The 57,671-nt window shown below is 49.3% G+C and carries 38 protein-coding genes and 1 riboswitch; of the genes, 4 read left to right on the top strand and 34 right to left on the bottom strand.

Features of this window, described 5'->3' with window-relative positions; translation table 11 throughout:
- Positions 1–138: 138 nt before the first annotated feature.
- On the bottom strand, positions 139–990 hold the full coding sequence (locus tag OM416_RS21235; protein ID WP_145149467.1) for a formate/nitrite transporter family protein: 852 nt from the start codon (positions 988–990) through the stop codon (positions 139–141).
- 375 nt (positions 991–1,365) lie between these two features.
- Between OM416_RS21235 and OM416_RS21230 the strand changes: the two genes are divergently transcribed.
- On the top strand, positions 1,366–6,936 hold the full coding sequence (locus OM416_RS21230; protein ID WP_264932759.1) for an S-layer homology domain-containing protein: 5,571 nt from the start codon (positions 1,366–1,368) through the stop codon (positions 6,934–6,936).
- 220 nt (positions 6,937–7,156) lie between these two features.
- Here the strand turns inward: OM416_RS21230 and OM416_RS21225 are convergent, their stop codons facing one another.
- Positions 7,157–8,518 carry an FAD-dependent oxidoreductase gene (locus OM416_RS21225; RefSeq protein WP_264932757.1) on the bottom strand — a complete coding sequence of 454 codons (1,362 nt, stop codon included), beginning with the start codon at positions 8,516–8,518 and terminating at the stop codon, positions 7,157–7,159.
- A gap of 460 nt (positions 8,519–8,978) precedes the next feature.
- Between OM416_RS21225 and pelA the strand changes: the two genes are divergently transcribed.
- Positions 8,979–10,154, top strand: coding sequence for a pectate lyase (pelA, locus tag OM416_RS21220; protein ID WP_264932755.1), 1,176 nt, complete (start codon positions 8,979–8,981; stop codon positions 10,152–10,154).
- A 110-nt stretch (positions 10,155–10,264) separates the two neighbouring features.
- Here the strand turns inward: pelA and OM416_RS21215 are convergent, their stop codons facing one another.
- The 9 genes from OM416_RS21215 to OM416_RS21175 all read right to left on the bottom strand — a co-directional run bounded on the left by OM416_RS21215 (position 10,265) and on the right by OM416_RS21175 (position 26,967).
- A complete protein-coding gene (locus OM416_RS21215; RefSeq protein ID WP_264932754.1) occupies positions 10,265–10,744 on the bottom strand; it encodes a glutathione peroxidase in 480 nt (159 codons plus the stop codon).
- A 221-nt stretch (positions 10,745–10,965) separates the two neighbouring features.
- Complete coding sequence (locus OM416_RS21210; protein WP_264932753.1) at positions 10,966–11,853, bottom strand: ABC transporter ATP-binding protein; 888 nt, start codon at positions 11,851–11,853, stop codon at positions 10,966–10,968.
- A gap of 495 nt (positions 11,854–12,348) precedes the next feature.
- The gene (locus OM416_RS21205) at positions 12,349–15,567 is read right to left on the bottom strand and encodes a hypothetical protein (protein WP_264932751.1); all 3,219 of its coding nucleotides are present in this window, start codon (positions 15,565–15,567) and stop codon (positions 12,349–12,351) included.
- A complete protein-coding gene (locus OM416_RS21200) occupies positions 15,564–16,823 on the bottom strand; it encodes a TRAFAC clade GTPase domain-containing protein (protein WP_024632789.1) in 1,260 nt (419 codons plus the stop codon). Before OM416_RS21200 ends, OM416_RS21205 begins: the two co-directional genes overlap by 4 nt.
- A 90-nt stretch (positions 16,824–16,913) precedes the next feature.
- Positions 16,914–17,561, bottom strand: coding sequence for a beta-mannanase (locus tag OM416_RS21195; RefSeq protein WP_264932739.1), 648 nt, complete (start codon positions 17,559–17,561; stop codon positions 16,914–16,916).
- Positions 17,562–17,581: 20 nt separating this feature from the next.
- Positions 17,582–18,865: a vWA domain-containing protein gene (locus OM416_RS21190; protein ID WP_264932736.1), complete on the bottom strand. Its 1,284-nt coding sequence runs from the start codon at positions 18,863–18,865 to the stop codon at positions 17,582–17,584.
- A 190-nt stretch (positions 18,866–19,055) separates the two neighbouring features.
- Positions 19,056–21,503, bottom strand: a complete 2,448-nt coding sequence (locus tag OM416_RS21185; protein WP_264932733.1) for a transcription initiation factor TFIID — start codon at positions 21,501–21,503, stop codon at positions 19,056–19,058.
- Between the two features lies 1 nt (position 21,504).
- The gene (locus tag OM416_RS21180; RefSeq protein WP_091036105.1) at positions 21,505–24,894 is read right to left on the bottom strand and encodes a tubulin-like doman-containing protein; all 3,390 of its coding nucleotides are present in this window, start codon (positions 24,892–24,894) and stop codon (positions 21,505–21,507) included.
- A gap of 279 nt (positions 24,895–25,173) precedes the next feature.
- A complete protein-coding gene (locus OM416_RS21175) occupies positions 25,174–26,967 on the bottom strand; it encodes a vWA domain-containing protein (RefSeq protein ID WP_264932726.1) in 1,794 nt (597 codons plus the stop codon).
- A gap of 262 nt (positions 26,968–27,229) precedes the next feature.
- Here OM416_RS21175 and OM416_RS21170 point away from each other — a divergent pair, with 262 nt between their 5' ends.
- Both OM416_RS21170 and OM416_RS21165 read left to right on the top strand, forming a co-directional pair.
- Positions 27,230–27,373 (top strand): hypothetical protein, encoded by a 144-nt coding sequence (locus OM416_RS21170; RefSeq protein ID WP_167350926.1) that lies wholly within the window; start codon positions 27,230–27,232, stop codon positions 27,371–27,373.
- Between the two features lie 2 nt (positions 27,374–27,375).
- Positions 27,376–28,308 (top strand): hypothetical protein, encoded by a 933-nt coding sequence (locus tag OM416_RS21165; RefSeq protein WP_264932722.1) that lies wholly within the window; start codon positions 27,376–27,378, stop codon positions 28,306–28,308.
- A gap of 493 nt (positions 28,309–28,801) precedes the next feature.
- Here OM416_RS21165 and OM416_RS21160 read toward each other — a convergent pair whose 3' ends face one another.
- From OM416_RS21160 to OM416_RS21050, 23 genes are all read right to left on the bottom strand, one after another.
- Positions 28,802–30,409: a DEAD/DEAH box helicase gene (locus OM416_RS21160; protein ID WP_264932721.1), complete on the bottom strand. Its 1,608-nt coding sequence runs from the start codon at positions 30,407–30,409 to the stop codon at positions 28,802–28,804.
- 1,331 nt (positions 30,410–31,740) lie between these two features.
- Positions 31,741–33,192, bottom strand: a complete 1,452-nt coding sequence (locus tag OM416_RS21155; protein WP_264932719.1) for a SulP family inorganic anion transporter — start codon at positions 33,190–33,192, stop codon at positions 31,741–31,743.
- Positions 33,193–34,017: 825 nt separating this feature from the next.
- Positions 34,018–35,688: an ABC1 kinase family protein gene (locus tag OM416_RS21150; RefSeq protein ID WP_074092594.1), complete on the bottom strand. Its 1,671-nt coding sequence runs from the start codon at positions 35,686–35,688 to the stop codon at positions 34,018–34,020.
- Positions 35,689–36,069: a phasin family protein gene (locus tag OM416_RS21145; protein WP_062836874.1), complete on the bottom strand. Its 381-nt coding sequence runs from the start codon at positions 36,067–36,069 to the stop codon at positions 35,689–35,691.
- 72 nt (positions 36,070–36,141) lie between these two features.
- Positions 36,142–36,780, bottom strand: a complete 639-nt coding sequence (locus OM416_RS21140; protein WP_062836873.1) for a ThuA domain-containing protein — start codon at positions 36,778–36,780, stop codon at positions 36,142–36,144.
- A gap of 42 nt (positions 36,781–36,822) precedes the next feature.
- The gene (locus OM416_RS21135; protein ID WP_264932717.1) at positions 36,823–37,542 is read right to left on the bottom strand and encodes an SDR family oxidoreductase; all 720 of its coding nucleotides are present in this window, start codon (positions 37,540–37,542) and stop codon (positions 36,823–36,825) included.
- A gap of 179 nt (positions 37,543–37,721) precedes the next feature.
- The gene (locus OM416_RS21130) at positions 37,722–39,227 is read right to left on the bottom strand and encodes a cobyrinate a,c-diamide synthase (protein ID WP_264932716.1); all 1,506 of its coding nucleotides are present in this window, start codon (positions 39,225–39,227) and stop codon (positions 37,722–37,724) included.
- Between the two features lie 298 nt (positions 39,228–39,525).
- Entirely contained in the window at positions 39,526–40,614 is a 1,089-nt protein-coding gene (locus OM416_RS21125; RefSeq protein WP_264932715.1) for a cobalt-precorrin 5A hydrolase, read from the bottom strand.
- A complete protein-coding gene (cobM, locus tag OM416_RS21120; RefSeq protein WP_264932714.1) occupies positions 40,607–41,404 on the bottom strand; it encodes a precorrin-4 C(11)-methyltransferase in 798 nt (265 codons plus the stop codon). The genes OM416_RS21125 and cobM overlap by 8 nt, the downstream gene beginning before the upstream one ends.
- Positions 41,401–42,117: a precorrin-2 C(20)-methyltransferase gene (gene cobI / locus OM416_RS21115; protein ID WP_145324591.1), complete on the bottom strand. Its 717-nt coding sequence runs from the start codon at positions 42,115–42,117 to the stop codon at positions 41,401–41,403. Before cobI ends, cobM begins: the two co-directional genes overlap by 4 nt.
- A gap of 32 nt (positions 42,118–42,149) precedes the next feature.
- Positions 42,150–43,430: a precorrin-6y C5,15-methyltransferase (decarboxylating) subunit CbiE gene (cbiE, locus tag OM416_RS21110; protein ID WP_264932713.1), complete on the bottom strand. Its 1,281-nt coding sequence runs from the start codon at positions 43,428–43,430 to the stop codon at positions 42,150–42,152.
- Positions 43,393–44,529: a cobalt-precorrin-5B (C(1))-methyltransferase gene (locus OM416_RS21105; RefSeq protein WP_264932712.1), complete on the bottom strand. Its 1,137-nt coding sequence runs from the start codon at positions 44,527–44,529 to the stop codon at positions 43,393–43,395. The genes cbiE and OM416_RS21105 overlap by 38 nt, the downstream gene beginning before the upstream one ends.
- An 883-nt stretch (positions 44,530–45,412) precedes the next feature.
- A complete protein-coding gene (locus tag OM416_RS21100) occupies positions 45,413–46,060 on the bottom strand; it encodes a precorrin-8X methylmutase (RefSeq protein ID WP_264932711.1) in 648 nt (215 codons plus the stop codon).
- A 71-nt stretch (positions 46,061–46,131) separates the two neighbouring features.
- The gene (gene cobK, locus OM416_RS21095; protein ID WP_076332457.1) at positions 46,132–46,902 is read right to left on the bottom strand and encodes a precorrin-6A reductase; all 771 of its coding nucleotides are present in this window, start codon (positions 46,900–46,902) and stop codon (positions 46,132–46,134) included.
- Complete coding sequence (locus tag OM416_RS21090) at positions 46,899–48,149, bottom strand: sirohydrochlorin chelatase (RefSeq protein ID WP_264932708.1); 1,251 nt, start codon at positions 48,147–48,149, stop codon at positions 46,899–46,901. Before OM416_RS21090 ends, cobK begins: the two co-directional genes overlap by 4 nt.
- A 271-nt stretch (positions 48,150–48,420) precedes the next feature.
- Positions 48,421–50,355: a precorrin-3B C(17)-methyltransferase gene (cobJ, locus tag OM416_RS21085; protein ID WP_264932706.1), complete on the bottom strand. Its 1,935-nt coding sequence runs from the start codon at positions 50,353–50,355 to the stop codon at positions 48,421–48,423.
- 402 nt (positions 50,356–50,757) lie between these two features.
- Positions 50,758–50,950, bottom strand: a riboswitch (cobalamin riboswitch).
- Positions 50,951–51,152: 202 nt separating this feature from the next.
- Entirely contained in the window at positions 51,153–51,989 is an 837-nt protein-coding gene (locus OM416_RS21080) for a uroporphyrinogen-III synthase (RefSeq protein ID WP_264932704.1), read from the bottom strand.
- 131 nt (positions 51,990–52,120) lie between these two features.
- Positions 52,121–53,323, bottom strand: coding sequence for a GerAB/ArcD/ProY family transporter (locus tag OM416_RS21075; protein WP_264932703.1), 1,203 nt, complete (start codon positions 53,321–53,323; stop codon positions 52,121–52,123).
- A 62-nt stretch (positions 53,324–53,385) separates the two neighbouring features.
- Positions 53,386–53,607 (bottom strand): hypothetical protein, encoded by a 222-nt coding sequence (locus tag OM416_RS21070; protein ID WP_062836859.1) that lies wholly within the window; start codon positions 53,605–53,607, stop codon positions 53,386–53,388.
- Positions 53,600–54,799, bottom strand: a complete 1,200-nt coding sequence (locus OM416_RS21065) for a Ger(x)C family spore germination protein (protein ID WP_264932702.1) — start codon at positions 54,797–54,799, stop codon at positions 53,600–53,602. Before OM416_RS21065 ends, OM416_RS21070 begins: the two co-directional genes overlap by 8 nt.
- Before the next feature lie 4 nt (positions 54,800–54,803).
- Complete coding sequence (locus tag OM416_RS21060) at positions 54,804–56,399, bottom strand: spore germination protein (protein ID WP_264932701.1); 1,596 nt, start codon at positions 56,397–56,399, stop codon at positions 54,804–54,806.
- A gap of 188 nt (positions 56,400–56,587) precedes the next feature.
- Positions 56,588–56,923 (bottom strand): hypothetical protein, encoded by a 336-nt coding sequence (locus OM416_RS21055; RefSeq protein ID WP_264932699.1) that lies wholly within the window; start codon positions 56,921–56,923, stop codon positions 56,588–56,590.
- A 44-nt stretch (positions 56,924–56,967) separates the two neighbouring features.
- Positions 56,968–57,669, bottom strand: coding sequence for a pirin family protein (locus tag OM416_RS21050; RefSeq protein WP_264932697.1), 702 nt, complete (start codon positions 57,667–57,669; stop codon positions 56,968–56,970).
- Between the last annotated feature and the right edge of the window lie 2 nt (positions 57,670–57,671).

Raw genomic sequence — 57,671 nt, 5'->3', positions numbered from 1 at the left:
TTGCGTTAAACTCCAATAATGTCCTCCATACAAAAAACGATCCCGCCCTGCTCCATCACAGCATATTCGCCATGAACGAGCAAGATCAGAATCGTCTTCACTTCTACTATAAGGTGTATATATACCGCGCTGCGCCCTCTATGCCTGTTTGCTCCACATTGCTCTGGCCTCAGTCTCCACAGGTTCGATCGATGTTGCTACCTCTGGTTTCACTTTCGGCTCAGCTTGGCGCAGGTACACCACCCAATAGGCTGCAGCTACAAACAGAGCTCCCCCAGTCAGATTCCCGAGCCATACTGGAATGAAATTCATGACATATTGTCCCCACGAATAATACCCTTCGAAGATTGCTGCCGGGATGAGAAACATATTGGCTACAACGTGCTGGAATCCAATGGCCACAAATGCCATCGTTGGAAACCAAATGCCCAGTACCTTGCCACTCATCGTATCCGATGCATAAGATAGCCACACGGCCAGCGCAACTAGCCAGTTACAGCCGATACCAGAGATGAAAGCTTGCAGGAAGCCATCATGCAACTTATGTCCAGCCATATCCACCACTTTCGCCAGATAAACACCCTCACCAGTCAGACCAAGCACATGTCCAAACGCGTACGCAACAAACAAAGCTCCAACAAAGTTGCCAATCGTCACTAAGGTTAGATTTTTCAACATGCTACCTGCGGATAATTTCCGTGCAATCGTCGCGAGTGGAACAGCCATCATATTTCCCGTCAGCAACTCGCCACCACCGATGAGTACCATGATCAATCCCACCGGGAACACCGCTGCTCCAATCAGATTAACCAGACTTCCCCACTCTGCCGGAGCAGATGCAATCACCCGAATATCCAGTAGAAAACCCAGCGCGATAAAAGCCCCTGCCAGAAAACTGAGCACCAGTACAGAAGACACCGGATATTGAGCCTTCTTCATGCCTGTTTGCGCCGTATATTGTGCAACCTCAAGAGGTGTTTTTGCTGCCATATCATTCATCCTCTCCTTCATTGTTCATCGTTTGGGAAAACGACCTGAAACTCATTTTTTATGCGTTTAACGCCCTATCACAATTGTATCTCGGTGCCGCGCAAAACTTTGTGCAAATTATCACAAATCTGTTTATAAAGAAACTTCAAAATTATCGTTTTCAGGTAAATGCGACTGTTATAGAAACTTATACATATGAAGAAAATTGCTCAGAATTTGTTCAGAATCAATTTGTATAATAGGCACACATATTGAATTTACATCTGTTGGGCAGGGTCAGATTTGGGTTAGAAACAGTTACATGTTTGTATGTCATCAAAATGATGTTCTGTAGGTAATTTCATAGCATATCTACGGACAATAGGAGGTTTAAACATGTTCAAACATTCTTTACGCTGGAGAACATTTATGATGTATGCTTTGATATTCACTCTGGTTCTCCCCAATGTCCTTCTTCCCCAAGATCATGCTTCCGCTAACGGAAATGTGAATATACTGTCCGCAGTCAATAACAACGTCGATCGTAATCTGGTAAACGTCGTTTATGCTAACGGGAAATACACTGCAGTGGGTGAAAAGGGACGTATTGTTCAGTCCACAGATGGATTAAACTGGGCTGTAGTGAATACAGGAGTTTCTAACGAAAAAACATCATGGAGAAGCCTCGTGTATGCAAACAATGTATATGTCGCAGTCGGGGTGGAATCTACTCCCAATAAAGCAAGATTGATCGTTTCGTCTGATGGCGAAACTTGGGCTGACAAATCATCGGGAATTAATGGTGACATTTTGCAAAAAGTCGTTTATGTTAACGGCAACTTTTATGCTGTTGGTGGAAAATGGCATGCCAGTGACCGAGCGCAAGATGTCGGCATTATCTATTCATCTTCGGATGGGGTGACATGGACGTTATGGAGTACTGTACCAAAAATTTGGCCACCAAGTACCACAACAAGCACCCCCTTTTATCTGATGGACCTGGCCTATATTTCTGGCAGATATGTTGTTGGAGGTAACGTATTAGGCGGATATGCCTACTCCAGTAACGGGACAAGCTGGACGAACGGGTTCAAAGGCAACTATGACTTGGGAGGGTTCGCTGTCTACAACGGTAAGCTTCACATGCTTGAAAGCCAAACAAATGGCTACTCCAGTAGTGACGGGATAACGTTTACAGCTGACTCCTCCTATAATGGTACATTCGGCGTACTGAAAGATGGCGGGACACTCTATCGTTTCGGTACATCGGGTAAACTGGATTCATCCACAGATAACGGCGTCAATTGGACCCCGGAACTCAAAGTAACCAATATGACCATCCAATCTGCAGCTTCGAATGGAACGGGTATGGTCCTTGTCACCTCGGCTTCAAACAGCCTTGTCGTCACCGCGGACAAATCCGATTGGAAAAAAATCGCGGGAAATCTGCAGGGCATCGCTTATAACGGTAGCAACTGGGTGGTTGTCGGTGATTCACTCTATGGAAGTGATACAACAGATGGCCTTATATTGAATTCGGCTAGCGATTGGGAACATCTAAGTACAAATAGTCAGTTTCTTCCTACAGAGGCTTTTTCCAAAGTAGCTTACGGCAACAACACTTTTGTAGCCATGGGTAAAAAAATCGGGGTATCCGCCGATGGTGAACATTGGACACTCAGCAATCTTCCCGCCGGTGTAACGGGCAGAGTAGTAGCGCTGACCTATGGTGCAAGTGGAGGTTTTGTTGCAGTAACTGATACGGGTGATACGCTCAACTCCGTTGACGGATTATCTTGGACGAAGGGCACAAACATCGCACTTCCATATAGAGATATATTTAATGTGAAGTATGTTAACGGTGCATATATCGCAACAGGTTACGGAGTAATTTGGAAGTCTGATGCAAATGGATTGAATTGGAACCAGATCATTGATTCCAATGATGAAATTCATAAAAAATATTACGCGTTAAATGACATCATCTATGTAAATGGAAAATATGTAATTGTCGGATCAGATGATTATTCGTTTCCTATCATGTTAGAAACGACAGGTGTCTTGAACACTAGCTCAACGTGGACCAAACATAACGTTGATAATGTCAACTCAGTTAATTTAAAATCAATCGCATATGGAGATGGTATCTACGTAACACCAGGCATACAGTATGACGAATACTATAACGAATACTACATGATGTATTCTTCATCGGACCTGATCAATTGGACACCGTACGATGAGAATACACTGGGCATGGTCGGGAAAGGTTTAAACACCGTTTATTATCATGATGGTAATTTCTATATTGCAGGTAACGACAACGCAAGAATTGTATTTGGAAGTGCTGCACCGGGTAGCAATAACACGGGTCTAACACATGTACTTGGACAGACTGACAGTGCTCCAGGAGGCGGAGATGGAACGACATCTGGGACAGCAGTTAGCTGGACAGTTACCGTGCCTAACACGAGCTCAACACTGGGACTAGCCGATCTTGTACTTGCAGATAATCAGGCCAAGATTGAGTTGTTCAGCAATAGTGACTATACCACTGGTGCAGTTACTGGCAACTCAACGATCCCACTCACCGCAGGTGGAGGTACCACTGCATACATTAAGGTGACGGCAGCCGACAACACAACCGTGAAATATTATGCAGTAACGGTGAACCGTACAGCTACACTAGAAACGACACCAGCTGCTGTAATCAGCTATGTAGATGAGAAATTAACAGGACTCGTTCCTAATGCTGTATACTCCGTTAACGGAGCTAATGCTGTTGCAGATGTTTCAGGGCATATCGCTATCGACAACAGTTGGATCGGAACCACATTGTCCATCGTGAAGACAGGCAATGGCACCACAACTACAGACAGCTCAGCTCAAACATTGGTCATTCCAGCTCGTCCTGCAACTCCAACTGGCGTTAGCAAGACGGATGAAACATCGAACGGCGCTCATGATGGAACGATTACAAATGTAACGAATCAGATGGAGTACAAAAAAGACATCAACGGTGCATGGACAGCTATCACAAACACAACGGTTACAGGACTTGAGCCAGGTACGTATTATGTTCGTACCAAAGCAACTCCTTCTGCATTTGCTTCCGCAGAAACCCCAGCGACAGTTGGTTCAACGTCCGCAACACCGGAAACAATACCAGCCGCTGTAATTAGCTATGTGGACGAACAATTGACAGGGCTTGTTCCTAACGCTGCATACTCCATTAACGGAGCTAATGCTGTCGCAGATGGTTTAGGTCAGATCACTATCGACAATAGTTGGATCGGAACCACATTGTCCATCGTGAAGACAGGCAATGGCACCACAACTACAGACAGCTCAGCTCAAACCTTGGTCATTCCAGCTCGTCCTGCGACTCCATCCGGAATCGGCAAGACGGATGAAAGCTTTGATGGAGCGAATGATGGAACAATCACCAATGTCACGGATCAGATGGAGTACAAAAAAGACGTCAACGGTGCATGGACAGCTATCGCAAACACATCGGTTACGGCTCTCACACCAGATCGATACTATGTGCGTATCAAAGCAACCTCTTCTGCGTTTGCATCCGCCGAAGCGCCCGTGACCATTGGTTCTGCTTCTGCTACACCGGAAACGACACCAGCCGCTGTTATCAGCTATGTGGACGAGCAACTGACAGGACTCGTGCCTAACGCTCCATATTCCATCAACGGAGTGAATGCTACTGCAGATGCTTCAGGTCAGATCACTATCGACAACAGCTGGATCGGAACGACGTTGTCCATTGTTAAGACAGGCAATGGCACCACAACTACAGATAGCTCAGCTCAAACACTTGCAATTCCATCGCGTCCTGCGGCTCCAACAGAAGTAGGCAAGACGGATGAAACCTCCAATGGGGCTCATGATGGAACGATCACGAATGTAACAGATCAAATGGAATACAAAAAAGACGTTAACGGTTCTTGGATAACTATCGCTAACACATCGGTTACAGGGCTGGCGCCGAGTACGTACTATGTTCGTACAAAGGCAACATCCTCTACGTTTGCATCATCAGAAGTACCAGTGACCGTAGGTTCCAATGCTTCGGTACCTGCTGCACCGAATGTCACTGCGGATGACCAGAACAACACGATTATCGGTTTGGACACTACCATGGAATACCAAATCGACAATGGAGCCTACATCCGGTTTGATGGCTCCAGTACACCAGTTCTTAGTGGTGAACATACGGTTAATGTACGTGTGGCTGCGGACGGTTCAGTTCCTGCCGGAACGGAGAAAACACTCCATTTCACAGCGAATCTTGCAACCGACTTGATCGTGGTCGCGGTTGATCCTAGCGGGTCAACAAATAACGGAAAAACACTCATTACTGTAACCCCTGCAATTCAGGGTAATGGACACCGTTTCGTTTACAAAAACTTCGGTACCGGAAATATCAACGTGCCAACTATTGGTGATGTAGCTACAGGCTACGAAAACTGGCCGAATAATGGTCTAATCAACGCGGCAAACGGAGATAAAATCGCTGTTGCCGAAGTAGATGTCGAAGGTAAGATTGTAAAATTCGGATGGACTTCATCTGTAGTAACGAATGAGCCTGCACCAGGAACCAATAATCCTGATGTTCCCGTCGTCTCTCCGCCTTCAGGGGGAAACAGCACGACGAGTCCGAACACCAATAACGGTAACAATAGTAATAATAATGCAAGCGACGAAGATGTCATCATTATCGTAAACGGCAAAACTGAAAATGCAGGGAAGATGAAAACAACGGAAGCCAATGGTGTTAAAACCACAGTACTTATCGTTGATCCGGCGAGGTTGCAGGCGAAACTGGATGCCGAAGGCCCTCGGGCGATCGTCACCATTCCAGTTAAATCATCCTCCAATGTCATCGTTGGCGAGTTGAACGGCCAGTCGGTGAAAAACATGGAACGTCTGTCCGCAACGCTGGTTCTCCAGACAGACCAGGCGAGTTACACACTCCCTGCTTCAGAGATTAACATTGATGCTATTGCCGAGAGTATCGGCAGCGGCCTGAAACTGGAAGATATTGTAGTTCGTATTACGATAGCTAAATCTTCGGATACAATGAATCAGGTTGCAGTGAATGCAGCAGCTCAAGGTGATTTTACACTCGTTGCCTCACCTGTTGACTTCACAGTAACTGGAGAGTACAACGGCCAAACGACTGAAATAACCAAGTTCAACGCATACGTTGAACGCAGAATTGCATTGTCTGCCGAGATCGATCCGAATAAGATTACAACCGGCATTGTCGTAGAGCCTGACGGTACAGTAAGACATGTACCAACCAAGGTTGTTTTGGAGCAAGGGACATTTTATGCGGAGATTAACAGTTTGACGAACAGCACGTACGGGATTGTATGGAACCCGCTGACATTTGCGGATGTGGAGAAACACTGGGCGAAAGAAGCCGTCAACGATATGGGTTCCCGAATGATCATCCATGGCGTTAACGATACGACCTTCAACCCTGACAAAGCGATCACACGAGCTGAATTCGCAGCTATCATCGTTCGCGGATTGGGTCTCAAGTTAGGTGAAGGTGCACAACCATTCCGGGATGTCACTACGAAGGATTGGTATTCCAGCGCGGTTCAGACTGCGGCTTCCTACGAACTGATTAACGGGTTTGAGGATGGTACGTTCCGTCCGAATGACACGATTACACGGGAACAGGCCATGACGTTAATCGCGAGAGCGATGAAGTTGACAGGTCTTGCAGACCAATACGCTACTCTGGATGCTAACGAGATTCTCTCTACATTTAAGGATAGCGCTAATGCCGGCAACTGGGCGAAGGATAACATCGCACTGACAGCCAAAGCAGGCCTCATCAGTGGACGTAGTGATGGTAATCTTGCGGCAAAAGCCAATGTTACACGTGCAGAAGTAGCGACTCTGATTCAGCGTCTATTGAGCAAATCCGATCTAATCTAAAGATTATGAGTTAGCTCGAAGATCGGCCCACTTCATAAGAGTGGGCCGGTCTTATTTATTTTGACAACTTATGTGATATGTAAATTCATATAAATTCAGGTACTCTAGCTGTGATACAACCAGCAGCAATACACACACAAAAGAAGAAGACTGACGATATACTCGCCAGTCTTCTTCGCGTCTTTATACTCATCTATTATGATTTATTAATTCTGCTTCCTTACACCATTGCTGGTGCTTTTACTTCTATTGGAGGCAGTGCTTGCAGACCCGCCGTGTTCAGGAAGTTCCACGGTTTGTTGTAATGTGGCTGGAAGAAGAAGTCGATGAAGGCTAGCTCATCTACGGTCATATTGTTTTGGATGCAGACCGAGATCGTATTAATCGATTGGGTCAGATCAACCTGTGACATCACCTGTGCTCCGACGATCCGACGAGTTGCCTGCTCATATACCACTTTAAGCAACAGTTTCTCAGCCGTTGGCATGAATTCCGGACGGTAGCTGTCTTCCAGTACCACGGATTCCACAATCAGACCTTCGTCAGCAGCAGACGTTTCCGTCATGCCTGTACCCGCGATATTTTGCTCATAAATTTTGATACCCGATGTTCCTTGCGTACCCATATACGGTGTCGTAGGACGAACCAGGTTACGGGCCACGAGTGTACCCATCCGCACGGCGTTAGTCGCCAGTGGAATGTACGCTGCTTTGCCTGTCGGGTTGTAATGAATAGCACAGCTGTCACCCGCAGCGAAGACGTCTTTTTGACTGGTTTGCATATATTTATCCACGACGATTGCACCGTTCGGCAGCATATCCACTTGGCCTTTAAGCAGCTCTGTATTCGGACGGAAGCCGATGCACAGAATAACCAGATCGGTTTCAAACTCCCCTTTGGACGTGATTACCTTAGTCACTTTGCCATTCTCTCCAGTAAACTTCTGTACCGTTTGACCGAGAGCCAGCTTGATACCGCGTCCAGTCAGCGTATCTTCGATTGCATCCGTGAATTCAGGGTCCAGGTATTTGTTCAAAATCCGGTCGACACTATCGATCAGGGTAACTTCCTTGCCGTTCATCTGGAACGCCTCAACCAGTTCTACGCCGATATATCCTGCACCCACAACGGTAACGCGTTTGGCATCTTTGGCTTTTTCAATAATCGTGTTGGAGTGATTGTAGTTTTTGCAAAGTAAAATGTTGTCCATCTCGATGCCTTCAAGCTTCGGAACGACAGGCCACGAACCCGTTGTCACGATCAGTTTGTCAAACGTATCTTCAAATTCTTCCCCGGTTTGCAGGTTTTTAGCCCGAAGGGTATGACCCTTGGCATCAACTGCTGTAACTTCATGAAGCATCTTGGTTACAACGCCGAGATCTGCCAATTGATCAGGCGAAGAATAGAACAAACCGTCAGGGTCTTTCACAACTCCACCTACGTAGAGCGCAATGCCACAAGATAGGAAGGAGATATTGTCATTGCGCTCATACACCGTGATGGTAGCATCCGGGTACAATTTGGCGGTGTTTACGATGGCTGCGGTCCCTGCGTGTGTACATCCGATAACTGCGATTTTCATTAAAAGTTCCTCCTCGAAATATATAAATGAGTTTGAATATAAGGTTGTTGTAGTTGTGAAATATTTCACTTCTTAATCGATACTGTGTATGTGATTTATTTCACTTTATACACTCATTATAATGTGATCTTTTTCACATTGCAATAGGTTGAGCAAAAAAAGTTTGTCGAAAGAAGTGATTTCCCTGTATTCAAGCCTTTCTTCCCTTCATTTTATTGATTTCATTTTCCCCGGATTCGAATCGATTTATGCTATGCAAAGGCTTCCGCGTTCCCTGTAAGGAAGCATAAAGTTAGAAGCGTGCCCTGCATTCATGTTTTACTTGTACAAAAATAATTGGCATCAATTTTAATCACAGGGTTGATTTTTAAATTGGTAAGCGCTTACAATAATATCAATCCTTTAAATGGATTTTATGTAAATTAACAACCAAATCTCATTTCGTTCAGGAGGCGTTCATTTGAAGAAACGTTCAATGCCTGTCGTATTCCGCATGGTTCCCGTTACGCTTGCCATCACTATGATGACAACTGGATTATCCATCCCCTCTGCTGCTGCATCTGTCGATTCTCCACCCGTTACGATTAAAACGGAAGTTTTGTCCTCCAAACTCCCAGCAGGTGCCGATGTGTCTTCACTGCTTCAAAAGTTTAGGGATGTCAGTCATTTTGCAACTGGCGATCTGGTCAAGGATACGGCCTATGCCCTAAATATCGTTTCGTGGCAAATGCCGCACGGTGGATTTTACAAAGACATGGAAGAGCAATATGCAGTCCCTTGGGATGGTGTAACAGCACGATCAGGCTGGAAAGACCCAAATGGCATTGAACTTGGTACGTTTGATAATGATGCGACAACTTCCGAAATCCGCTTCCTGGCAGACATGTATGAGAAAACAGGCAATCTGGCCTTTAAGAACAGTGTTCGTAAAGCGGTGGACTTTATCCTGGTTTCCCAATATCCATCCGGCGGATGGCCTCAGGTCTATCCCAAACGCAGTAATTACTCCGACGCGGTGACTTACAACGACAATGCCATGGTGCAAACAATGGTTTTGCTAGATGACATGGTTGAGCGAAGAAGTGGCTTTAACAACGATATATTGACCACCAATGACCGCAGCAAGCTCAAGAAAGCTCTGGACAAAGGAATTGATTATACACTGAAAGCACAAATTATCAATGATGGTTTGCCCACCGTTTGGGGTGCGCAGCATGATCCTGTGACCTACGCTCCTGTGCCGGGCAGAGCGTATGAACTAGCCTCCAAGTCGGGATCAGAGTCAGTGGCGATTACTGCTTTTCTCATGTCCAGGCCCCAGACTCCCGAGATTGAACAAGCCGCCAAAGGGGCCCTGCGATGGTTCGATATGGTGCGAGAGAATGGAACCAAGTATAACCGGCAAGGACCCGTGTATTTTGAACCGGATGCAGGGAGTGTGATCTGGTACCGTTTCTATAACGTGGATGAAGATGTGCCTTTCTACGCGGATCGGGATGGTATGAAGTATATGAACATTCTGGACATCAGTGAGGAACGGAGACACGGCTACTCTTGGGCCGGAAGCTATGCTCGTAACCTGCTTAAGTTGGCCTCTGAACAAGGCTATTACATGCTAAGCAAGCCCTTGCCTTAATCCTGGAACCAACCTCTACCTACTGATAGCTAAAGCCACGTCGTATACGAAGTCACTTAAAAAAAGCCTATCCTCGTTTATGCAAGGATAGGCTTCTCAACGTTCATGTATTAACCGAGCAATTTCTCGATATCTGCAATCATGGTCTCCGGGGATTCTTTCGGTTCAACACGACCTACCACTTCACCTTCACGGTTAACAAGGAACTTGGTAAAGTTCCATTGGATGTCGCTTGTTTCGCCTACGCCGGGTTGTTGCTTCTTCAGGTATTGGAATAGAGGATGTGTTTCCTCACCATTCACATCTACCTTAGCGAACACCGGGAAATTCACACCATAGTTAATCTGGCAAAATGATTCGGCTTCCTCACTTGTACCTGGCTCCTGCCCTCCAAACTGGTTACAAGGGAAACCCAGTACAACCAAGCCTTGATCGCGATAACGATCGTAGAGCTTTTGCAATTCACCGTATTGCGGGGTCAGTCCACACTTGCTGGCTGTATTGGCAATGACCAATACCTTACCTTGATACAGATCCAGTGAGACTTCCTGGTTCGCGGTAGTTACCGCCTGATATGAATATACGGACATGACTGATTCCTCCCATGACATATGTTAGTTTGGACTGTTGCGAGCACGTTGGCATAACCAATGAACCTACAGCCTGTCTTATTATTATAAACCTGATCGGATGCGATTACCAAATCTCGGATCTATCCACATTCCTTTGCTCTCATGAATGCGAATAAGCCGCGTGCATTATGCACAGCGGCTTCATTCTATAATGTAAGGACCACGTATGGCCCATTCGGTTAACTTCCTGTCGCTTGACGAGCACGTTGCTCTGTCCGTCCGCCCGCATGAACCATCGCGCTGTTCATGACCATCGGATCTGGCGTTTTTGATTGCTGACGCTCACCTGCAAGAGCGTATGGCAAGCAAAGCGGCACACCAGAGCGCGGATCAGTTACGATGTCTGCTTCGATGTTAAATACTTCACGAAGTACATCCGTATTCATAACTTCTACGGGTGAACCATGTGCAATGGCTTTACCTTTTTTGATACCAATCATGTGATGAGCATAACGGGAAGCATGATTCAGGTCATGCACAACCATAACAATGGTACGGTTGGCTGTGGCATTCAGCTGCTCCAGCAATTGCAGTACTTCCAGCTGGTGAGCCATATCCAGGAACGTTGTCGGCTCGTCCAGGAAAAGGATGTCCGTTTCTTGAGCAAGTGCCATGGCAATCCAGGCACGTTGACGCTGTCCACCGGACAGTTGATCGATCGGACGATCATGGAATTCCGTCATGGCTGTTACTTCAATAGCCCATTCAATCATGCGTTTATCTTCAGGACGCATGGAACCAAATCCTTTTTGATAAGGAAAACGTCCGTAGGATACCAGTTCAGTAACGGTAAGTCCTTCAGGGGCTGTCGGGTTCTGTGGCAAAATCGCAAGCTGCTTGGCAACTTCACGCGTAGACTGCTTATGGATGGACTTCCCGTCGAGCAATACACTACCTGCTTTTGGAGCCATAATACGTGCCATCGTTTTCAGGATGGTTGACTTCCCTGAACCATTGGCTCCAACAAGTGCGGTAATTTTTCCTTGGGGAATCTGAATATTCAGATCCTCTACAATTAGTCTTTCCTCATAAGCGATATCCAGCTTGGTCGTCTCCAGACGAAACATGCGATCATCCCTCTCTCATTTATCCCGGTTATGTAATCCGGCTATCGACAACGAAAACGAAATTGTAATTCTGAGTATTTCCGGCGCAAAAATCTTATACACTAAAGATACTGATAATCATTATCATTTGTCAACATAAAAAACCATATCTTCTGCTTTTTTCGAGCTTTATTCGGTCTTTTTGAAGCAGAGATTTCGTTCTTTTTCCGATTACATATGAGAGCTTTTCTCATTCATTCCGCGCACTTCACCACTTCTGACATTCTTTCGAGTTCTTGAATCGCAAATTTTGTGTCCGAATTGTGAATGACTGAATTATTTTCATGCAATGACTGTATCCGCCATATCAAATAAAAAAAGATGACCTTGAATCTAGAGTTCAAGGTCATCTCACATACGCTCGTTTAATAAGGTATGAGGTCAGCATTTTTCATTATTGGATCAAAAGGCACTCAATGAATCTATGCAACATGCTCACATAATATGGTTTACAACTTAATTAGGCTGCGGCATCAATTGGATTACCGTCATCCCGCCCTGAGTGCTCTGCACACTGGCAATGCTCTCAGCATCGATATCCGCTGGAAGAACAATCTGCAATCCATACGGATAGAGGCGATCCACCTCTCCAATAGACATCTGTGAAGAAGTCGTCGCATCCGCATCCTGTTCATTGGATACAGATGTATCAGGCGATGCCGAACCTGTAGCTTGGTCTGCATCGGTACCTTGATCCGTGTCTCCACTCGCAGCATTGGATGATGCATTGGTCCCTGTATCCGTTGTTGCATCGGTAGTAGGATCTAAAGTGGCATCACCCGATGTGGCTGAATCTGCTTGCTGATCGCCATCCTCCGTCTGCTCTGCGTTCCCCGCGTTTCCCGCTGAGGAACCACCCGTGCTTCCTTCGGAAGTACTTCCTGAACCATCATCGGTGGGTTCTTGGGTATCTAGCTCTTCATTCCGATTAAAGCTCTCCCACTTACCTGTAGCATCCAACTCCTGCGTGCTGCCATCTTTCATCGTCAATTGCAGCGAGCCTTGCTCAAACTCAGTACTTCCCGTTTCATTCCTGAAACGGATCACCAATTGAGCAGCGGATTCCGTATCCTCCTGTTCAGTCGCAGGAATCATATAAGCAATCTTCTCCGCGAGCTGTACCTCAGGTTCAGCTGGAATGCCAGGCTCCTCGGTAGATGGTGGGGACGCCGCTGGCGGCTCCTCGGAATTATTCATCCATGCATATGTACCGCCAGCAATACCCAGAACCAGGATTAAGAGGATTAATCCAAACAGATTCTTTCTTTTACCCGTTAGCATCCGCACCAGTGGGGATGACAATTCTGTCTTGGCACGGTCATAGACCGGCTTCATTGTCTTGCTCGCTCTCGCATAATACGGTTTGAAAGTCGACTTCGACTTGAAAGCGTCACGGTCATGGGCCTTGAAATAAGCCACAAGGGCATCTGCATATCCTTTATGCGCATTGGAACCCCGGACAAACATTCGTTGATCTCCTGACCATTCGAAGAATGGATACAACCCTTCAGCACGACTTGCATTGGTGCGGATGAATTCAATCAGGCCAGGATAATCCAACCGATTGCTACCGCTTCCTCCCCGGTAGAAGGCCATAGGCAAAGCTTCATAAGCCGCGATCCCCGGATGAGCCTGCAGCTCTCCAGCAAGCCAGCGACGCGTCCAGCGTTGAAGTTCATTGCGTTCTGCCAGGGAAAGTGCCTCCAATGCCTCTTCTTCATTCCCCTCGCCACTAAGCCATGCTCTCGCAGCCAGCATCATGTTCGTTCGAGCAGATACATCAGAGCCCTGACGTGCTGCCCAATCCCTAACTTCATTGCCATGCTGCAAAATATCAATGCTTAACAGCTGCTCACGGTTAACCCGTTCCAGATCCAGATCCTGAATCATAAACAGGTTAATGACATATGCGAGCTTGTCTGCAAGGCGGGTTAACTCCTCCAGATATGCCGGATCTTGACTGGCAGACGGAGATCCCCCTTTTCGATTAGGGCGAACTGTAGCTTCAGATTGGCCTATTCGTGCCGTAATGCCTGTATCATAGGTATCATCAGCTGATACCCGATCCAGTATGCTAACCCGCTGGAGAGCTTCATTCGCAGACTGTACCGAATTAGGCGCAGAACATAACCGTTCACGCAGCTCATTGGCTGCCCGCTCCTGCAAGAAGCTGTAGTGGATCGCAGATGGATGGGACGTAACCCATCTTCGGATCACTTCCACGACGCCAGCTGCCGATTCGGTGCGTTTCAGCTGATTGTCCAGATAAGGCTCGAACAACAACTTCGTGAGCGATTCATTGGCCAGCACTTTGTCAAAGAAAGCTCGATTCAGCTGCGGATCTCGATCCAGCACAGCATACAATTCCTGTACAGCACGCATCCGCTTCTGGGCACGGGCATTATTTATACCGTAGATGAAATAGTCAACAATCCAGGATTGCACCACGGGCGCGGCAACACTGAAATATTCTCCAATACGAGCAGCGACGTCTTCTTCGGGTACGTTCTCGCGTTTCACACTGTCCAGTTCTCGGCTGAGTAAGGTCAGGAACAATTCGTTCAGACGTGAACGTTGCCGTGATCCACCTTCCGGCTTCAGATAGGTCAACAAACCACTCAGGACATGGCTTTTGTTATCCAGATACAGGTCTTCCACGCCTTGTTCAAGACCATAGAACACCGCAAGTTCGCCGTAAGCTTCAATGGAAAGATCCCTTCCAGGCTCCATGCCAGATAGCATTTCATCGGCAAACGTATAGAACGCATCCGCCGCCGCAGGTTCCTGCAATAAGGCCCAAGCGAATTCCGCATAAGGTAACTTCGCCACAGATGCATCTGCATGCGTCACTCTGCCGGATACCAGATCAAAGGTGAAATCCTTCTCCGTATTCCGGTCTTTCGGACGCAACGTCCCCCGCTCTACAAACTGAACGTGAATGCCTTTCTTCGCCTGCGGGTCCTTGGCAAACGTCATGAATCCCAGCTGCCGCCGGAATGCGTATGGTAAAGCCGTGTACAGCAAACGTAGCAATCCTTTGGCCCCTGCGGTGACTTCTTCTGCGGGAAGGTCCAGCGCAATGTATACTTTTCTGCGTGTCGCTACAGACTGCATTACGGCGTAGAGCAAACGCTTGAAAAGCACTTCGTTCATTTTCAAGGCGCTCAGCACTTGGGTTGGTGATCCTACACCCACATCGGTCGCCGCACCCTGTCCGTCCCTAGATGAGATAGGCAATTCAGCAAGCGCCGGCAGGACTGTACCTTGTTCGATGTCATAGGACGTGGCGAACACGGCATCCAGCCAGCCGCCTTGCTTCATCTGCTCTTCCGAGCGTTCGGGAGACAAGACGTAATTATGAGCGAAAAAGGCGCTGCGCAGCCCGGTGAAATCCGCAGACTGGTACACATTTTGCCCAAGGATCGTCTCTCCACTCTCCAGATGAAGCAGGTGAATGGAAGCCGGAAACTTCGTCTCGTCCTTCTCACTACGGCCTGTCAGCTCCGCTGGAGCGTCATAGACACAGTAAGGGTGAAGCACTTTTTTGATAAAAGAAGGGTCCAGTCCCGGCGATGCCGCAACCGTATCGAACCCCTCTGTTGTGCGAAACACCCCGCGCCGCTCTCGGGTATACAACTGTTGTTCAATGGGCGGGGTTACGGAAGAACGCATCATCCCACTCTCCCCTCAATGTACTTCAGCTTGTACAGTAACCACAGGAAGGGTTCATCCACGCGAATCGGGCTAACCACACCCTGCAATTTCATATCCACCGGATTGCTGCCCAGCGCAGATACTGCGAAATAGGCTGTATCCTTGAAGTACACATCCATCGTGCCCTTGAACGGACGATCCACCTTCTCGATAAAACGCCGGATCTCCCCGTCGATATTCTCGAACTCAGTTAAGTCAAACCAATCGCGGTGCACCATGTTGCGGAACACATTGCTGTTGGATTTGATATAATCCCCCTCTTCATCTTTGAGGGAATGCAGCATGTCGCTTTTCGTGAGCACAACGGCTGTTGGAATATTGGTCTTGGCTTTATCCTGATAAGCGATAAAATCTCCGAACATTGTCAGTACCACGTCGCGTGGCTCATCGTATCGTGGTGTCCACTCTCCCGGCTCGTTGCCGAGGTTAATGCGGATTTTGTCCCGAATCGAACGAATCTGAAGCGGGTCCACCATGAACAGAATACCTGCCGAGTTCTTGATGTGCTGCCCGTGAAGTCCGAGATAATCCTGCTCCACCATACCTTCACCCGCAACGTCAAAGAACACCAAGGTTAGCGGCGCTTTATCTTCGTCCTTGAACACAAACTGGAAGATAAACGGTTCTTGCAATTTCTCCTTCTGTGTGGAATCCAGCAGATCGCCCCGTTCGAACAACGGTTCTTCATAATCCGCACGGAACCGGCGGCTGATCTCCGCATTCAGTGGCATGCAAGCCGCGTCAAAATGATCGGCTGTATAATGCTGCAATGTATGAATTAATGAAGTCATGTAGACGGATTTACCCACCTGGGACGCACCAATAATGGAAATGATGTTGCTCGGTGCTTTACCTGCCGTAACAGGTAGCTCATTGTGACACTGCGGGCACAACCGGCGGCGTGTAACGACACCGTACCGATCGTTCAGACCCATTACGATGTTATCGGAATAAATCCGATGTTCCTCCGGTACATCATGCGGAGCTAATACGGCCTCCATATCAAATACCGTGTCGAGTCCGAACCTTTCACGATACCGATTCAGCTTCGCATCTTCCCCGAGTGCATAGTCCTCATCATCATCACGATGATGGGCAGCGCGGAACACGACCTCTTCCGGTGAAAACTTACTGAAACAATAAGGGCATACAATATCGTAAAACAGCGGACGTTCCTCCGGCTGTTGTCTCTTCAAAAACCGACTAAAAAAGCTCATAGCCACTCCCCTCCCCTGATCAGTCAGACTAAGGTGATTTACACTTGCACTACGACGACAGAGTAACCTTCCAATCGCTAGTCCAACTATCTAGTCTGATATAAGCCGATAGGCGGCTCCATATCTCGGTCCGTCCGTGAAGAATAACCGCACATAATCATCCTTGGCAACTTCAACGGGCGGCATCTCATTTCTTCCGGGAGCAAAATCACTCACAAAAGGATACACCGTACCATCTTCCTTATTCAGCGGAACCCCGCCCTGTTTGCGAACATAACAGAGTGCTTCCTTCGGAACAGGTACTTCCGCTGTGACGGTGATCAATACACTTTTTCGTTTCTGAAAAAAACCGCTCTTGTAGCGAATAGAAAAGCGGATGTCCGCCTTCCCTGCGCTTGCAATCACCATGTTGTCCTCGTCTCGTTGACGGATCAGCACAGGCCCATCTTCCTGCATCTGACACACATAAACCGTGTACTTGATGGCACCAAAACCTGTGATCCGATCCGTGTAACCATTGCTCGCCTTATATTCCTCTCTCGTGTACAGCTTCAGCTTGCCCTGTGCAGGCTCTTCTCCGGTACGATCATCGCTCATCATATCCAGCTCCAGCCGCTCCACATAGACAGCTTCTACTGATTCCGGCCAGAGCCAGCGAAGTGTACAACGTCCTTCGTCCACCGCAAGTGTCAGTTTTCGAATCAAGGGTGTCGAAGGGTCTGCATCCGTAAATTGCATGTTCCATTGACCTCCCGACGTTAGAATCCTTTGCTGCGTGTATCTCTTGGTCTCTGACCGAACCCTTCCGTTGAAGAAGTTCCGCCACCAGCTTCACGACGCCCCCTGCTCTTCCGCGGCGTGTTCTCCTTAATCGGAACAATCCAGGAGAAGAGAGTCAGTACGCCAGACAAAATGAGCATCGCACCAAGTCGTACGAATGTATCACCCACGTTTGAACCGTCGAGGCCCCATTCCAGCAGCAACCCTGCCAGTAGACCCGACACCGCACCACCAATACCAAAGCTGAGTGCGAGATGACGGTTATCGAACACGAGTCCAAGTGATACACCCAGCGCCACGCCAATCAGTAACACAGCTGCTACACGGAAAATCGCCAGATAAACGCTATGCTCCATCTTGCCTGTACGCTCCGTTACCAGCGTCCGTTCATCAATCGTATCGTAAATCTGCTGGAATGCCAGATTCAGACCACCGGAATCCGGTACATCATAGTACATACCACCCGTTTGCTGGGCAATATTACGTAGCAAATCCGTACCTGATGGGTCCACTAGGCTTAGACCGACCGTGTTGATCGATATCTGCTCACTCGCATATTGGGACAAAATATCTGCCGTCTCCGCTTCACTGAAGCCATCGGATAACAAGATGACGACGGTACCGCGTTTCGGGTCCTGTTTGCCCTGAATCTGTTCCATGCCTTCACGCAGCACGGCATCAAAATTGGTTCCGCCTGAAGTCGTAACAATGCCATCGATTTTGCTATAAACCTCATTCTTCGCCGCGTCACTATCCAGCGCAATAAACGGTTGCAACAACTGCGGTTGGTCATCAAATGTAATGACAGCTACCTGTTTGTCACTCTCCATTTGACTGATCAGTGTCTTGGCTGCTTCAAAACGTCCGTTATCCGGATCTGTCTCGCTCATGCTGCCCGAGTTGTCGATCATTAGTACGATGTCCTTGACTTGCTTCACACCGCCCGGATTGATCTGATACAGCAATTGCAGGGCGAGTCCAACAACAAACAACAGAGCAAGTGTTGCCGGAACAAGCAATTTCCAAGACAGTCCCAGATAGCGGAGCTTCCATGAAGCGCCATTCAGCTTGGGTGAGATCATCTCTGCGATCAAACAGAACAATCCAACGCTCAGCGCCAGTACGCCAAAGTATAATCCCATCAGCAACAGACGTGGCATCTCCCCAAGCCATTGACGCAGCATGATTTCTCCTGCCGCAAAGCCCACTGCCCCGCCTATCAGGCTAAACAGGACCAGGAGAAGATTGATTTTTCGCTGCATGTCCACATGCATCCTTTCCATACCAGCCGTAAGCAGGCTGAGTTAATACAAAATTGATTCGGGTAATTATTCGGTGTCCTGGATGGAAAACAGATCCGCGTCTAATCACGGAGTCACAGACAAACATCGGGTTTGCTCGGCGCAACTTCGCATCAGTAGCCAATCTGTACCTCCCTTCCATCCAGACGTCTTAACGAATGGGTGACAACTTCTCCACCAGACCTGCGGGGTGAAGTTCATAGCCATTCTCCGTGTACGAGTCATAGTATACCTTGCCGTTCCGATACACCATGAGATCCTCCAGATGGAAACCTCCCATCAGATTCAGCTTTTCCACACCACTGCTGCGTTCTTCGTACACCACACCCAGCTTGTAGATGCGTGACGTCTCTTCGGCATGTGCCGCGTAGTCCATGAAAGCACTATGATGGTCACCAAAGAAATACTTCTCTTCATACCGATGTTCCTGCGTATAATCGAATACCCGTACCCGAACGACCGCCTGATCCTCCAGCGTGTGGTATAACCTGCGGAACAGATCATCCCGGGTCAATACGTCTTTGTCTCCGTAGGCAATCGTTACATTGGCCCGCTGCAACAGCTCTTCTTCAAATGGTAATCGCAATGGCTCTGCCGTAAGCAGCAACGAGTGACATACCTCCATCAGCCGTTTCAGCAGACGGTCATCGCCTTCTGTGGCAAGCCGGTTCATGTCTCCCATGTAACGGTCCTCAAACCATACGTCCCGTCCGCGCTTGGCTTCCAAATCGGTGATTAGCTCTTCCGTCACTTTGCCGTAGTACTCCATCACGTTCTGCCCGATGTATTCATCCGCAGCAGCGATACTTTGGACAGCCGTTTCTCGCAGTGTGCGTTCCAGCGATTCAAGTGCTGCTGTTACGTGGCGACTGAAACGGTGAAGCTCTTCCATCTCCGTATCGTAGATACGCAGCAGATGTAACTCATTTTCCAGTCGCAGTAATTCTACCTTTGGTACATACACTCGCTCCAGCATGCAGTCAATCAGATTGCGCACATTCTGTTTATCACGGAACAACGCTCGTTTGAACGACTGATCTTCCACTCGCTCTTGCTGACGTTGCTCCAGCAGAGCACGTGCCGATTCAAGCTGCATCGATTTATCCCGAATCAGTCCGAGCAGCGCTTCACGTACACTGCCAGGCTCACTGTCACTCCAGGCTGCCCACTGGAAGTAGCCAACCTCTGAATGTTCCTCTCGGGACTGTTCAGCCTGACGGCGCAGAGAGCCGCCAGAGCTGCGCTCGCGCACACGCTCCTCCACAAGACGAACGACGTTATCGCGGAAGTACGCCTCGGCTCCTTGTCCGAACAATGCTCTCTCCGCTTCACGCAGCGAGAGCGGCTTCAGATCGGAAAAACTGACGTTATGCGTCATGATGCCACTCATGCCACTAACCAGATCTTCATCGGGCAGCAGGCCTTCGACTTTGCGTTCCACCGAAGCCGCGTCCAGTCCAAAGAAAGCGAGTTTGTCCTTAATGCTCCAATCCGGCTCCTGCCGCATGCGTGCGAGCAGATACCGATACAGGTGGTATAAAACCGCCAGTGCAATTGGCTTGTTTGGCCGCCTGATCTCGGCAAAACCTGCGCTTGCATAACCATGCTGATCAGAGGTGGTACGAATATTATTTTTAAAGGATGTATTGTTGTACGTGTTCGCGCCCGTACTTGAAACGGTGCCCGAGTGATTCCCATCCTGCTTCCTATTCTTCAGCAGGCAGATCCGGCAGATGATCTCGGCATTCTCGATCCAGCCACCAGGGACACCGGTTCCACGCTCATTTTTGTCAGACAACAGATATACAAGATCAAACAACGGCGAAGCAGGATGTGCAACGGGAATGGAGATCCCATCCTCCGTCACCAGCAGATTACCGCTGAACGTGTAGTCCAGTGACTGCATATAATCCAGTTCCCGCAGAAAAGCGAGGCCTGCTGCGCTAGCATATCCGAAGGAGTCCACCTGTTCCATCTCGCTGACCAATACATGCAGATCCGTCTGCACTGACTTGAAGGCTTGGGACAAAATCGTCTCCGTCAGCTTGGTGAGTTCTGGCAACAATACATTCAGCGGATCATCCGCTCTGGTTACCACCGTAACGTAAATCCGATCAAATGACGAGTACAACCGTCCATATTCGGCAATTCGGTTACCAACCCGCCGAAGCGTACGATTCAGGTCAAAGAGCGCCTGATCGGAATCATGGAAACTGCGGTGGACATCCTTGCGCCGTGTTTTGGACGGTCGCTCCGTCTGCCCAGCAGACAGAGGCAAGCGATGACGAGTTACCTGCCCATCATCGGACGAGCCACCATTCCTCGTTTCAACCGGACGAGCTTCCTGATCTTCTGTTCCGATCTGAACGTAGACCACACCGTCTCCGTTATCCCACTTCAACCGGTTGATCTCCTGCACGGCAGACACCGCAGGCGCAACCAGATCACCTACGAAAAGGAACAAAGCCGGGTAATGGATACTGCTGCGTCCATCACCCAGGCTGCCTTGACGCTCCTGCTCTATTGCATACTGTGCTGCATACTCCTCCAGATCGCGCTTCAGGGTATTGTTCGAATTGAACTCCATCCCGGTCACCATCTTACTTCAGCCTTCTGCGAATGTCGTTCAGCTTGGACGACATCGTTCTGTAGAACTGATAGATGTCTTCTCCGTTAGCCAGTTCTACCCGCTCGTATTCGAGACGATCACGTGATTCCATGAACAGTGCAGCCAGATCATCCAGCTTTGTCAGCAGTGGCGTGATATCCTCTGAGGCCGTAAGATCGTTATCGCGGCGGGAGGCTTTGCGCAGCAATGTACTGCGATCCTTCTCCGCCAGACCACGGAAGTTGCCAAACACTTCATACTCGGCAAAGTTACGGCTCTTCATCAGGTTCGCGAACGGCTCCCATGCGTCTTCTTCCGGGTCACGGTCATAGACGTAGAGCGCACCTTTTTTGACGATGGTGTCGGTATATAGTGCTTCGATGAAGCGGTCATACCATTGCTCCTCGTCCTGGTACTGGGCAAGAATGCCTTCGAGTTCGGCAACTTTGGCCGAGATGGCATTCATCTTCGCCAGTTCCTCACGTACACGTGCGATCAGTTGTGGGGAGCGTACCAGGTTTTCTTTGGCCATATCTTCATTAATACTGCCGAAAATATCCTTAACGCCTACACGCGGCAACCCTTCGGATTGCAGACGCTTCAGCTCGATCACGGCCCGCTTCACTTCACCGAGGTTCGGCGTAGTGGACGTCAGACGCATGTCGTAGGCTCCCAGTTTGGCAGACAGGTCAAACGCTTCTGTTGTCACAATCGCATACCGGTTGCTTGTATTCTCATCAATCGATTTGGCTGTCACGATGTTGTAACCGAGCGCCTGCTCAAACTCGTTACGCACACGGGCGTTATACTGCTTCACGCGGGCGTTCTCGTACACATCTCCCCATGATTTCTCCGGAATCGGAGACGGCAGATAGGTCCAGTTGTTTTTCTCCGTTTGCACCAAGTGACGACCAATGCCTTCTTTGTCCAAAATGGTACGTTCATAACTTTCCTCATAGACTTTGAGCGGTGTATACACAAAGAGTGGTACCCCGTTGCGGGTGTTCAGCCAGAAAATCCGATTACGCACTTCACTTTCCTTGACGGTAAAATGAGACTTGCCCACCGCATTGTTCTGATAATTACGAATCCCTTTCAGAATGCCTGGTGCCTGTGCCGGTACCGATACAAACCCCCATGAAGGGAAATGCAGACTGCCTGTACTGTTGCTCAGATTGAACACCGGAACGGCCTCATCATCCAGCTTGCCAGCAATGAAACGTTCCACGAATTTCTCGACCGACTCATCCTGACCGTATTTGATTACCAGGAAATCTTCCATGGATCGAGTAATCAGATCACCGAATTTCTCACTCAGGAAGTCGGAGATGGAGCTGACGATATCAATCTCGTTCTCTTTCACCCACTGGCTGGAGTTTTCCAGCAATTCACGAGAGAAGTCACGAATCAGATCATCCGTATCGCGCTTGTCCAGTAGTCCATCCACCACACTGACGATATCCGGTACACTTACGACGTTCCAGTAATATGTTTTGTTGCCTTTGTGATCGGCTTGTTCTTCACCACGTGTCAGCAAATCACCGTTCTTGGCGAATATCGAGCTAAGGGCATTCAGCGTTTCGGTAAATACGTTATAAATGCGGCTGTTTTCCTGGTTCAGCAACTCATACAGATCTTCATAGAACTCGATCATCTGATCGTTGCGTTCCACGTCAGCGTGCAGCCAGTACTCATGAATTTTTGCTTCAATATAAGCATTCTTTTTCTTCTCTTTGGAGACAAAAGCACTCTTTGCATCGCCCAGCTTCTCTTCGGACTGCTCCTGAGCTGCTTCAATATCACGCGGAATGCGGAAGGCATTCTCACGCAACGTTTCGATGTACGACTGAATCATTTTCAGTACACAGAAACCTTTTTCCGTATAAATCAGACGGGAGACATAGAACGGACCTTGTTCGGGATGCAAAAACATACGCCGGATCTGTTCGGTGAACTGGCCGGCAATCTCACCCGGCAGCTGTTTCTTCGCCTTGATATATTCTTCACGGGCACGAGCCAGGAAGTTCTGTTCCAGCTCAGTATCCATATTCACAACCTGTGATTTCACCACATTTCCATAGGACAGACGCTCACTGTTCTGATAACCAGGGAGCGGCTCAGGCACACGTGCTTCAAAGGACTTGACCACACTTTCGAGATCAATGCCCAGCTTGCGGGCAAACTTCTCGGTATCCTCCTGGTTCGGTGCTTTGGAGAACATGGTGTTCATTTTGTCGAACATCCGGTAAGCCAGATACGTGGTCATCTCTTCAATCGGCAGTACAGCCGAAGAGGCACCGATGATGTTGTAATCATAGTTAGCCGGGTACACCTTGTTCATCTGTGCAATGTTGGTGCGAATGTTGCTGATATAGTCATGGATCGCGAACTCCTCACCCGACTGCTTCTCCTCACTTGCCATGAAATTGGTAATGTTCTCGGCCGTGACGTTCATGCAGTAATCGTAGGCGTTCTCCAGCAATTTGCCTTCGGTATTCGTTGCAGAGATCAGGTGACACAGGTTAAATGGTGGCAGTGGTGAGTTGACTGTTAAAATATTGCCGTACTTCTGTGTAAATCGCTCACCGCGGCTATCCACGTTCATCCAGTAGTCCAGCTCTTTGAGCGCTGCATATCCGTTCTTGCGAATGTATTCACGCGTATGTTCGCTCAAGCTTTTGTTGGACAGGTTCACGTCTGGCGTGAACAGATATCCCAGCGTATTGACGCGGTCAATCCCGGCTGAGCCGTGATCACGTTCGATAATGCCGCGCACGATATAGGAAATATCGAGGAAACAGCCGCTGCCAGTACCGCCGGACAGACCTGTCAGCAGGAACACCATCAGTTTTTTGTTGGTGCCTACGGATAAGGTTTTGATCTTTTTGTCGATGGCCTGCACGACCTGATTAATCTTCGTGAACAGCAGCAGACGTCCAGCCTGACGCACACCTGCGGCGCCGTTCATACCGTCCGTGATACTCAGTTCCGGAGACAGCCAGTCTGTAATGTACGGCTCCAGCACGCTGCGGTTCTGTAGAAGTCCGCCAATCTCGGCATTGGATAGCAGCACGAATTCATTGATCGGATCGAGCCCGATTCCTTTATACTTTTTGGCACGATCCTGTTCGTTCGTCTCAAAAGCCAGAAACTCCACATTGTCCGGCTTGTCCATTTTTTTCTTGGATACCGGGTCCTGTGGCAGCTTGAAACGACGGTTGATCTGATATTTGAGGCGCAACAGCGCATCAATTCCTGTTCCTCCCAGACCAATAATCAGAATGGGGTTATCAATCGTATCGACTCTGATTTTCTCACTGACAATCCCTCCGCCAAGTGATACATCCAGTTGCTGAATATGTTCTCTAACAATCGGTTTCATTCCATGTCCTCCCTTTAGTTAGACCAGTTGGGCACAAACTCATTACACTTGCCACTCCGATGACAGAGTAACCTTCCGATCGCTGTTATCCTCAGATTTTTTTGGTTCCCTTTTCTAAAGGGGAAAATCTGAGGATAGCGTATGCTTCCGATGTAGCTTTCTTTCAGAAAGCTTTTAGGCGAGCGCTTCGCTTCTTCAGGTTTTCTCTGTCCTCTCCGTTCTCGTGTAAACAATTATATCCAACTTAAATTTGCATTCCTTTTAAACCAAACAATCAACTTACACCAAATACTCAATTAAAATGGTCTTGTCCGCCTGTTGCAGCGGGATGCTCAGTCGGTCACCGTTCTTCAGTTCAACGCCTGAGCTTGCATCGACTGCACGACCGGATTTCTCTAGCGTACCGCCTGCGGTGTTACGGATTATAATTCGATCCCCATTGCTGGGCGTAAATACATATTTTTCGGTTTCCTTCAGCTCAGGGTCCAGTTGCAACAACTGATGCAGATGAAATCTGCCCCGGAAGGATACCAGCTTTTTATATTGTGGATATGACTTGTCTCCCGTGTTCTCATCACGAATCTCCACCACCATCTGACCTACAAATCCCCGGTTTTTGCGTTTCAGCCAGCCCATCAGGAACCAGGCACCAACACCGACCACAATCAGAGCGATAACACTCAGGATGACAGGTAACCAAGGAAACGGCTTGTCCTGTTCACCGCCTGACGTTGTTGGTTGAGATCCACTTCCGGCTGCTCCGCTCGCATTAATCGTGATTGGCGCACTTTCACGGTAGAAGCTGTCTTCTTCCGCACGGATGACCAATTCATAGTTATGATTGTCCGGTACTTCAAACGTTCCAGCAAAACCAGAACCTGTGTTTTCCAGTGGTTGCTCCTCGCTTTTCCCTGTATCTACATCTTTCACAACCAGCGTGGCCTTCATATCTGTATACAGATCATTATCCTGAAGTGGCTGACCGCCATTCTCCAGTTTGGCTGCTAGATCAACCTTGTCCCCTTTGGTATAGGACTTGGTCTTAATTGGGTCCACAACGAGCTGAAGATCATAGTTGAACAACAGGTTGATATCGATGCTGTCTTTCGGAGCCCCTTTTACCCGAAGTTTCCAGTCTCCCTCTTGCGGTTTCAACAGCTTCACGAGGGAATAACTATTCGACGTCGAGAGCTTGGCTGCATCCGAGTTCAGATCCACGGCTTGTCCGGAAGGATCCGTCAACTGCACTTCCACTGGCTTCGAGGACATAATCGAGATGTTCGCTTCCAGTACACTATCATTCGGTACGTTCACGGTAACTTCCTGATAACTGCCGTTTCCCGTTACAGAGGGCAGCTTCACCACATTCAGTTTGGCATGATCGGCGAAGATCTCACTCAGAATCTGTGGCAGATCATCCGGCGTATCGGTAATGAATGACTTGCCTCCAGTCTGCTGCGCCAGGTCTGCGAGTGCTTCCTTATTCAGCTTGCCATCTGCGTTCAGTCCAATCGTATACACCGGTATACCCTGATCCTGTGCTTCCTTCACAGCTTTCGCGAGATCAGCGTCGGATTGTGCCTGTGTACGGCCTTTGGTTTTGTTAAAGTCATTGTTGCCATCCGCCAGCAGAACGATCATTGGCGAGTGAGATGGGTCTGCACCATGATTCAGTATGTTCACGGCTTCGGCGACACCAACTGAGACATCGGTATATGGCCCCCGGCCGAGCTGATCAATAAAATCCTTCAGGCTACTCTTGTCCGCATCGGACTGAATCTCCAGCATAGCCTTTTCCCGCTCCACCTGATCGGTATAAGCGACAATCCCTACCTTGTCCCCCTGGACGGGCAGCATATCAATAAACATTTTCATGGCTTCATTACTGATCTTGTCACGGTCACTTGTATTCATCGAGTTACTTACATCGGCTACAAGTACCGCATCGATTCCGCTCGTCTGTGCCTGAGCCGCTGCAGCTTGTGGCAGCAACGCTTGAGGTAGCAGTAGCGTTAGAATTGCCAGCAGAACCATCGTTCCGCTGAGCCAGCGTATTTTGCGTGTCCGCAGCATTAGGTGTACTCCTTCACGTTTGAGATTAAAATGGGAATAGTTTATTATAGGCGTCAAGCCTTAAGGAAATCTTAACAGTCTACTAATAAATTCTGAAAAGCACCCCTATCTTGAGTTACAGTTTTGTAATGACTGACAAAAATCGACGATTTCACGCCTGTAACTGGCACAAAAGTACCAACTATGGAAATATGATATAGTTATTGCCAGCAAACTGCAATATAACAGCGCTTGTTTACCAAGCTATAGAAGGGAACGGATTATGGTTACATACGGATGCCTCGCCATATTGTTTCTTTTTGTCATGATAAAGGGTTTTGCACTCCAGCTTCATCGGCGGAAACCGGTCTCCCGCGAAGACACGGATCGTACCCTCTACACTATTCTGAATGGTGAGCGTGATTGAGCATGAGTACTAAACTAGTTGTATCCATACGACCATTTCATCGAACGACCTATGCCTATGAAAAGTTGCAAGTCTGCTCACGTTGTGGACAATATACCTGCCTGTGGGAAGATGAGTGCACGGCCTGTGGCCGAGGTACCTTGAATTACGTTCAGGAGAAAGCGACTTCCCGTGTGAAACGCCGGATTGCACGCGACCTGTTCATTACGATACTGTTCGGTGCAGCTGCCACCTATTTCGGTGAGACCATAGATCAGACCATGGCGGCAGCCAGCGTTTCCCTGCTGCTTCTGGCCTTACTGATCTTCATGCAGAAACGTTCGTTCGAGGTAGAGCAGCAGCGTGAGTTGAAGCGCATGTTGCAACAGGATGAGGAACTCATCCGCCAGGGCATCAACCGTAACTGGGCTCTGGTCGCCGAAGCCCGAAAGCAGGATGAAGCACTTGCCTATGAGATGCTCCGCGAGATTGGCTCACTCGTCTACAATGACCGGATTCGACTGCAACAGGTTGCGCTGTTACAATCCTTTGTCCTGCGAAGTGATATGGATCTGCAGCTCAAGCCCTTGCTGCTACGCAGTTTCGAGCGGCTGCTGGCTGAATATATCGGTGAGATTGCACGGCTTAAGCCGGATTTGATCCGGGAAGATGCGATTCGTTATATCGCGACCTATGAAGTGAACATTTTACAGCTCCACAACGGAATTCAGATTCTTACAGCCGTTGCTGCTGCTGCCGTGCGCAAGAGCAAATATATTGAGTTATTCCCTAGTCTTATTACCCGCTACGCCCGCTTTATGCCCAAGGATCGATTCATGCGGCTTTATCACACGATTGAACGCTATCCAAGCAAGGCACGCGGGGGTATGGCGGAGTCAGTAGGCCGGGTATATAACGAGAAATATCGGGATCAATACGCAGATGTTCACGTGTAGTGATGATATATTGAGATAGAAAAACGTAATTTAGTGCAAACTCACTCCGTGTATATAGACGAATGCAATTTCATCCCCCCCTGCATGCGCGTCAGCACCACAGATCGAAGGTTATGCTTCTAATGATATAAGAAATAATCCAAAAACACCCCATCCTTAGGTCTAGGATGAGGTGTTTTGAAGTTTATGGCAGTATGCCAAGTGCTATACGCAGTACACGAAAAAAAAGAATAACTAGATGGGGAATACCTAAATGGTATCTTCCATGGATCAAGCAGGCGCGCCAACAGGCAATCTCAGATGACAAAAAGAATAAGCCGAAATGATCATCTGTCCTGTTGAAAAAGGGCCGCGACGTGGTTCCGTCGCGACCCTTGATCTGAGGGTTCGGTACATATGTACCCGAACCCTCTCATAATGTGCCATGCCCATCACTGTGGCATGGCATGGTGCCTGCGCAATTGCGGCTACATCGCCGCTTGCGCCGACAGCTTTACCGTCCGCGACGTGAATCGCGACGGTCGCCCTTCGCCGGTCCGCGTCCTGCGGATTCCGGACGGCGGGAACCTTCGCCGCTGCGCCCGGAGCTGCGCTTGTCGGCGCTACGGCCAGCCCAGCCGCTGCTAGCTGCACCGCGTCCGCCTTGGCCCGCTGCACCGCGACTGCTGTCGCTGCTGCGTGCGGAACCACGACCTGCGCTGCGCTCGTCGCCACTGCGACCTGCACCGCGTCCACCTTGACCCGCTGCACCACGACTGCTGTCGCTGCTGCGGCTACCGCTACGACCACCACTGCGTCCGCCTTCACTGCGGCCACCTTCGCCACCGCGGGAACCACGACCCCCACGTCCGCCATCTCTGCGATCGTTACGGCCTGCACCGCGACGGGCACTGCCAGTTCCGGAAGAGCGTCCGCCTGAACGTTCGTCATCTCCTTGACTGTTGATGGAACGTCTAGCTGCTCCAGTTGAAGCAATTGGACCTTCGCTTGTCCACTGGATACGAGACAGCTTCTGGTCGATCCCTTGTTCAATACGTGCAAGTTCCGGTCTGTCGTGCTCTGTTGCAAACGTTACAGCAAGACCTGTACCGCCCGCACGGCCCGTACGACCAATCCGGTGAATATAACTTTCCGCATCATGCGGCATATCGTAGTTAAATACATGCGTAACACCTTCAACATCAAGTCCACGTGCAGCTACATCTGTAGCAACCAGCACTTGCAGTTTGGCATCGCGGAACGCTTTCATTACGTTCTCACGCTTGGATTGGGACAGGTCTCCATGAAGTTCATCACTTGCATAACCTGCTTCACGCAGATCTTGGTTCAGCTTGGATGCACGACGCTTGGTCCGGCAGAAAATGATCGCCAAGTATGGGCGATACGTATCAATCATGCCGCGAAGCGCTTCAAGCTTGCCGCGATCCGTACATTCCAATACTTGCTGGCGAATTTGTTTGATCGGAATAACAGATTGAGAAGATACCTTCACATCTTCCGGATCTTTCATGTAGGTCTTCGCCAGGTTGCGAATGCCCTTTGGCATCGTTGCTGAGAACAGCATTGTCTGACGTTTGTGTGGTAGCTCGCTAAGAATCGTCTCCACATCGTCCAGGAAGCCCATGTGCAACATTTGGTCGGCTTCATCCAACACCAGTTTTTTCACATTATCCAGCTTCAACGTGCCACGGCGCAGGTGATCCAGCAGACGACCCGGTGTACCAATAACGATCTGGGTACCGTTCTGCAATTTACGCAGTTGCTTGTCCACATCCTGCCCGCCGTATACGGCAAGCACGTGCAGTTTATCGTCGTTAGCAGTAAGCTTCTTCGCTTCTTCCGTAATTTGCAGCGCAAGCTCACGCGTAGGCGCGATAATCAGCGCTTGTGGCGAACGGTCGGATACGTTAATTTTCTGAATAATCGGCAGCAAAAAAGCCAGCGTTTTCCCTGTGCCTGTCTGTGCCTCAGCGATAATATCACGTCCACCCAGCAGTACCGGAATCGAACGCTCCTGTACCGGAGTCGGCACGGCGATGCCCTGATGTTTCAGGATCTCGCACCATTCCGGGCGAATGCCCAGTTGTTCAAAGTTTGCCAATCGTTACACCTCTGTATATTCATTTAGATAAGTCCATTTCATAATGACCTTAGTATCAGTATCTGCCATCAAGACTAGTTTTCCTTATATCAATCATGATTATGAAATGAATTTTTTAAAAAGCAATCCACTCGTTGCTCTTCTTCTCCATACCCTGTAGTTTACACGTTAGTCAAGCAAAACAAAAGGGGATACAGCGTTACACCCCCAACTTGTAGCACAAAATCCCAAGATCAGTGTGACTTGTATCGACCAAGTGAGTTTGAGGATGGTTTTTGAGAGTAAATATTGGAGCTTCTCTGAGAATGATGATGAGTGGGGCAAGCTAAGTTGTTAGCTCGAAGTACGATTTTGACTCTGTGAGTGGGATTGAGGATTTGACTGTACGTGGTCAGGCGGAGGTTATAACGGGTTACACTGTCTAATAGTGCTCCTTGAGAAAGATGTAATGGATCGTTATGTTCATAACCCAAGATAGTTTTAGTGATATCGTTGAGATTGAAATAGCTGCTATGATTTTATAAATTGTTGTGAAGGTCATCCTAAAAAATGATCAAAAGGAAGCTATTTTGCAAAAGTTTCAGGAATTGAAAGGTACCTTACATAACTCTGTACATTGAGATCAGGATTCAAGATTTCTCGCGGTTCGAAAATAGCTCTAACGATGCAATTCCCACGTACCACTAATTCTAACGAATCCAGCACACCCTATTACGCCAATTAAAACCGTTTGAATTTTCTAACGAACTCCAGTCACCTTATTACTCGGAAATACCCGCGAAACGGCATCAGTATAGGTGGAATCAGCAAAATAAGATGTCTGAGATTCGTTAAAATAACGAAAACATGAAATAACCCCATATAAGACGTGCCAGGTTCGTTAGAATTTACACATAGGGAAGGACACAAGCATCAACACAGTAATATCAGCTAGAGAAAGAACAACATTTACTAGAACCAGAACATCAACTACAAATACAACTTCTACTAGAACTACCACTACCACCATTAGAACTACTACTTCTTCTTCGTTCTTTTTCTTTTCTCTTCTTCGCTGTACACACCACATTCTCTAATAAAAACAACGACGCCCTCTCCCCGATTTACATTGGGAAAAAGTGCGCCGCTGATTAAAAAGTATCTTTATATGTTGTCTTCCTCATAGGGCTGTCACATGTCTGCTTAACACTACTTTAAGAAAGTAGCCTTCATAACTTCATTGCTTGTTTAAATCCTTAACTCCAGAATTACTAAACCGTTCATTTTTCACCTTGTCTGCGTAACTACGTTTCGACATTGCACCTTTTTACAACAACCTTCGTCCAACCAAGTTACGAACCGTGCCCTCCGGCTGTGGCAAATCCACTTCGTTCAAGAATGCGAGTGCTCTCTTCGTTCAACCCGCGCAGGTGCACGGTTTTGCCTAGCTTCGCGTATTTGAACTTCACTTTGCCAATAGCCACAACCGCGGTATTGTCCCAGATATGTGACCCTCCAAAATCAATCGTGATCTCCTTCGGATCAGCTTCCACATCAAACTCATCCACGAAGCGGGACGAAGAACCGAAGAAGAATGGTCCGTGAACCCGGTATACTTTCTGCCCTTGTTCCTGGCTCGCCTGTACGCGGATCTTGGTCTGTTTCCAGCCAAAATGCAGCACACTGAGCATAACGCCGACCATGACCCCGATCGACAGATCATGGGTATAGACCACAATCGCCACCGTCACGATCATGACAAAGGCTTCCGCTCGCGGCACGCGAGCAATATTTTTGATAGAACTCCAGTCGAATGTCCCGATGCACACCATAAACATTACACCGACGAGCGCACCCATCGGTACCTGTTTCACCACACCGCTAAACAGCAACAACAGGATCGCGAGAAACGCACCCGCAGTAAACGTAGATAATCTTCCACGTCCGCCAGACTTCACATTAATGACCGACTGCCCGATCATCGCACAGCCGCCCATGCCGCCAAACAAACCGTTCACGAAATTTGCGATACCCTGACCACGAACCTCACGGTTTTTGCTGCTCTTCGTCTCGGTCATTTCATCCACGATGGTTGCCGTCAGCAGAGATTCCAGCAATCCAACCAGTGCCATGGTGAATGAGTAAGGCAGCAGAATCATCAGCGTGTCCCAAGTCCATGCAATATTCGGCAAGTGGAACATCGGCAGAGTACTCGTTATATTTCCCATGTCACCGACTGTCCTTACATCGAGATGAAACACCAAAGTAATAATCGTCATCACGATGATTGCAATCAGTGGAGCTGGAACACCTTTGAAAAATCGTGGCAAAATATAGACGATCGCCAGCGTGCCCGCTACCATCGCATACATGATCCAGTTCGCTCCCGTGAAGTGGGTTAACTGCGCCATAAAGATCAGGATAGCCAGTGCATTCACGAATCCGGTCAGTACCGAATGAGGCACAAACGTAATAAACCGTCCAACCTTAAATATGCCCAGTAGAAACTGGATAATGCCCGTCAATATCGTCGCTGCAAAAAGATATTCCACGCCATAATCCTTGACGAGTCCAACCATCAGTACCGCCATCGCACCTGTTGCCGCCGAGATCATGCCTGGTCTTCCACCAGCAATCGAGATCACAATCGCAATCGTAATCGAAGCGTACAATCCGACCATCGGATCGACACCAGCAATGATGGAGAACGCAATGGCTTCCGGAATTAACGCCAGCGCTACCGTAATGCCTGCCAGCACGTCTCCGCGAATGTTGCCAAACCATTGTTGTTTTAAAGTATTCATATGTTCTTAGCCGTTCCTCCTACGTGTATTCCTCATATTGGACAATCCTGCTGAAGAGTAACTGAAGCCGTCCACACTAACCAACTATCCAGGACAGCACAAAACAACGGACTCCTCTCCGCATGATCTGCCTATGCTCTTGCCTGAGTTGCATCATTCTTCACCATCCATATAGCCTTGACGGGTTAATGAGCGCTCACGTCGTTTCCGTTCCAGTGTGTACCGCTAGCATTCCATTGCTGCCTCAGTTGACTTACTCGTGCGACAACAGGAGCTGATCCTGAAGCCAATAGGTTTTCCCCTCTCAGAAAAACCGGGTCCGTTAATGTACTGACCTATTATTATAGTCACTGGACTGGATATGTACTAATACAATTAAGGCGAAAAAACTAAACCTTATCTCCTATTATCTTAATCTTTCTATAATTTACTCACCCATGCTCTATTCAAAAACAAATAATCTCACTGCTGCAAAAGGTTTCGCCACCCAGATGATCCGGATCTTTGGCGCTTCACATATTTCTGCATTGGTATCTAGGCTCTAGTTTCTGGTCTGCCTGCCTCTCCTGATCCAATACGGTAGCAGATAGAACATAGCGACAATGCCCGTGGCTATCAGACTGACCCAAATCGCATTTAGGGTTAGGGTCTGTGTCACCAGATAATATGCAAGAATCCCGGTTAAAAACGTTAGAACAAGGTTACTGACCATCTTTTTCAAAGTACCCCACCCTTTCATCTCTATAGAGTTATGCAAAATAATACAAAAATAACCCGCAAAGATCCTTTGATAAAAGTCTCTTTACGGGTTTTGTTGTTGTTATGCTAGAATCTTCCTGATTTGAATATTGAATAGAGCAGGAAAGCCACCATCAGAATCGCTACCAGGAAACCAATCTCAATGACCGGAATATCCCACAGCATTGTGGATTGATGACTAATCGACGAACCGATAATCAATCCCACCATGATGATACAAAAGGCGAGTAACACGATACTAAAGGACAGTCGATTACTAATCTGGTCCATTCTACGCATGAGTGCATCCAGTTCGGGGACACTGATCTCCAGCCTCAGCTTGCCTTTGCTAATAATGGATGATAACTGTCTTAACTGTCCTGGCAGACCGATGACACTTTCGGCCATATCAGCCGCACTGCGGAACAACCGATTCTTGATTCTTCCGGCGCTAAAACGTTCCTTGATCAGTTTCCGTCCAAAAGGCTCGGCCATATCTACAATACTCAGGGAAGGATCAAGATGTTCGATCACTCCTTCCATCGTCAGCAACGATTTACCGAGCAGCAGAATATCCGCAGGCATGACAACCCGGTGCCTCTGGGCTACGCCGAACAAGTCATTTAACGCCTGACCCACACTAATCTTGGAAAAGGGAATATCGTAATATTTGCTACGCAACTTGTCCAAATCCACATGAAGCCCACGCAAATCCATGTCATCTGGCATCATGCCGAGTTTCTCAATTGCCCGGATCATACTGTCTGTATCTTTGCGCATTAACCCAATAATAAGCGAAGCGAGTTGTTGTTTCATCTCATCGCTCAGACTGCCCACCATACCGAAGTCTATAAAAGCAAGACGGCCATCCTTTAGTACCATCAGATTGCCCGGATGTGGGTCAGCGTGAAAGAATCCCTGGATAAAGATCTGGTTCAATAAGGAATCCACCAGCCGCTCCGCAATGTTATTCAGATCATGGCCTCGTCTGACCAACTCTTCACGATCATTAAGTTTGATACCTTCGATATATTCCATCGTGAGCACACGAGACGAAGTCTGATCCCAGTAAATGGTCGGGATTTTGACCTTGTTGTCCTGTTGATATTGCTGTGCAATCTTTTCCGTATTGCGTCCTTCGACCGTATAATCCAGCTCAGCCATCAATGCCTGAGCATATTCTTCTACCATTTGCGGAATCTGATATTGCTTCACCCAGTCCCAGCGCTTCTCCGCCATCGCTGTCAGCTCACGCAAAATATCCAGGTCACGCTGCACAATACGCGATATGCCCGGCCGCTGAATCTTGATGGCTACCGACTCACCGCTTTGAAGTTTGCCCAGATGCACCTGTCCAATGCTGGCCGCAGCTACAGGGGTATCCTCGAACCGGGAAAAGATCTCCTCCAGCGGTGTATCCAATTCCTGTTCCAAAATACCCCGTGCCGTCTCGGAAGAGAACGGTGGGACCTGATCCTGCAACTTCACCAGCTCGCGAATGACAGACTCAGGCAATAGATCTGCCCTTGTGCTTGCGAGTTGCCCCAGCTTAACGAAAGCTGGCCCCAGCTCCTGCAGCACAAGCCTGATGCGTTCACTCAACGTTTTGGTGGTGTGTGCTTCACGCGACATCCACCGTCTGGGCAGAGCCAGCAACTGGAACAAGCCCAGCTCCTCGACCATATAACCGAAGCCATGACGCACGAGCGCCATGGCAATTTCACGGTATCTGCCGACATGTTTGATTCGCACTGCCATCTACTCGATCTCGTTTCCTTTGAGAGGAGGAGGAACTTCAAGCGGAGCCGGGGATTCATCAGGTTGAAGCTGTGGTGAGTGGCCCAGTTCGGCAAGTTTTTTCTCCAGGACGGCAACGCGCTGTTCCAGACTGGTTACATCACTTTCGGATGCCACACCAGCTTCCTGAAGCACTCGTTTAACCTGTTCCTGAATCACCCGTTTGAGCTGACCTTGCTCTTCATCGCCCCGTTCCAGCAGGCGTTCAACCAAAGCTTTGGATTCACCGGGCGCAAGTTCCCCGCGCTTGACCAAATCATCCACGGTTTTCTCAATTTTCTCTTTGCTTACGACAGTAAGACCAAGCCCTAACGAGATCGCCTTTTTGAACAAATCGCTCATTTTTGTCATCCTCCTCTTCGTTGATCTCTATATTATACCCCTTATACTCCACATGCAAAAATGTCCGTTCGATTAGACGTAACGTGCAGCCCATTTGCCTGCTTGCAGGAGTAATTTACGGTACGTCTCGTGTGCAAAAGACGGCACATGGTGACCCGGCATAAGATAAACAATCCGGCCAACACCATATCGATGCGCCCAAACCGCGGGCTTCGGTCCTTCTTCAGACTGATATTCCAGCAATATCTTCGTTTCGGCAAAAGAACCAAACTCGAACTGGTATGCTTCTTCCTCCATCGTAAAACTGGTAATGCCCTCCGTCACCGGATGGTTTTCCTCCGTTACGGTGAATTCAAGCGGTGCGTAAGCTGGATGATGCAGGAACTTGGCACCGATCATCTGTTTGAGTTCATAACGATTTTGGAGCGAAATGCCGTTATGTATAATGACCAGTCCACCCCCATTACTCACATAAGACAACAAACCTGCTGTCTGCTGTGGAGAGACTTTACCCTTCCAATCGTCCATGTATGAGATACATACATCAAACCCGGTTATATTTTCTTGCAGTAGCATATTCCGATTCTCACTGCACTGCACAGTCATAGTATCATGGAAAATTCGGCTAATCTCCGCATCCACCCCCTGAAGCGGGTGCCAATCCGGATGTGTATAATCGCCAAGTAGTAATGCTTTTTTACGATGATCCATTCAATCAATCTCCTTTCTTGTTCACCTCACTGTATAAACCAACTACCAGGGAAGCGTGTCTCCCTTGTAGTCCACATATGCGGGCTGATCTCCTTTAAATTGTTCATGGCGGTCGATAAGTACAGCGATATGCTGTGCAGATTGCTCGGGCGTGAGATCCGCAGAAGCATCCAATTCTCCCCGCATATAACTCTGTACCCAACCAGGATGCACAAGCATCACTTGTCCGCCTTCATCCTTCAGACCATTGTGCACAAGACGGGCCTGCATGTTCAAAGCAGCTTTGGACATACAATAGGCATACCAGCCATCCCGACTGCATTGCTCTATACTTCCAGCCTCGGAAGAGATATCAACAATCAGCTTGGTCTGCCCTTGAAGAAGGAGGGGCAACAAGGAATGAGTCACACGCAGTGTACCTAAGGTGTTCACATTAAATACTTCAGCCATCTCCGCCATATTCAACGGCCCGCGGATATGATCCGTAATACTTCCTAGTATAGCCGCATTATTGATCAGCATATCCAGATGATTCGTATCCAGCTTCAATGTCTCTGTGAACAGAGCTACCGACAGGTCGTCCGCGATATCCAATTCGATCGCACGCAAATGGTCGGGATACCCTTCTGCAAGCACACGAATCCCCTCGGTATCTTCCACGTCCAGACCCGCCGCATACACGAGATAACCTCTCTTGAGCATCTGTGCCGTCAAAGCCAATCCCAAACCCCGTGCAGCTCCAGTTACACATACGGTTCTCATCACGATGTCCCTCCCTCGCATAATGATTCTGTCTTTAACTCATTCCACATATTCATCTGAAAACCTTTAATTAAGAATGGGGATCGCTAACTTCACGACCAAAGTCTCAGGAGGTAAAAGCGAGATTAGAGCCAATTTGCTTATTGAATTCAGCTATCTATTTGAGCTATAAATAGCTGCTATAATCCCTGCATATATCGCTCCTGCCGATAGGCTAGACAATGCTCCACCCATCTTCGAGCGGCTGCCGGGTAAGAGCCCAGATGAACGTGTGTATACCCCGCCACAATGTTGCCTGCCGCATACCCTTCTTGCTTCAGGCCACGCAACCCCTTGGTCTCATATGCATAAGGGATTGTTTCTTCTTCACGATAGGTCATCGTGGAATAATGAAATTCATGACCACGAAGCACCTCACCCTTTTTCAGCAAAAAGCAATCCTGAACGCTACTCGCTTCACGATAGCCAAGCGCAGCGCGCTTCTTCTGCATCTGCACCTGTGCGGGGATAATACCCGCCATATCGAAGGTGACGCCCTCACGGTCGGTCAATGTTTCCCCGAGCACCATGTAACCACCACACTCGGCAAATAAAGGCATGTTGGATTGTGCCGCCTGTCGAATTCCTTCCAAGAACCCTTGGTTACCGGCAATCTCCGCTGCAAACTCCTCTGGAAACCCGCCGCCCAAATAGACGCTATCTACATCTGTTGGAATACCTTCACCAGCGAGCGGACTGAAGTAATGTAATCGAGCCCCGGCCGCTTCGAGCAATTCCAGATTATCGGGATAATAGAAATTAAATGCCGCATCGCGCGCAACGGCAATGACAGGCTGTACCGCATATGATACATGTCGATTATTATCGTTGATCGCTGAATTGGAAAGTGAATCGTAATTTGGGCCTGATTCAGCATTAGCAGGATCAGTGCGGGCAATAGTCGCAGGACTCACTTCTACTTCTTCATTCAAAGGTGGGGCGCTTGCTGCCAGCTCCAGCAGAAGATCCAGATCGGTACCTTCCATCAACACATCGGCAGCCCGCTGAAATAATGGTTCCAATTCACCGCGCTCGATGGCAGGCACCAGTCCCAAATGTCTCTCTGGGATGGACATGTCTTCGTCCCGCTTCAGCCAGCCGACCACCGGAATGCCGCACATCTGCTCAATGGCTTTTTTCACAATCGTATAGTGCCCCGCACTTCCACACCGGTTGACGATCACTCCGGCAATATTTAATTCGGGCTCCAGCTGTTGAAAACCAAGAACAATCGCGGCCGCACTGCGAGCCATGCTGCGTACATCCACGACCAGGATCACAGGGGTCTGCGTGACCAGAGCAATCTCTGCAGTCGAGCCTGTATTGCTGAGCGGATCTTTGCCATCGTAGAGGCCCATAACGCCTTCGATAATGGAAATATCATGTCCCGCCGATGCTTTCTCGAACGTATGCTTCACGTATTCAGGCGATGTCATCCATGCATCCAGATTACGGGACGGTCTGCCCGTAACAGCGGTATGGTATGTCGGATCAATATAATCAGGGCCGCATTTGAACCCTTGTACATTCAATCCACGCTCAGCGAGTGCTCTCATCAGCCCCAGGGTTACTGTCGTTTTCCCTGCACCACTTCCGGTGCCTGCAATGATTAGTCGGGGTCTGGCGTTACGATCTGAAATGTTCATTGTCATTTCCACCTTTTCTTCGGTATAACAAAACCGCATCATAATAGCGATGCGGTTAAGATTAATGCATACTCTTTATTCATGAAATGAATGTTTACACTATACGTAGAGGACAGAAAAAACCTGAAGAAGCAACGCCAAAAGCTTTCAGAAAGAAAGCTACATCGGAAATATACGCTTATCACCGGATTTTGCCCTTTGAAAAGGGAATCAAAAAAAATCGGGGATAACAGCGATCAGAAGGGTGTTCTGTCATCGCAGTGCTATTGTGTAAAGTAGATTAACTTCATGCATATCTCTACTCAAATGAAACCCGGGCAACGGAGATCGTCAGATTGCCGCTCTTTTTCTTCTCAAGCAGCCAATGATCGGCTCCCGAGGAGAGCAACGCCGCAGGTTCACTTACGCCATATGCTCCGGTATATTTGAACACCGTCTCCGAAGGATTCGCAAGCTTCACCGTATTCAGCTCCGCAGGGGTGTAGGTCACCAGCTCCCAGCCGTATTTGGCGCAGAGGGCCAACAGGCCCTCTTCATCTTTTTTCAGATCAATCGTGGCAATGTTGCGCACGCTCTTCACGGAGAGGGATAACTCCTCCAAGGTGGCGAGGACTTCCTGCTCTAATTCCTCTACAGATGTACCGCGATTGCACCCCATACCGAGCACGAGGCTTTTCGGGCGATACAGTACGCCATTGGTGAGAAAACGTTCCTCTTCTTCTGCTGAAAGCAGGCGGTCACTGACGACCAGCGCAGCGTTGAACGGGAATGATGCCGTTTCCTCCAGGCTGCTGAAGACACGGATATGATCTGGCACAGGTTTGTTATATTTCCACCAGTTCCGCTCCCCCGTCTCCTGAATGAGAGCTACAGGCTCTTCGTTTACAACAGCCGCACTGACAGGTGTTGCTTTGTCGAAGCTGTCCACGATCCAACCCAACTCCCGGCCGAACATGTCCACCGGAATGGTGCCTTGCACGTCTGAAGCCGTTGTGATCACTGCACGTGCGCCGAGTACTTCAGCGACCTGACGTGTCAACTCATTGGCACCGCCTAGATGACCAGACAGCACACTGATCACATTTTCGCCGCGGTCATCAATGACCAGCACGGCCGGATCGACTTTTTTGTCCACCAGAATCGGAGCAATCATACGCACAACCGCACCCAAAGAGATGAATAGAATAATGCCGTTATATCGCTTGAACAAGTCAGGTAAAATCAGCTTCACCGAACCTTCGAACAGCTCATAACCTAACTGTTCTTCATCTCCACGGGCAAACTTGCTCATATAATAGACATCAGTGCCCTGGAACTGCCCCGCCAGATTACGCACCATCTCCACACCATGTTTCGTAATGGCAACAGCTGCAAATGGATTACTCACCGGACTTCACTCCCTTGCGATAGCCATGGGTGAAGGATTTGTCGTACAGCTTGGAACGGTGGGCATCCCGGTTCACGAGATCGGGGTCAAGCGCCCAGCCTGCCAGAATCATCGCATGCATTGTAATGCCTGCGGCACGCAGATCCGCTGCCAGATTAGAAAGTGTGGTCCGTACAATCTTTTGATCAGGCCATGTTGCCCGCTGCACGACTGCTACCGGTGTATCTTCGCTCCAGCCTGCGGCAAGGAATTCAACGACGACTTTTTTCGCCAAAGTCGCACTCAGGAAGAGCGCCACCGTACAGTGATGGGATGCGAGATCACGCAGCTTCTCCCGTTCAGGTACAGGGGTACGTCCTTCTGCACGCGTCAGAATTACGGTCTGCGTCAGTTCTGGTACGGTAAGTTCAGCCCCTAATGCAGCTGCCGAAGCAAAGACCGAACTCACACCCGGAATGATCTCATATTCCACACCCTGCTGTTTCAGCAGTACCATTTGTTCCAGAATTGCGCCATACATCGCCGGATCACCAGTATGTACACGAGCTACGCTGCGCCCCGCACGAGTCGCTTCACACATCAGCTCGACCTGACGTTCCAGATCCATGCCTGAGCTTTGCAGCACTTCTGCTTCAGGCTTCGCAGTTGCAATCAGTTCGTCATTCACAAGGGAATCCGTGTACAGCACCAGATCCGCAGTTCTCAAAATGTTGGAACCTTTCACCGTAATCAGTTCCGGGTCACCCGGGCCGGCGCCTACGATATAGACTTTTGCTTCCAATATCTTCATTTGCTCACCACCATCAGGCTTAGATATTCCAGCTCCTGCCCTTTCAGTTCACGGGCATCACGCCAGACGAGTTCATATGGAGAAGTGACTTTGGTAACAACCGAAGCTTTGCCGCCGAGTCCCATCTCGTCCAGCAATTCAAGCATTGGGTCAAGCACCTTTGCCACTTTGATAAATACAATCGTATCGTGATGCTCAATCGCCTGCCGCATCGCTTCTTTATCTGCCGTAGCCGGAATAATGCCCACCTGTTCGTCTCCGTCTGCCAGATGGATATCCAGTGCTGCCGCTGCACCGAGTACAGAAGAGATACCTGGAATCGAACTAATGGGCACTTCAGGATGCAACTCTCTCATTAACCGTGCCAGATGAATAAATGTGCTGTACAGGTTTGGGTCCCCCTCGGTTACAAAGGCAACATCCTTGCCTTCTTTGAGCGCACCCCAGCATGCTTCAACGGTCTTGCCCCACTCGCGTTCGAGCACAACCGGATCCTTCGTCATCGGGAAAATCAGTCCGAGCATCTCTTTCTCTTCCGGGTTCACATACAGTTCTACGATCTCGTGGGCGTACGATTTACCGCCTTTGCGCTTCTTCGGGTAAGCGACCACGGGACATTCCCGGATCATCCGGTACGCCTTCACGGTAATCAGCTCCGGGTCACCCGGCCCGACACCCACGCCATACAGCGTACCTACTGCTGCCGTACTCATGTTGTTTTCCCCCTTGTCCTGTCCTTGAAAAGTCATTCTGCCGCTCCAGCTTCTGCTTCCTCTGTTACTCCATGGTCTCCTGTGATCACGTAAATTGGGTTCAATCCGTCAAAACGGGTCATGTTCAGGATCGGCTTGCTGCGCGCCGTCTGAAGTAACGTCACCGATGGGTCCAGGCACGCTTCGCGCATGGCCTTCATGCTGTCATGCAGCGTCTCGATGGTCGCTGCATTCACCACAATGCGTCCCTCCGGGCGTAGCCGGGACGCACACAAGGCGATCAGCTGCGCGAGTTCGCCGCCGCTGCCGCCAATGAACACCGCATCCGGATCCGGTAGTTCGTCCAGCCCTGCTGGTGCTTTGGCATGAAGAACGGTGAAGTCTGTCCGGAATTTGATCCGATTGGCCTCGATGTTCAGGAGGTCACCTTCGTTTTTTTCGATGGCGAAGACTTGTCCCTGCGGCGCGAGCCGCGTGCATTCTACCGCCACCGAGCCGGAGCCAGCGCCGATATCCCACACAATGCTGTCCACGCCTAGTCGCAGTTCAGCCAAGCTGAATGCGCGGACCTCGCGCTTGGTGATCAGGCCTTTCTCCGGTTTGCGCTGATGGAACTCCTCATCGGCAAAACCGAAACCCCGGCGCGGCGCAGGTGCATCCTTGCGGCGCAGCAAAATCACGACGTTCAGCGGGCTGCATTCTGCTGCCGCCAGCTCGCCCAAGGTGTAATGGCGGGCACGTTCATCTGCCCCGCCCAGGTTCTCGGCAACGTAGGCATCATACTCGGTCATGCCGAACTGTTGCAGGTAAGCCCCGATCGCAGCGGGGCTGTTGTGCTCGTCCGTGAGCAGCGCAATTTTGGCTTTGCCATCGATGCGCTGTGCGAGGCCCTTGAGCGGGCGTCCGTGCACGCTTTCGAGCACGGCATCGTGCCAGCTCTCGCCAAGCTGGGCAAATGCCAGCTGCAGCGAACTGAGATTAGGCCGGATCTCCAGTTGATCCGGACCGATTTTGCGCGCTAAATACCCGGCGATGCCGTAGAATAGCGGGTCTCCCGAGGCAAGCACAACGACGTTGTGTGTGGCCTGCAACGCTTTTATTTTCACAACGAGATCGCTTAAACCGCTCTTGATTGCTAACTTCTCACCCGCAAATGCCGGGAAATATTGCAGCTGGCGCTCTCCGCCCACGAGTACATCTGCCTCCTGAATGAGATTCAGGCTATCCGTTGTCAATCCTGCCGCGCCTTCTTCACCCACGCCAATAATGCGGATTTTACGATTCTTTGCTCCAGTTGTTGTCTTCGAGTTCACTGATTTCCGCCCTCCCCAGTTCCATTCCTTTCATCGTTACCAATACCACTTCCACCGTCACGCCGCCGCCAGCATGCTCCAAACAGTGCTGGCAAGCATATGTACATAACTTTTCAAAATAGGGCAAGTACCCGGCCTCGGTCATCATATCTGCCACCTGAGTCGCCGTGTTGGCTTCCTCGATCGCTTGCGCCAGTTCATCGCCGGCTCCGGTCTCGCGGGCCACGGACGCAAGAAATCCAAAATCCACCGGCGCACTCTTGGAGTGCACCATCATGACGCCTTGAGCCACTTTGGCAAATTTGCCAGGCATCCCGACCAGACTAATGCGTTTCATGCCCAGTCGTTTACCGTGTTTAATCGCAAAGCCGACAAAGTCCCCCATTTGGATAAAAGCTTCCTCCGGCAGTTCGGGCATCATTTTCATCGCGTATTTCTCACTACTGCCGCCCGTGGTCAGCACAATATGCTCACAGCTGGATGCCTGAGCAACGGAAATAGCTTGCACCACACTCGCTCTGTAGGCAGAGGTAGAGAACGGAACGACCACGCCGCGTGTACCTAAAATGGAGATGCCGCCCAGAATCCCGAGCCGGGAATTCAGGGTCTTCTTGGCGATTTCTTCGCCATCCGGGACGCTAATCACAACCCGCACTCCTCTGGCTGTGCCATGTTCGGCAAGCACCTGAGTGACGGCCTCGGTAATCATGCGGCGCGGAACGGGATTAATTGCCGCTTCACCTACAGGCACGGGCAGTCCAGGCTTTGTGACCCGGCCTACGCCGATGCCTCCGTCCAGCTCCATACCCGGCTCGTCCCGCCAGGACACATGTGCGATGATCTTTGCCCGATGCGTGGCATCCGGGTCATCCCCGGCGTCTTTGATCGTGGCACAGGTCGCTACGCCATCGGTCAGTTCCTGCTCGATCAGTTCGAACGAGTGGTCAAAGCCCGCGGGCAATGAAACCACGGCCTGTGCCGGCGTAACACCTGTTAACAGGAGCTGCGTCGCTCCCTTGGCAACGGCTGTGGCGCATGCTCCTGTGGTGAAGCCGGAACGCATTGGTTTGTCGGGGTCTGGTGTATTGCCGCCTATCATGGGGTTTGAACCTCCCGTCCTTTAATTAGCTAGTTTAAATGAGGTGGCATTACCCCTGCGTACGTGGGTGGACTTTTGGCGCTTGGGTGGTCGCTACGGGTACGGATCGTTCTTATGATCGCTGTTGTCTCCAAATTTCTTTGATTCCCTTTTTCAAAGGGAGAAATCCGGAGACAAACGCGACCGCTCCGCTTCTTCAGAATCGATTCCGTCCCCTTCGCTGCTACCTGCTTCTGCATCCACTTGGCACAGTGCGAAATGCCACCTCTTGGGCTAAACTATGCCCTGAGGTTTATTTGGGTAACTGATCATTCCATGCCAGTAGGACTTGGCTTGGAATGTAGTTACACGGTTTTGCGCTTGTTTAGAACTCCGCCTTTGGTGGTCCACTCCGGGGCCGGATCATTTTTATGATCGCGGTTGTCCCCTCGCTGCTACCTCCGTCTGCTTCCACCTGTCACAGTACGAAATGCCACCTCTTGGGCTGAGCAGTGCCCTGAGGTTTATTTTGGGTAACTGATCATTCCATGCCAGTAGTACTTGGCCTGGAATGTAGTTACGCGGTGTTGCGCTTGTGTAGACTTATATATGGTATGTCTATTTTTTAACGAACCGAGGAAACGTTATTTGGGCCAAATTCCACAAAAGAAAATTGTAACGAATTACAGCGACGTTATTTCATTTAAAAGACGTTACTCTCACTACTTTTGGCGTTTTCCAGCGGAATAACGTTACTCAGGTTCGTTAAAATATGAAACGGATGATAATCGGCAATATAAGGCCTGTAAGGTTCGTTAAAGTTCGTTATAGTTTCCTGAAATTCGTTAACGGCTCGTTTGCGTCACGATTGCCTTTACTAACCTGTGATCGTTTATTTAAACGACTACGCCTTCACTGCCATTAGGGAGATGGCGTTCAGGGCTGCTACGACGATGGTGCTTCCACCCTTGCGGCCGATGTTGGTGATAAACGGGATGTCGAGTTTGCGCAGCTCGTCTTTAGACTCGGCTGCAGATACGAATCCGACCGGCATACCGATGATCAGGCCCGGTTTGGCTTCGCCTTCTTTGACCAGACGGATCAGTTCCAGCAGTGCTGTTGGAGCATTACCAATGGCGTAGATTCCGCCTTCGTATAATTGATTTGCTTTACGCGTCGAGATGATTGCCCGAGTGGTGTTCAAGCGTTTGGCTTCCTCCATCACATCGGGATCGGAAATATGTACATGCACATCTCCGCCAAAACCACGAATGCGATCCTTGCTTACGCCAGCTTGAATCATCTGTACGTCAGCGATAACAGATTGGCCGGTGCGAAGCGCTGCAATCCCTGCTTGAATGGCATCCGGGTGGAACACCATACTGCGGCCCAGTTCGAAGTCTGCCGAGGCGTGAATGACACGTTGTACCACTGGATATTGTTCATCCGTAAAAGGATGCTCACCCAGTTCCTCCGTGATCATCTCAAAGCTTTTGCCTTCAATCTCCTGTGGTTGTACGGTCAATGGTTTAAAATCCGTTTTGAAATCCATGTGCATTTCACTCCTTCAAGTAGTGGTGTCATTCAAATATTCGTTATTCAAATTAAGACTATTGGGGCGTTCTACTGCACCAATACGCGCTTCAACTCATCCAGTACACCTTCAAAATGATCAAACACTGTTCCAAATTCAGCCTCCGGGCGTGAAATCAGCACAACATGAATGCCCAGCTCCAGTGCAGATTGGATTTTTTCATCCACTGCTCCGGTCTTGCCACTCTCCTTGGTGACCATTACGGTCGTCGCATAGTGCTTGTACAAGGCTTCATTCATTTCACGGGAAAAAGGTCCCTGCATCGCAATAATATTGCGCTGTTCCACGCCAAGCTCACCACATTTCTCCATATTGTCGAGACGTGGAAGCATGCGGGCTACGAGACGAATGTCCGGATCACCGAGCAGGTGCTTGGTGAAGATCTGCAACGTTTTGCTACCTGTCGTCAGCATGACCGAGCCCTTCAATTCTTTGGCCTTCAGTGCTGCTTCATCATAGGAAGATACGACATGTAGTAACGCATGATCATCGTACGCCAAACCCGTACGCTCATAACGAATGTATGGAATGCCTGCCTGTTTGGCTGCTTCCATCGCATTGGCATGTGCTTCTTCGGCAAACGGATGACTTGCATCCACGATGGCACGGCTACCTTTTTCACGCACCAGTTCCACCATGGCTTCCACAGTCAAACGGCCTGTCCGAACAGGTAATCCGGCTTCTGTCAGGCTATTCGCCGCACTGTCGGTTACAACAGAAGTCAGCACGTCTGCACCTTGCTGCTGGATCTGTAGAGCCAGTTCCCGTGCATCACTTGTGCCACACAACATGAAGATCATGGACGATTCACCTGCTCTGAAGTTGCTGCAACCTGTGCCTGATCGGGAGAAGCATCTTCTTGTGCATTTCCTTCATGCTCGTGATGAGTATGATGCAGCTCTTCATCGTGATCATGATGATAATCGAGTGACGCTTGACGATCGACGGCAGTCTGATTGTGATCATGATCGTGGTCATGCTTATGCGAGTGGTCATCATGTGCATGTACGTGCTTATGGTCATGCTCGTCATGATGATGCGTGTGATCATGATCCGAATGATCGCGATGGTGCGCATGGCTGTGTTCATGATGGTGATCATGACTATGCTCGTGATCGTGATGATGGTGATCATGGTCGTGGTCGTGATCATGGTGATGATCGTGGTCATGCCCATGGTCGTGATCATGATGGTGATGATGGTGTTTGGCTGCTTCAAGTCTGAATTGGCAGTTGTCACAGTTGGCTGTTACACGTCCGTATAACCCCTCATGGGCCCGCTCCAGTACGAGTTCAACCAGCTTCGGGTGAAATCCAAAGTATCCGCCAACCTCGACCTGAATGTCTGGATGTGCCGCTGCAAATTCCGCAGTCATTTCATCAATGCGCTTGATCAGTACACCTGTGAACAGGAAATAAGGCATGATGATGATTTTCTTTGCACCCAACAACAGACAGCGCTCTAATCCATCTGGGAATGATGGCTGAGTCACGCCGATAAAGCTGCTTTCCGTCCACTTGTAGGGCAGTTTCTCCCACAACATCCGGGTCATTTTGAAAAAGTCACTGTTGGCATCCGGGTCACTGCTTCCCCGTCCAAGTACCAGTACTGCGGTCTCTTCATCCGTTACCGGAGCAGGTGGAGCCGCTACCGCTGTTCCGCCTTGGGATGCGACAAGTACAGGTTGAGCTTCTTGCAGACGGGTCTGCATGATTTGAACGACTTTCTCATGAACACCGATGGGACGACCATATACGAATTCCACCTGCGGATAACGTGCCTTAGCACGGTCAATAGCGTTAGGAATATCAATCTTGGCATGACCGGCAGCAAACAAAATGATCGGTACCAACACGACACGTGTTGCCCCTCGATCCACACAAGCGGCAACACCTTCCGCAATACTTGGTCTCGTTAACTCCAGAAAACAGGTCTCTACCAACGTATTCTCCGGCGCCTTCGCCGCTACCTCACTTGCAAATTCCTTCAGTTCCCGGTTCCCCTCAGGATCACGACTCCCGTGTCCCACCAATAATATTGCATCCATCTTCTGTTATTCCTCCCCCGTCTGACCCGCAGATCAGACTTTTCATATTCATTGTTCTGGCATTCCAGTTCATCCGGCAAAAACGACGTCAAACCAATCATTCCATCCATTCGTTACATTACTCGTAATAATCAATCCATCTATGTCAGCTGAAATTCAGCGAATATTGCAAAATATTAGATACGCCTGACAAGTTACACCATCACGTCTTCCCGAAGGAAGCGATTCAGTCAAGGACTTAATCAAGGCTTAGTCAGGATTTAGTAAGGAATTAGTCACCACATATCGGATTTACTTCTACCGTGACCGGTGCATCCACATGGCGGAAGCCCTGAATTACACCAACTCGTTTGAAGAATTTGTGGAATCGCTCGTTCGGATGGCCTTTTTCCTTGTAATCGGCTACAATCCGTTCCACAATCCCACCAATCTGGTCACCCGGAATTCCCTCCGCTACGGGCTGGGCAGGGTGAGCATTACGGCCGAACTTCTTGCCCCCGAGGAACAGGTCATATGCACCTTTGCGGTACACGATGCCGATATCCTCCAGCACTGCCCCGTAACATGCCATACCGCAACCATTCAATGCCACACTCGTTTCTTTGGGTGCACCCAGTCCGCCAATCACGGCCTGCAGATGGTTAGCCATCGGGACAGCATCGTCCTTCTCCATGTTGCAGAAGTCACAGGCCTTCACCTTGATGACATCGCCGATCGGCACAACGATAAAATTCGCTGCACGCAGCTCTTCAACCAACGAGTCCGGTTCAAACGTCGGCACTCTCAAAATAATCTGGTGCTCCGGCGTGTATTCCAGTTCGCCGTCTTCACTTGCACACTGCGCCAGCAGCGCCATCTGGGCGGCGGTGAATTTTTTGTTGCCCACGCCGGGCGACACGCCGACTTCGAACAGCGGCGCCTTGCGCCCAGGCTCGGGCGCAGTGCGTACCGCCGTTGCGGTCGCGGCCTGCTGCGCACTTGCCGTTCGGCTCGGCGCTGCTGCATCCAGCCAGCGGCTCGCCGATTCGCCCGCGAGCGCTCCGCCTGCCGCGAGCCGCGTCAGCGCCTCTGCGGCGAGCGCAGCTGCGCCGGCGCGTGGCTTTTCCGCGACTCGGCCCGGAGCGGCCTCTGCCGCAACGGGCTCAGGTCGCTCGCCGGCCAGCACGGCGGTGCCGCCAGTGCTGCTCGCCGGGCTTGCCGCAGGCATAGCGGCAGCAGCCCCGGCGCCAGCGGGCGGCTGCCCTTGCGGGGCTGTGCCCGCTCCGGCGCTTGCGCCGCGCAGGGCTGGCTCCGCCTGTGGCTGCGCGGCCACTGCATCGCTGGCCGCGCTCTCACCCGCTGCCTCGCCGGAGGCGGTAGCGCGGGCTTCCCTTGCGCCGAGCGACCATGGCTCGGCTTCCGTGCGCAGTCGCTCATGAGGTCTGAGCGACTGTTCCGCGGTGTTCAGCGTATATTTCCGCTGATAACCGCGCGGTGTGACCATGAGTCCTTCGTACATCATGGTCGAGGAGTTGCCGATGATCACCGTCGTCAGCATGCCGATATCATGATTCAGCATATCCTCCAGTGTGGTCATGACGACGTCCTGACGCTCACGATATGCACTTTTCACCAGACCTACCGGGGTCTGCGGGTCACGATAACGCAGGATCATTTCCTGCGTCTCCACGATTTGACGTGTACGCCGTCCACTGCGTGGATTGTACAGAGCAATGACAAAATCAGCGGACGCTGCAGCTTCGACCCGGCGAATAATGGTCTCCCACGGCGTGAGGTGATCACTGAGGCTGATCGTACATGCATCATGCATGACGGGAGCACCCAGCAGTGAAGCACAAGACTGAATGGCCGACACGCCCGGAATAACTTCCACGGCGACACCGGTATCCGGCTTCCAGCCTTGCTCCATCAGCACCTCGTATACCAAACCTGCCATACCATAGACGCCTGCATCACCACTGGAGATTACGGCAACAATTTTGCCCATCTCCGCCTGTCTGACCGCTTCTTGTGCGCGGCTTACTTCCTCCGTCATGCCTGTGCGTACAATCGCTTGCCCGTTCAACAGAGGTCGGATAAGATCCACATAAGTATTGTATCCGATAATAACCTCGCTCTCCTGAAGTGCCTCGAGTGCCCGCTTCGTGATATGTTCCATCGCTCCCGGACCAAACCCGATAATCAGCAGCTTGCCTTGACCTTGCATTGCTTCTCCTCCTCCATCACACTTGTCCTACGGATTAAACAGTGAAGAAGGGCGGCTATGCCGACCTTCTCCCTAACTGTAAAGCGTGTTCAATTCGTCGTCCTGTCAACGCAGATCATCGAACCCAGCTCTTCTAAACCAACTGCATGATCAAACTAATCTATTCCTCTACCTGCAATTTCCCGACATATGGTTGGGTTTCGCAAGGATGTACATTTATCTAAAAAAACAAAAAAATCCCATCCTTATAACGGATGGGATACGCATGTACGTACACTCAAGAACACAGTCCCAGACTCCCGGAGGGTAATCCTGTGACTATGTGGCCCAAGGGGGCCAGCCGGGCGAACCGCTTGTTCGCCCAATTCCTGATTCTTCGTACACCATTCCTTTCCGCGAAGGGTTCGGTGACACATGCAAGGTAGGTCTCCTGGCTTTGGATCATCAGCTTCCTTTTCTGTCTTCCCCGGCTTTTTGCGAGTGACTTGGATCAAAAAGGGCTTCACCATTACAGTGGCGGGACCGCTCGGGACTTTCACCCGATTCCCTGTTACCTCTTGCTGCACGCAAGAGCACCTTGCTTGTTTTCATTCAATATTGTTTTCATAATAACACCGCTCAGGAAATAATGTCCATGCTTATGATACTTGTCCATTCTTCTATTTTCAGACAAAACAGAAAAAAGTCCTGATCCAGAAATCGGATCAGAACCAGGAGTAACATATGCATATACGATTCGTTTTAAATCATCCAACTACCTTAGGATTGAATGCACGTTAATACACATTGATCAACTGTTATTGCAGGCCACGAACTTTGTCCGCATGACCCGCCGCAAAGTAACGTCCGAGTTCAACGATGAGTGCACCCATCTTCTCTTCCTCTGGAATGACCAGCGCCTCAATGCCCTCTTCACGCATGGAGTTTGCTGTGACTTTCCCTACAGAGGCAGGGATTACACCTTGTCTGAAGGCTGCGAGCATTGGTTCAAGCTTGTCCTGCGATGCCGCATATTCGGTCAGAAATCGGACCTGAGGTCCACTCGTGAAGGCAACCGCATCAACCTCATGCTGTATAATCTCATTCAAAAGCTGTTCCAGCTCTGCCTCTTCCGGCGGTACATGGCGATAAGGGAGCACTTGCCGAACGATTGCCCCTTGTTCTTCCAACCAAGCTACAAGCTTGGGAGCTGTCTCCCCATGAAGCTGCAACATGACCTTTTTACCCTTAAGATCATGGGATGCGAATTCACGAATGAGCCCGTCCGTACTACCATCATCATCCCGTACCAGTGGCGTTAACTTGCGCTTTCTGAGTGCATTTACCGTCTTGTACCCTCTGGCTGCAATCGGAGATTCCGACAATGCATCCAGTAATTTTCCCGCCACTTCCATATCCTCGGCCATCTCAAACAACGCGTCCAATCCCATGCCCGTGGTCAATACCGCCCAGTCCGGCGGGTCCGAGATCCAGGATACCAGCCCGTCCCTGATATTTCGGTCATCCAGAAATACCGTTCCCTGTGCAGGACGCACAAGCGGGATTCCACCCATTTTTTCAACCAGTAAGGACATTTCTTTCGATTTTCGTGGTCCTGTCAATGCTACACGTACACCTGCCAAATGTTGAGCCATTCATGTTCCCCCCCGTTAGTTCAGCCGAATGTTCATCAGTCTGACTACAGTATACAGGGTACTTCTGCGAAGGGAAACTGCACTTCCCCTCTTTTTGCCCGTTCATCTATAACGATTTTTGATGGAATATATCAGGAAGGCTGGAGTTCTCCACCAAGAGAATCCTGCGTTCTTTTCTCTCCGTTCTTCTCCGAATCAGAGGCTTCTTGTCCCTGTTCATGCTTCTCTTTTTTGGACTGGTCTCCCGATCTCTGTTGGGTAGATTCTTTTTTATCCTTTTTGCGAGGACGAAGGAAAAAAAACAGCACTAGAGGGAACATCACTTCAAATACAATGGCGATCCATGTCCATTCCCGAGTAAATCGATAGAGCTGTATTGCGTTTCTGAAAAACCAGAAGGCACAGACAAAGCCCACCAGCGCGACCGGACCTGTCATGACCTTTCCCGATACGTTCGGGATCATTCGCTTCAGTCCCCAGCAGACAAAATACAGATCAAATGCAATTTTCGTAATCATGGTAGGTAAGGTTGCCGCTGCCAGCGCCAGGTCAAACCGGTCCAGAAAGTCACTAATTTGCAACTGCCTTGCCAGTTCATACGAAGGGTAGACCAGTCTGGAGGCGATAGGCACACCAATTGACGTGATGGTTTCCACCATAATCAGCATCATCACCAATCCCGAGATGATCATCCCCCACAGCACAGGCTTGAAGCGAAAATCACTGCCCTTGACAACAAAAGGCAATGCGATCATCTCTCCATAAAAAGAAAATATGTACCAGCTTCCTTTGCCCACACCCGCCGCATCGACATGAAAGTAGGGCATCAGATTATCCATATTCACTTGCTGAATCAGCATGAAAGGCACAATTACAGAATTCAACAGAAACAGGGTAACATACAGTTCTGCCATACCGATCAACGAGCCAAGCCCACCTCTGACGATAAATACCGCCATAATCATAAGTGACAATACCACAATCGAAATCGGTGTCGTTTCAAGCAAGGTTATGCTGACGTAATCACCAATTAATCGGATATCTCTTGCAAATACGAAGAAAAAAAACAGAATGTACATTACGCCTGCGAGCCTTCCCAACAAGGGGAACCGGTCAGATAGCGCTTCAAACAAATCCTGGTTCGGAAATCTGCGCTGAACCCGGCTGATCATCCACATGGATACAATCATCACCAGAACGACTGGTACATACGAGAGGTAAGCGTGCTGTTCCGCATAAAAAATGGCCTGTGCATGGGGCTGAATCAACGTGCCCGTAATGCTGAGCAGCAGCACGAGCAACACGATCTGTCGATGAGTCACACTCTGATTCATACAGTACCTCCTTTCCATCATTTATTATTCAATCTGTACTCCGCAACATCCTTAGTCTGCATCTATGGTAACGGTAAGAATCGCTGAATAACATGGCTAATCCATACCGCTACAAAAAAGGTTTTGCTCAAATGGGTTATATATAACCAAATGCCTGTTCCCAATGCAATCAGCCCATAGGATAACCAGCGATTAATAACTGCCGCCTGCTTCAGATGTCTGAAATCCATCACAATAACAACGATGACCATTCCCAAATAGGTGAACAAAAGCGGTTTAATCATGTACGATATCCTCCTCAACGACACCGATCGGTTTATTAACTACCCCTACATTTTCAATAATGACATGCGGGATAACGTTCACCTCAACATCAGGATAGATATCATCCCAGCGATCCTTCATTTTGTCCCACTCTTTAGGCAAGTGCTGATGGATAGATCGACCGATCCCGAGAATATCGGCATGATATTTTTGCTGAATTAATCGAACTCCTTCAACGATATCCTCTTTTATTTTTTTGTGGATCGCGTCATTTAGTTCCAGTATTTCTTTCTCACGCAGATCACCGTAATTCGATTCGTTATCTACTACTACTCCTTTGGCGTACAATTGAACGGTCACGGTAACCTTGTCATCCTTGACAGTGGGGTGCAGTGAAGAATTGTTCTCGTTCAGCTTGATGAATATATCTCCTTCTCCGCGTGGAGCCTTGACCATAACTTCCGGCGCATTGGCTTCCCCCATAGCGAGAATCAGTGCATCTGCGGGAGCCTTGTCAATCATGCCCACCAGCTTGTCTTTCTTGAACACGGCCAATCCATCCAGCTTGATGTTTGTTTTGGCGTCCTTCCAATTTTTTGGAACATTTTCCACTTTCGAAGCAACCGGCAGGAATGGATCTACACCATCACTAAGAATAGAATCGATGAACGTTTTCAGTGAACGTGGATTCCGCATATTTAGAAAGCAAAGCTCTCTCACCATCTCGGATGGGAATTTCTCTATAGGTGCATCCGTATCCATCACGGCGTATGCTTCACCTTTTGTAACGACTGGCAATGCTGAGAATCGGTTAAGCGGGTAACGTGTAAACAAATCGAGCATGGAGGCAACGCCGTCACGGGCAAGATCTTCCCCAATGAGCATAGTACGACGGTGCGCATAATAAATCTTGCGAGATAGCGCTTTTTGGCCCTCAAGTGTAGTCCCCCGTAGCGTCTTCGCCGTGTTGGACAACATGAACCATGATTTGTCCCCGCTTGTACCTCCGCCACCTCCCGTACTGCCAGAAGCACCGGATTGACCAGGAAGAGCAATCTGCAGACTGGATCTGTAGTTCTCCCCTTCCTTATCAATCGCAATGCCGATCACAAAGGCAATATCATTAATTTCCTTTCGATCCCAGCAACCTGCTATGAAAAGGGTACACAGCAGCAACATCAATACGGCGCGAATTTTTCGAATCAGAAACATGTGTTCACCATCCTTCCTCAGCTTCAGGCGAACCATTGATCTTTTCATTCATCCGTTTCTGGTTATCCTGAACCGTAGAAGGACGATTAATCATTTTCCACCACGGCACACGAATGAGAATATCTTTGGTATCTGTTTTGCTGTACGGGCTAAGACCTGACAGATATGGCACACCAAACGAAGTCATCTGTGTCAGATGCACCGAGATCAGAACCAAACCAATCACAATGCCGTACAGTCCGAGCATACCCGCCAGTAACATAATGGGAAATCGCAGCAAACGCACTGTAATCGCAAAGTTAAACCGCGGAATCGTGAAGGAAGCTATACCTGTCATAGATACAATAATAACCATCGGTGCCGATACAATCCCCGCCTGAACTGCGGCCTGTCCGATCACGAGTGCACCGAGGATACTGACGGCCTGACCCACCGTTTTGGGTAACCTGACCCCGGCTTCCCGGAGGGCTTCGAACGATAGCTCCATGATGAGAGCTTCCACCAAAGCCGGGAAAGGGATCGCTTCCCGTGCACCGGCAATACTCAGAATCAGCGTGGTGGGTAACATGTCCTGATGAAATGTCGTGATCGAGATATATAAGGCTGGCAAAAATAGTGCGATGGCTACGAACAAAAATCGAATCCAGCGCACCAGATTACTGATGAAGAATCGTTCGTAGTAGTCCTCACTGGCCTGAAGCATCTGCCACATCGTGACAGGAGCAATCAGCGCAAAGGGAGTACCGTCTACCATAATGGCAAACCGCCCTTCCAGCAGATTGCCTGCCACCGTATCCGGACGCTCGGAATAGTGCATCTGCGGAAATGGAGAATACGGGTGGTCTTCAATCAGTTCCTCGATATAACCCGACTCCAGAATGCCGTCGATTTTGATTTTTTCCAGGCGTTTCTTCACATCCCGGATCAACTTCGGATCAGCAATATCCTCCATATAAGTCAGAACAATATCTGTCTTGGTTTCTGTGCCGAGGGTCATACTCACCATCTTGAGAGATGGAGTTTTCAGCTTGAAGCGCAATAAAGCTGTATTGACACGGAGTGTTTCGGTGAATCCTTCCCGTGGTCCCCGAATTACAGACTCCGTTTGAGGTTCCTCCACCCCACGTCTGACGCCGCCTTTAACGTTGAACATCCAAGCTTCGTCACTTCCATCGACTACCAGAAGTGCGGAAGATGCCAGTACCCCTTCTGTCGCAGCAGCCCAGGTTTTAACCCGCTTCACCTGCGTCAGCTCAACGGTTGTATCATCCAGTGGAACATCGGGTTCATCTGTGCGCTGCTGCACCAGACCTCGAATAATCGGACGCAGCATATGCTCCTGGATATCAGCCGAGTTAACAATGCCTTCAATATAGACCAGAAGTCCTTTGACTTCCGGCGTAATCATGACGTTGCGGAAAACCACATCAGAACAATCGGAGAAGATCTCCTTTACTGCTTTAATCTGAGTTTCATGTATTGTGCTGATGGGTTGCCGAATAAAAGGCGGGGACGGCAATCCCAGAGGGATATGTTTTTTTTCTTCTGGAGCTTGTTCGGGTTGTCGGGACTTGTCATTCCCAGATGTTTTGTCTGCCATATGCCGCCCCTCCGTTCTTGTTTTTATACAAGGTAGCTTGTGCCAGACAGCTGGGAATTATGTGGTCTTTTTTGCAAAATTACGAATGAATGCTCTGAATCCAGACAGCAAAAAAGGCCTCTGTATTTAACAGAGACCTCCTTAACTATTCCAGAAGCTGTTCAACCTATATTTCAGACACGTCCTAGTTAATCGGCAAAATAATCTTCAGGGACATAACGAATCTCCGACTTCGCATAGATGCTCAGCGTGTGACGCTCCCTGTCATACTCTACACGTTCACCTTCCACGTAGTACCAGTGCTTCAAAAGATGCTGATCCTTGCGTTGGACGAAACGAAATACATTCAATTCCTGTCTGAGCTCCACAATCTGTTCCACGATCAGCTCGTCCAGACCCGTAACGGTAAATATAAAACCTGTGCCCTCCTGCTGGAACCGATAGGATAGCGCATCTGTTTTGCTATTCGCCAGTCCTCGTCCAGTTACCGCATGTTTAACCATAAACCATTCCTGTTGCGCCATAAGTACATATCCTCCTTCATCTTGGAGTTCACTCCATCAGCCATTTACGGCAGATCAATAATCATATAGAACGTGTCTTCGTTTGCTTGCAGCTCTATTGAATCCCGCTGTTCCACACGAGCTGTGTCTCCTTCATTCAACAGGTACTCTCCATTCAATCCCAGCTTGCCTTCAATGGAGAAAATGTACATCCGGCGGCCCATATCCTGATTAAAGGTTAATGTCTCGTCTTTGGCCAAACGTCCAAGGTAGATCGTCATATCCTGATGAATGGTCGCAACTCTTGGACCCCCATCCGGCGATACAATAGGTACAAGCTTTCCTGCCAGTGCTGCTGGATCAAATGATGTGGTCTCATAGGAGGGTTTCAGCCCTTTCGTATGCGGCATAAACCAGAGCTGAAGCAAACGTACCTCTTCGGTATCGGAGGCATTATGCTCGGTATGAATCATGCCACTGCCAGCTGACATTCGCTGAATACCGCCAAATGCAGTAACGGCCACGTTGCCCAGGTTATCCTCATGTCGTAGCTTGCCGTTCAGTACGATGGATACAATCTCCATGTCACTATGTGGGTGAGCCCCAAAACCGCGACCTGGAGCAATCACATCGTCGTTCGCTACCCGCATCGGTCCAAACGCCGTATTCTCCGGGTCCTGGTATTCTCCAAAGGAAAAGCTGTGACTGCCACGGAGCCAGCCTCGATCAAAGCTGGAGCGGGCATCGGATGGAATGACGTTAATCATAA

It is taken from the genome of Paenibacillus sp. LS1 (genome assembly GCF_026013365.1).
In the GTDB taxonomy this organism is placed as follows: Bacteria; Bacillota; Bacilli; order Paenibacillales; family Paenibacillaceae; genus Paenibacillus.
The sequence above is the reverse complement of the archived record's forward strand: the minus strand, read 5'-3'. Positions and strand labels throughout refer to the sequence as shown.

Bases quoted from the DNA above. Each gene is read 5' to 3' on its own strand.
- OM416_RS21235 (WP_145149467.1), bottom strand. From the start codon at position 990: ATGGCAGCAAAAACACCTCTTGAGGTTGCACAATATACGGCGCAAACA.
- OM416_RS21230 (WP_264932759.1), top strand. From the start codon at position 1,366: ATGTTCAAACATTCTTTACGCTGGAGAACATTTATGATGTATGCTTTG.
- OM416_RS21225 (WP_264932757.1), bottom strand. From the start codon at position 8,518: ATGAAAATCGCAGTTATCGGATGTACACACGCAGGGACCGCAGCCATC.
- OM416_RS21215 (WP_264932754.1), bottom strand. From the start codon at position 10,744: ATGTCCGTATATTCATATCAGGCGGTAACTACCGCGAACCAGGAAGTC.
- OM416_RS21210 (WP_264932753.1), bottom strand. From the start codon at position 11,853: ATGTTTCGTCTGGAGACGACCAAGCTGGATATCGCTTATGAGGAAAGA.
- OM416_RS21205 (WP_264932751.1), bottom strand. From the start codon at position 15,567: ATGATGCGTTCTTCCGTAACCCCGCCCATTGAACAACAGTTGTATACC.
- OM416_RS21200 (WP_024632789.1), bottom strand. From the start codon at position 16,823: ATGAGCTTTTTTAGTCGGTTTTTGAAGAGACAACAGCCGGAGGAACGT.
- OM416_RS21195 (WP_264932739.1), bottom strand. From the start codon at position 17,561: ATGCAATTTACGGATGCAGACCCTTCGACACCCTTGATTCGAAAACTG.
- OM416_RS21190 (WP_264932736.1), bottom strand. From the start codon at position 18,865: ATGCAGCGAAAAATCAATCTTCTCCTGGTCCTGTTTAGCCTGATAGGC.
- OM416_RS21185 (WP_264932733.1), bottom strand. From the start codon at position 21,503: ATGGTGACCGGGATGGAGTTCAATTCGAACAATACCCTGAAGCGCGAT.
- OM416_RS21180 (WP_091036105.1), bottom strand. From the start codon at position 24,894: ATGAAACCGATTGTTAGAGAACATATTCAGCAACTGGATGTATCACTT.
- OM416_RS21175 (WP_264932726.1), bottom strand. From the start codon at position 26,967: ATGCTGCGGACACGCAAAATACGCTGGCTCAGCGGAACGATGGTTCTG.
- OM416_RS21170 (WP_167350926.1), top strand. From the start codon at position 27,230: ATGGTTACATACGGATGCCTCGCCATATTGTTTCTTTTTGTCATGATA.
- OM416_RS21165 (WP_264932722.1), top strand. From the start codon at position 27,376: ATGAGTACTAAACTAGTTGTATCCATACGACCATTTCATCGAACGACC.
- OM416_RS21155 (WP_264932719.1), bottom strand. From the start codon at position 33,192: ATGAATACTTTAAAACAACAATGGTTTGGCAACATTCGCGGAGACGTG.
- OM416_RS21150 (WP_074092594.1), bottom strand. From the start codon at position 35,688: ATGGCAGTGCGAATCAAACATGTCGGCAGATACCGTGAAATTGCCATG.
- OM416_RS21145 (WP_062836874.1), bottom strand. From the start codon at position 36,069: ATGAGCGATTTGTTCAAAAAGGCGATCTCGTTAGGGCTTGGTCTTACT.
- OM416_RS21140 (WP_062836873.1), bottom strand. From the start codon at position 36,780: ATGGATCATCGTAAAAAAGCATTACTACTTGGCGATTATACACATCCG.
- OM416_RS21135 (WP_264932717.1), bottom strand. From the start codon at position 37,542: ATGAGAACCGTATGTGTAACTGGAGCTGCACGGGGTTTGGGATTGGCT.
- OM416_RS21130 (WP_264932716.1), bottom strand. From the start codon at position 39,227: ATGAACATTTCAGATCGTAACGCCAGACCCCGACTAATCATTGCAGGC.
- cobM (WP_264932714.1), bottom strand. From the start codon at position 41,404: ATGAAGATATTGGAAGCAAAAGTCTATATCGTAGGCGCCGGCCCGGGT.
- cobI (WP_145324591.1), bottom strand. From the start codon at position 42,117: ATGAGTACGGCAGCAGTAGGTACGCTGTATGGCGTGGGTGTCGGGCCG.
- OM416_RS21105 (WP_264932712.1), bottom strand. From the start codon at position 44,529: ATGATAGGCGGCAATACACCAGACCCCGACAAACCAATGCGTTCCGGC.
- OM416_RS21100 (WP_264932711.1), bottom strand. From the start codon at position 46,060: ATGGATTTCAAAACGGATTTTAAACCATTGACCGTACAACCACAGGAG.
- cobK (WP_076332457.1), bottom strand. From the start codon at position 46,902: ATGATCTTCATGTTGTGTGGCACAAGTGATGCACGGGAACTGGCTCTA.
- OM416_RS21090 (WP_264932708.1), bottom strand. From the start codon at position 48,149: ATGGATGCAATATTATTGGTGGGACACGGGAGTCGTGATCCTGAGGGG.
- cobJ (WP_264932706.1), bottom strand. From the start codon at position 50,355: ATGCAAGGTCAAGGCAAGCTGCTGATTATCGGGTTTGGTCCGGGAGCG.
- OM416_RS21080 (WP_264932704.1), bottom strand. From the start codon at position 51,989: ATGGCTCAACATTTGGCAGGTGTACGTGTAGCATTGACAGGACCACGA.
- OM416_RS21075 (WP_264932703.1), bottom strand. From the start codon at position 53,323: ATGAATCAGAGTGTGACTCATCGACAGATCGTGTTGCTCGTGCTGCTG.
- OM416_RS21070 (WP_062836859.1), bottom strand. From the start codon at position 53,607: ATGATTAAACCGCTTTTGTTCACCTATTTGGGAATGGTCATCGTTGTT.
- OM416_RS21065 (WP_264932702.1), bottom strand. From the start codon at position 54,799: ATGTTTCTGATTCGAAAAATTCGCGCCGTATTGATGTTGCTGCTGTGT.
- OM416_RS21060 (WP_264932701.1), bottom strand. From the start codon at position 56,399: ATGGCAGACAAAACATCTGGGAATGACAAGTCCCGACAACCCGAACAA.
- OM416_RS21055 (WP_264932699.1), bottom strand. From the start codon at position 56,923: ATGGCGCAACAGGAATGGTTTATGGTTAAACATGCGGTAACTGGACGA.
- OM416_RS21050 (WP_264932697.1), bottom strand. From the start codon at position 57,669: ATGATTAACGTCATTCCATCCGATGCCCGCTCCAGCTTTGATCGAGGC.